Origin of the sequence: Limnohabitans sp. (assembly GCF_044361645.1) — a bacterium.
Lineage (GTDB): Bacteria > Pseudomonadota > Gammaproteobacteria > Burkholderiales > Burkholderiaceae_C > Limnohabitans_A.
Genome location: NZ_JBIKIL010000006.1, coordinates 1 through 55,247 on the forward strand (window position 1 = coordinate 1; position 55,247 = coordinate 55,247).

53 protein-coding genes and 1 riboswitch (1 of these 54 running past the window's edge) are annotated in these 55,247 nt (G+C 60.7%); of the genes, 26 read left to right on the top strand and 27 right to left on the bottom strand.

Features of this window, described 5'->3' with window-relative positions; all coding sequences use genetic code 11:
- The 3 genes from ACIQ39_RS01825 to ACIQ39_RS01835 form a co-directional block, all read right to left on the bottom strand.
- On the bottom strand, positions 1-841 hold an 841-nt coding region (locus ACIQ39_RS01825; RefSeq protein WP_396432900.1), incomplete at its 3' end, for an adenosylhomocysteinase.
- Between the two features lie 82 nt (positions 842-923).
- Positions 924-1,016: riboswitch (S-adenosyl-L-homocysteine riboswitch) on the bottom strand.
- Between the two features lie 75 nt (positions 1,017-1,091).
- Positions 1,092-1,811, bottom strand: coding sequence for a 16S rRNA (uracil(1498)-N(3))-methyltransferase (locus tag ACIQ39_RS01830; protein WP_396432901.1), 720 nt, complete (start codon positions 1,809-1,811; stop codon positions 1,092-1,094).
- Between the two features lie 2 nt (positions 1,812-1,813).
- On the bottom strand, positions 1,814-2,923 hold the full coding sequence (locus ACIQ39_RS01835; protein WP_396432902.1) for an aminoglycoside phosphotransferase family protein: 1,110 nt from the start codon (positions 2,921-2,923) through the stop codon (positions 1,814-1,816).
- Between the two features lie 80 nt (positions 2,924-3,003).
- On the opposite strand from ACIQ39_RS01835, the gene ACIQ39_RS01840 reads away from it, so the two are divergent.
- Genes ACIQ39_RS01840 through rsmA form a run of 3 tightly spaced genes read left to right on the top strand, consistent with a single transcriptional unit; the run spans position 3,004 to position 7,572 of the window.
- Positions 3,004-5,436, top strand: a complete 2,433-nt coding sequence (locus ACIQ39_RS01840) for an LPS-assembly protein LptD (protein WP_396432903.1) — start codon at positions 3,004-3,006, stop codon at positions 5,434-5,436.
- Complete coding sequence (locus tag ACIQ39_RS01845; protein ID WP_396432904.1) at positions 5,429-6,796, top strand: peptidylprolyl isomerase; 1,368 nt, start codon at positions 5,429-5,431, stop codon at positions 6,794-6,796. The genes ACIQ39_RS01840 and ACIQ39_RS01845 overlap by 8 nt, the downstream gene beginning before the upstream one ends.
- Complete coding sequence (gene rsmA, locus ACIQ39_RS01850) at positions 6,793-7,572, top strand: 16S rRNA (adenine(1518)-N(6)/adenine(1519)-N(6))-dimethyltransferase RsmA (RefSeq protein ID WP_396432905.1); 780 nt, start codon at positions 6,793-6,795, stop codon at positions 7,570-7,572. The genes ACIQ39_RS01845 and rsmA overlap by 4 nt, the downstream gene beginning before the upstream one ends.
- A 123-nt stretch (positions 7,573-7,695) precedes the next feature.
- On the opposite strand, the gene ACIQ39_RS01855 is transcribed toward rsmA, so the two are convergent.
- The 8 genes from ACIQ39_RS01855 to asd all read right to left on the bottom strand — a co-directional run bounded on the left by ACIQ39_RS01855 (position 7,696) and on the right by asd (position 15,324).
- On the bottom strand, positions 7,696-7,899 hold the full coding sequence (locus tag ACIQ39_RS01855; protein WP_396432906.1) for a hypothetical protein: 204 nt from the start codon (positions 7,897-7,899) through the stop codon (positions 7,696-7,698).
- Positions 7,878-8,297: a barstar family protein gene (locus ACIQ39_RS01860; protein ID WP_396432907.1), complete on the bottom strand. Its 420-nt coding sequence runs from the start codon at positions 8,295-8,297 to the stop codon at positions 7,878-7,880. Before ACIQ39_RS01860 ends, ACIQ39_RS01855 begins: the two co-directional genes overlap by 22 nt.
- 40 nt (positions 8,298-8,337) lie before the next feature.
- The gene (locus ACIQ39_RS01865) at positions 8,338-8,745 is read right to left on the bottom strand and encodes a ribonuclease domain-containing protein (RefSeq protein ID WP_396432908.1); all 408 of its coding nucleotides are present in this window, start codon (positions 8,743-8,745) and stop codon (positions 8,338-8,340) included.
- Positions 8,746-8,899: 154 nt separating this feature from the next.
- On the bottom strand, positions 8,900-11,209 hold the full coding sequence (locus tag ACIQ39_RS01870) for an NADP-dependent malic enzyme (protein WP_396432909.1): 2,310 nt from the start codon (positions 11,207-11,209) through the stop codon (positions 8,900-8,902).
- A gap of 224 nt (positions 11,210-11,433) precedes the next feature.
- Entirely contained in the window at positions 11,434-12,045 is a 612-nt protein-coding gene (locus tag ACIQ39_RS01875) for an MOSC domain-containing protein (protein ID WP_396432910.1), read from the bottom strand.
- A 13-nt stretch (positions 12,046-12,058) separates the two neighbouring features.
- Positions 12,059-13,450, bottom strand: coding sequence for an aminopeptidase P N-terminal domain-containing protein (locus ACIQ39_RS01880; RefSeq protein ID WP_396432911.1), 1,392 nt, complete (start codon positions 13,448-13,450; stop codon positions 12,059-12,061).
- Between the two features lie 241 nt (positions 13,451-13,691).
- The gene (locus ACIQ39_RS01885) at positions 13,692-14,444 is read right to left on the bottom strand and encodes an NDP-sugar synthase (protein ID WP_396432912.1); all 753 of its coding nucleotides are present in this window, start codon (positions 14,442-14,444) and stop codon (positions 13,692-13,694) included.
- Positions 14,437-15,324, bottom strand: a complete 888-nt coding sequence (gene asd / locus ACIQ39_RS01890) for an archaetidylserine decarboxylase (protein WP_396432913.1) — start codon at positions 15,322-15,324, stop codon at positions 14,437-14,439. The genes ACIQ39_RS01885 and asd overlap by 8 nt, the downstream gene beginning before the upstream one ends.
- Before the next feature lie 136 nt (positions 15,325-15,460).
- Here asd and ACIQ39_RS01895 point away from each other — a divergent pair, with 136 nt between their 5' ends.
- The 4 genes from ACIQ39_RS01895 to ACIQ39_RS01910 all read left to right on the top strand — a co-directional run bounded on the left by ACIQ39_RS01895 (position 15,461) and on the right by ACIQ39_RS01910 (position 18,739).
- Positions 15,461-16,390, top strand: a complete 930-nt coding sequence (locus ACIQ39_RS01895) for an ATP-binding cassette domain-containing protein (RefSeq protein ID WP_396432914.1) — start codon at positions 15,461-15,463, stop codon at positions 16,388-16,390.
- Positions 16,391-16,393: 3 nt separating this feature from the next.
- Entirely contained in the window at positions 16,394-17,200 is an 807-nt protein-coding gene (locus ACIQ39_RS01900; RefSeq protein ID WP_396432915.1) for an ABC transporter permease, read from the top strand.
- Positions 17,201-17,202: 2 nt separating this feature from the next.
- A complete protein-coding gene (locus ACIQ39_RS01905; protein ID WP_396432916.1) occupies positions 17,203-17,478 on the top strand; it encodes a DUF1016 N-terminal domain-containing protein in 276 nt (91 codons plus the stop codon).
- Between the two features lie 76 nt (positions 17,479-17,554).
- A complete protein-coding gene (locus ACIQ39_RS01910) occupies positions 17,555-18,739 on the top strand; it encodes an ATP-binding protein (RefSeq protein ID WP_396432917.1) in 1,185 nt (394 codons plus the stop codon).
- Between the two features lie 50 nt (positions 18,740-18,789).
- Here the strand turns inward: ACIQ39_RS01910 and ACIQ39_RS01915 are convergent, their stop codons facing one another.
- Positions 18,790-20,043, bottom strand: coding sequence for a glycosyltransferase (locus tag ACIQ39_RS01915; RefSeq protein WP_396432918.1), 1,254 nt, complete (start codon positions 20,041-20,043; stop codon positions 18,790-18,792).
- Positions 20,044-20,371: 328 nt separating this feature from the next.
- Between ACIQ39_RS01915 and ACIQ39_RS01920 the strand changes: the two genes are divergently transcribed.
- From ACIQ39_RS01920 to ACIQ39_RS01950, 7 genes are all read left to right on the top strand, one after another.
- The gene (locus tag ACIQ39_RS01920; protein WP_396432919.1) at positions 20,372-21,649 is read left to right on the top strand and encodes a PQQ-dependent sugar dehydrogenase; all 1,278 of its coding nucleotides are present in this window, start codon (positions 20,372-20,374) and stop codon (positions 21,647-21,649) included.
- Positions 21,650-21,714: 65 nt separating this feature from the next.
- Entirely contained in the window at positions 21,715-22,059 is a 345-nt protein-coding gene (locus ACIQ39_RS01925) for a c-type cytochrome (protein ID WP_396432920.1), read from the top strand.
- A 165-nt stretch (positions 22,060-22,224) separates the two neighbouring features.
- The gene (locus ACIQ39_RS01930) at positions 22,225-24,414 is read left to right on the top strand and encodes a TonB-dependent receptor family protein (protein ID WP_396432921.1); all 2,190 of its coding nucleotides are present in this window, start codon (positions 22,225-22,227) and stop codon (positions 24,412-24,414) included.
- A gap of 131 nt (positions 24,415-24,545) precedes the next feature.
- A complete protein-coding gene (locus ACIQ39_RS01935) occupies positions 24,546-25,394 on the top strand; it encodes a 3-hydroxybutyryl-CoA dehydrogenase (RefSeq protein ID WP_396432922.1) in 849 nt (282 codons plus the stop codon).
- A gap of 51 nt (positions 25,395-25,445) precedes the next feature.
- Positions 25,446-25,718, top strand: coding sequence for a hypothetical protein (locus ACIQ39_RS01940; RefSeq protein ID WP_396432923.1), 273 nt, complete (start codon positions 25,446-25,448; stop codon positions 25,716-25,718).
- Complete coding sequence (locus ACIQ39_RS01945; RefSeq protein ID WP_396432924.1) at positions 25,715-26,521, top strand: crotonase/enoyl-CoA hydratase family protein; 807 nt, start codon at positions 25,715-25,717, stop codon at positions 26,519-26,521. The genes ACIQ39_RS01940 and ACIQ39_RS01945 overlap by 4 nt, the downstream gene beginning before the upstream one ends.
- Before the next feature lie 64 nt (positions 26,522-26,585).
- Positions 26,586-27,605 carry a serine/threonine protein kinase gene (locus ACIQ39_RS01950; protein ID WP_396432925.1) on the top strand — a complete coding sequence of 340 codons (1,020 nt, stop codon included), beginning with the start codon at positions 26,586-26,588 and terminating at the stop codon, positions 27,603-27,605.
- Positions 27,606-27,607: 2 nt separating this feature from the next.
- Here the strand turns inward: ACIQ39_RS01950 and ACIQ39_RS01955 are convergent, their stop codons facing one another.
- The 3 genes from ACIQ39_RS01955 to ACIQ39_RS01965 form a co-directional block, all read right to left on the bottom strand.
- Positions 27,608-28,594: a glucokinase gene (locus tag ACIQ39_RS01955; RefSeq protein WP_396432926.1), complete on the bottom strand. Its 987-nt coding sequence runs from the start codon at positions 28,592-28,594 to the stop codon at positions 27,608-27,610.
- Between the two features lie 118 nt (positions 28,595-28,712).
- The gene (locus tag ACIQ39_RS01960; RefSeq protein ID WP_396432927.1) at positions 28,713-30,272 is read right to left on the bottom strand and encodes a sensor histidine kinase; all 1,560 of its coding nucleotides are present in this window, start codon (positions 30,270-30,272) and stop codon (positions 28,713-28,715) included.
- Between the two features lie 5 nt (positions 30,273-30,277).
- A complete protein-coding gene (locus ACIQ39_RS01965) occupies positions 30,278-30,946 on the bottom strand; it encodes a response regulator transcription factor (RefSeq protein ID WP_396432928.1) in 669 nt (222 codons plus the stop codon).
- A gap of 201 nt (positions 30,947-31,147) precedes the next feature.
- Between ACIQ39_RS01965 and ACIQ39_RS01970 the strand changes: the two genes are divergently transcribed.
- The 4 genes from ACIQ39_RS01970 (at position 31,148) to ACIQ39_RS01985 (ending at position 35,371) form a co-directional block, all read left to right on the top strand.
- A complete protein-coding gene (locus tag ACIQ39_RS01970) occupies positions 31,148-32,386 on the top strand; it encodes an ABC transporter substrate-binding protein (protein ID WP_396432954.1) in 1,239 nt (412 codons plus the stop codon).
- A gap of 175 nt (positions 32,387-32,561) precedes the next feature.
- Positions 32,562-33,440, top strand: a complete 879-nt coding sequence (locus tag ACIQ39_RS01975) for a carbohydrate ABC transporter permease (RefSeq protein WP_396432929.1) — start codon at positions 32,562-32,564, stop codon at positions 33,438-33,440.
- Entirely contained in the window at positions 33,437-34,291 is an 855-nt protein-coding gene (locus ACIQ39_RS01980) for a carbohydrate ABC transporter permease (protein ID WP_396432930.1), read from the top strand. Before ACIQ39_RS01975 ends, ACIQ39_RS01980 begins: the two co-directional genes overlap by 4 nt.
- 12 nt (positions 34,292-34,303) lie before the next feature.
- On the top strand, positions 34,304-35,371 hold the full coding sequence (locus ACIQ39_RS01985) for an ABC transporter ATP-binding protein (protein ID WP_396432931.1): 1,068 nt from the start codon (positions 34,304-34,306) through the stop codon (positions 35,369-35,371).
- 24 nt (positions 35,372-35,395) lie between these two features.
- Here ACIQ39_RS01985 and ACIQ39_RS01990 read toward each other — a convergent pair whose 3' ends face one another.
- The 6 genes from ACIQ39_RS01990 to ACIQ39_RS02015 all read right to left on the bottom strand — a co-directional run bounded on the left by ACIQ39_RS01990 (position 35,396) and on the right by ACIQ39_RS02015 (position 41,218).
- The gene (locus ACIQ39_RS01990; RefSeq protein ID WP_396432932.1) at positions 35,396-36,568 is read right to left on the bottom strand and encodes an ATP-binding protein; all 1,173 of its coding nucleotides are present in this window, start codon (positions 36,566-36,568) and stop codon (positions 35,396-35,398) included.
- Positions 36,569-36,702: 134 nt separating this feature from the next.
- Positions 36,703-38,682 (bottom strand): molecular chaperone HtpG, encoded by a 1,980-nt coding sequence (gene htpG, locus ACIQ39_RS01995; protein WP_396432933.1) that lies wholly within the window; start codon positions 38,680-38,682, stop codon positions 36,703-36,705.
- A 106-nt stretch (positions 38,683-38,788) separates the two neighbouring features.
- On the bottom strand, positions 38,789-39,187 hold the full coding sequence (locus tag ACIQ39_RS02000; protein ID WP_396432934.1) for a type II toxin-antitoxin system VapC family toxin: 399 nt from the start codon (positions 39,185-39,187) through the stop codon (positions 38,789-38,791).
- Positions 39,187-39,399, bottom strand: a complete 213-nt coding sequence (locus tag ACIQ39_RS02005; protein WP_396432935.1) for an AbrB/MazE/SpoVT family DNA-binding domain-containing protein — start codon at positions 39,397-39,399, stop codon at positions 39,187-39,189. The genes ACIQ39_RS02000 and ACIQ39_RS02005 overlap by 1 nt, the downstream gene beginning before the upstream one ends.
- Before the next feature lie 77 nt (positions 39,400-39,476).
- Positions 39,477-40,385 (bottom strand): pseudouridine synthase, encoded by a 909-nt coding sequence (locus tag ACIQ39_RS02010; protein WP_396432936.1) that lies wholly within the window; start codon positions 40,383-40,385, stop codon positions 39,477-39,479.
- 125 nt (positions 40,386-40,510) lie between these two features.
- Positions 40,511-41,218 (bottom strand): Crp/Fnr family transcriptional regulator, encoded by a 708-nt coding sequence (locus tag ACIQ39_RS02015; protein ID WP_396432937.1) that lies wholly within the window; start codon positions 41,216-41,218, stop codon positions 40,511-40,513.
- A 155-nt stretch (positions 41,219-41,373) separates the two neighbouring features.
- Here ACIQ39_RS02015 and ACIQ39_RS02020 point away from each other — a divergent pair, with 155 nt between their 5' ends.
- The 8 genes from ACIQ39_RS02020 (at position 41,374) to ACIQ39_RS02055 (ending at position 51,119) form a co-directional block, all read left to right on the top strand.
- Entirely contained in the window at positions 41,374-43,320 is a 1,947-nt protein-coding gene (locus ACIQ39_RS02020) for an AMP-dependent synthetase/ligase (RefSeq protein ID WP_396432938.1), read from the top strand.
- Between the two features lie 79 nt (positions 43,321-43,399).
- Positions 43,400-44,182 carry an ABC transporter ATP-binding protein gene (locus ACIQ39_RS02025; protein ID WP_396432939.1) on the top strand — a complete coding sequence of 261 codons (783 nt, stop codon included), beginning with the start codon at positions 43,400-43,402 and terminating at the stop codon, positions 44,180-44,182.
- Between the two features lie 12 nt (positions 44,183-44,194).
- Positions 44,195-45,124, top strand: coding sequence for a branched-chain amino acid ABC transporter permease (locus ACIQ39_RS02030; RefSeq protein ID WP_396432940.1), 930 nt, complete (start codon positions 44,195-44,197; stop codon positions 45,122-45,124).
- Between the two features lie 12 nt (positions 45,125-45,136).
- Positions 45,137-46,213 carry a branched-chain amino acid ABC transporter permease gene (locus tag ACIQ39_RS02035; RefSeq protein ID WP_396432941.1) on the top strand — a complete coding sequence of 359 codons (1,077 nt, stop codon included), beginning with the start codon at positions 45,137-45,139 and terminating at the stop codon, positions 46,211-46,213.
- Positions 46,214-46,320: 107 nt separating this feature from the next.
- Positions 46,321-47,658, top strand: a complete 1,338-nt coding sequence (locus tag ACIQ39_RS02040) for an ABC transporter substrate-binding protein (protein WP_396432942.1) — start codon at positions 46,321-46,323, stop codon at positions 47,656-47,658.
- A gap of 170 nt (positions 47,659-47,828) precedes the next feature.
- The gene (locus ACIQ39_RS02045) at positions 47,829-48,638 is read left to right on the top strand and encodes an ABC transporter ATP-binding protein (protein WP_396432943.1); all 810 of its coding nucleotides are present in this window, start codon (positions 47,829-47,831) and stop codon (positions 48,636-48,638) included.
- Between the two features lie 53 nt (positions 48,639-48,691).
- Positions 48,692-49,948, top strand: coding sequence for a phenylacetate--CoA ligase family protein (locus ACIQ39_RS02050; RefSeq protein ID WP_396432944.1), 1,257 nt, complete (start codon positions 48,692-48,694; stop codon positions 49,946-49,948).
- A 187-nt stretch (positions 49,949-50,135) separates the two neighbouring features.
- A complete protein-coding gene (locus ACIQ39_RS02055; RefSeq protein ID WP_396432945.1) occupies positions 50,136-51,119 on the top strand; it encodes a tripartite tricarboxylate transporter substrate-binding protein in 984 nt (327 codons plus the stop codon).
- 180 nt (positions 51,120-51,299) lie between these two features.
- Here ACIQ39_RS02055 and ACIQ39_RS02060 read toward each other — a convergent pair whose 3' ends face one another.
- From ACIQ39_RS02060 to ACIQ39_RS02085, 6 genes are all read right to left on the bottom strand, one after another.
- Positions 51,300-51,752, bottom strand: a complete 453-nt coding sequence (locus tag ACIQ39_RS02060) for an ExbD/TolR family protein (RefSeq protein WP_396432946.1) — start codon at positions 51,750-51,752, stop codon at positions 51,300-51,302.
- Between the two features lies 1 nt (position 51,753).
- Positions 51,754-52,170 carry an ExbD/TolR family protein gene (locus ACIQ39_RS02065; RefSeq protein WP_396432947.1) on the bottom strand — a complete coding sequence of 139 codons (417 nt, stop codon included), beginning with the start codon at positions 52,168-52,170 and terminating at the stop codon, positions 51,754-51,756.
- Positions 52,171-52,194: 24 nt separating this feature from the next.
- Positions 52,195-53,052: a MotA/TolQ/ExbB proton channel family protein gene (locus tag ACIQ39_RS02070; protein WP_396432948.1), complete on the bottom strand. Its 858-nt coding sequence runs from the start codon at positions 53,050-53,052 to the stop codon at positions 52,195-52,197.
- A gap of 38 nt (positions 53,053-53,090) precedes the next feature.
- Positions 53,091-53,915: an energy transducer TonB gene (locus tag ACIQ39_RS02075; protein WP_396432949.1), complete on the bottom strand. Its 825-nt coding sequence runs from the start codon at positions 53,913-53,915 to the stop codon at positions 53,091-53,093.
- Between the two features lie 125 nt (positions 53,916-54,040).
- A complete protein-coding gene (locus tag ACIQ39_RS02080) occupies positions 54,041-54,220 on the bottom strand; it encodes a hypothetical protein (protein WP_396432950.1) in 180 nt (59 codons plus the stop codon).
- Positions 54,221-54,410: 190 nt separating this feature from the next.
- Positions 54,411-55,247, bottom strand: the 3' portion of a protein-coding gene (locus ACIQ39_RS02085) for an ATP-dependent helicase (RefSeq protein WP_396432951.1). Its footprint extends 1,257 nt past the window's final position; the window shows 837 of its 2,094 coding nt (coding positions 1,258-2,094); the start codon falls outside the window, past its right edge; the stop codon is at positions 54,411-54,413.

Below are 55,247 nucleotides of genomic sequence, written 5' to 3' on the forward strand. Positions count from 1 at the left end.
TGCCCACGTCGCCGTAACCGGCGACCACGGCCACTTTGCCGGCGATCATCACGTCGGTGGCGCGCTTGATGGAGTCCACCAAGGATTCGCGGCAGCCGTACAGGTTGTCGAACTTGCTCTTGGTCACCGAATCGTTCACGTTGATGGCGCGGAACATCAAGCTGCCCTTGGCGGCCATCTCGTTCAGGCGCAACACGCCGGTGGTGGTCTCTTCGGTCACGCCAATGATTTGCGCGCCCTTGCGGCTGTACCAGGTGGGGTCCACGGCCAACTTGGCTTTGATGGCGTCGAACAAACAGACTTCTTCTTCGCTGCTGGGGTTGGCGATGAGTGAGGCGTCGGTTTCGGCGCGCTTGCCCAGGTGCATGAGCAAGGTGGCGTCGCCGCCGTCGTCCAGAATCATGTTGGGGCCTTCGCCTTCGGTGCCCGGCGCGCCAGCAGGTGCGCCCTTCACGCCCGCGCCAAATTCAAAAATGCGGTGGGTGTAGTCCCAGTACTCGGCCAAAGACTCGCCCTTGATGGCGAACACCGGCGTGCCTTTGGCGGCAATGGCAGCGGCGGCGTGGTCTTGGGTCGAGAAGATGTTGCAAGAAGCCCAGCGCACATCGGCGCCCAAGGCTTGCAAGGTCTCGATCAGCACCGCCGTTTGGATGGTCATGTGCAGCGAACCGGTGATGCGCGCGCCCTTCAGGGGTTGGGCTTGGCTGAACTCTTCGCGGATGGCGATCAGGCCAGGCATTTCGGTTTCAGCGATTTTGATTTCTTTACGGCCCCAGTCGGCCAAGCCGATGTCGGCGATCACGCAGTCGGCGTTGAGGGTGGAAGGCATACGTGCATTCATGAGAAAAGCTCCAAGCAATGTGAATGAACCACAAGCGTGGGCGCAGGCACTGAATTGGGGAAAACAGGCTCACCGCACGTCGTGTGGATGAGCGTCGTTGCTGTTTGAAGGTTCCGAGCCTCACGCCTGCTGCCAGCTGAAGGGGCTGGTGGGCGCTGCAACGCTCCTCGGAAGCGCGAATTCTAACGCAGTCTGCCGGATACCAAGGGGCGAGCAGGCCTTTTGTCGGCCGGTCTTTCCTGCCCTGGGCTCAGGCGCACAGGACCAAGGCCGCCAGCGGCGCGGTTTCGGCCCGCAAGACACGCGGCCCCAGGCTCACGGGCACAAACCCGGCGGCCAGGGCCGCTGCCTCCTCTGCTGGGCTGAGGCCACCCTCGGGGCCACTCAGCACGGTGAGCGGTGTCAGGGGCTGGCCCAGGGCTGGGGCTTGCACCTGCGCCACAGCGTGTAGGCCCTCGGCCAGCGACAGCACCCAGCGCTCGCCAAGCGGGGCTTTTTGAACCCACTCGGCCAGTGTTTGGGCCGGGTGCATTGTGGGGACGCGGTTGCGCCCGCACTGCTCGGCTGCGGCCACAGCCACAGCCTGCCAGTGGGCCGCTTTTTTTTCGGCCCGCTCGCCTTTGAGCTTGAGCACACTGCGCTCAGCCACCAGCGGGGTGATGCTGGCCGCGCCCAGTTCGGTGGCTTTTTCCACCAGCCAGTCCATGCGCTCGTTGGCGGTGATGCCCACCAACAGGTGAACGGCGCGGGCGGCTTCGCGCTCCACCGCGTGGTGGGTGTCGATCTGCACGTCCACATCGCTGCGCCCCATGCGGGTGATGGTGGCGACGAACTCGCCCCCCTGGCCGTTGAACAAGGTGATGGCTTTGCCCGGCTGCAGCCGCAGCACTTGCACATGACGGGCAGCGCCCGCGGGCAAGCTCAGATGCAAGCCTTCGGCCAGCGGAGCGGGGCAGTAAAAGCGCGCCATGCTCACATGCGCCCGTAGGCAAAACCGACCTGAGGCGTGCTGCCTTCGATCTCGTCGATCAGCTTCAGCAGCGGGCCAAGCTCGCGGTAACGGTCGCAGGTGCGGCGGATGTAGTGGATGAAGCGCGGGGCGTCGGCCAGGTATTTGGCCTTGCCATCGCGCAAGCTCAGGCGGGCAAAGATGCCAGCCACTTTCAGGTGGCGCTGCAGGCCCATCCACTCCACCGCGCGGTAAAAAGCGCCAAAGTCGCTGTGCCAGTCCTCAAAGTCCATCAAGCCGGCTTGGCGGGCTTTTTCCCAGTAGCGGATGGTGATGTCGAGCACGAAGTCTTCGTCCCAGCTCAAAAAGGCGTCGCGCATCAGGCTGGCGATGTCGTAGCTGATGGGGCCATACACCGCGTCTTGAAAGTCCAGCACGCCCAGTTGAGCATGGCTGCCAAAAGGCATCATCAAATTGCGCGGCATGAAGTCGCGGTGCACATACACGCTGGGCGCGGCCAGGTTGCGCTGCACGATCAGGGCAAAGGCTTTGGCGAGCACCTCGGCTGGCTTGCGGTCCAGCTGCACGCCCCGGTGCTGTGCCACATACCAGTCGGGGAACAGGCTCAGCTCGCGCTGCAGCAAAGCGGCGTCGTAAGGCGGCAACACGCCCGGGCGCGAGGCCATTTGCCACTGCAACAGCGAGTCCACCGCTTGCATGTAAAGACGGTGGTTGGCTTGCGGGCGCTCGGTGTCGATGGCCGACATCATGGTGGCGTCGCCCAGGTCGCTCAGCAGCATGAAACCGTGCTGCGGCTGCCAGTCCAGCACCTCGGGGGCGTTCAGGCCTGCGGCTTGCATCAAGCCAGCAATGCGCACAAAAGGCTCGGAGTTTTCTCTGTCAGGCGGCGCGTCCATGACGATGCGGCTGGCGCCGTGGGCGGTGTCCACCCGCAAATAGCGCCTGTAGCTGGCATCGGCCGAGGCCACCCGCACGCTGGCGGGCAAAACCGCTTGCGCGCTCGCCAAGCTGGACAGCCAAGTGTTGAACAAAGCCTGACGAGCCGGATCGGCCCAATCGACAGGGACTGTGGGGTTGCAAGCGATCGGGTGGGTTGGGGTGGGGTGGCTCATGGATAATCGGATTTTACAAAGCCTGCAACAGGCGCATGCACTTGTACCGCCCGCGTCTTCCTAACCTCTTGCCCACCGCTGTGCCCCTTTCCCCCGCCTACCGCAGTCCTTCGCCGATGGCCAGAGCCCCTTTGCGGGCTGCGCTGAACTGCGTGGCCGCGGCCCTCGTGTGGCTCAGCTTGGGCACCCCGCCGCACGCTTTTGCGCAGCAGCCTGGCCTGAGTCCTGGCTTGGTTTTGCGCAGCAGCCCCTTGCTGGAGGAGGCCATTTCAAAGCGCCAAGCCGAGCAAGGGGCGCTGTACCTGCAAGGCGAACGCCTGCGCTTGCGGCCCGATTTGGATGTGCTGGTCGATGGCCAAGCGAGCATACGCAAGCCCGGTCTGAGCATCCAGGCCAAGCACTTGTCCTACGACCAAAGCCAAGACTTGGTAGAGGCCACAGGCCAAGTGCGCATAAGCAGACCCAGCAGCCTGCTGACGGGCCCGCAGCTGCGCTTGCAAGTGGACAGTTTCCAAGGCACTTTGTCACAAGCGGCGTTCGAGATGCACAGCAGCGGCGGTTACGGACAATCCGGCAGCATCGAATTTTTGGACGACACCCGTTTGCTGGTGCGCCAAGCCAGCTACACCACCTGCAAGCGCAAGCCAGGGCCAGAATGGTTGCCCGAATGGGTGCTCAAGGCGACGCAGCTGACCTTGGACGAAGAAGAGTCCACCGTCCAAGCCGAGGGTGTCCAGCTGCGCTTTCACGACCTGCCTGTGCTGGCCATACCTGCGGTCAGTTTTCCCATGAACACAGGCCGCAGGTCGGGCCTGTTGCCGCCCGTGGTGGGCATCACCACCAACAGTGGCATTGAGGTGGCCCAACCGTATTACTTTGACATTGCGCCCAACCGCGACGCCACCGTGACCACCCACCTGATGAGCAAACGTGGTGTGGCGCTGGACTCGGAGTTTCGTTACCTGGAGCCCGACTACAGCGGCCAGGCCCGGCTCAACTTGATGCCCTCTGACCGCTTGCGCGACCAGAGCCGTTGGGCCTGGTCAAGCCAGCACAATGGCAGTTTGGACACGGGTTTGAGCCATGTGGGCCGGATTGGTTTGGGCCTGAGCCTGAACCGGGTCAGTGACGATGATTATTGGCGCGACTTTCCGCGCTCGGGTTTGGTGTTGACCCAGCGCTTGCTGCCATCCACGGGGGTTTTGAGTTGGGGCCGTGGCAACTTGAGCATGAGCGCGCAGGTGCAGCGCTGGCAAACCCTGCAAGATGTCACTGCCCCCATCGCCCCGCCTTACGACCGTGCGCCGCAAATTGGCTTGCGCTACGCGCAGTGGAGCGCTGACGGCTTGGACTGGTCGGTGCAGGCCGACAGCACCCGATTTGAAGCCAACTACAGCCGAATTCCAAACAGCTCGGCTGTTCCGAGCAATGGCGAGCGCAGCTTTGTGTTGGCGCAAGTCAGTCGCCCGTGGATTCGCCCATGGGGTTTTGCGATCCCCAAGCTGCAGCTGCACGCCACCCGATACCAGATGGACCTGCCGCTGCAGTCGGGTGCTTATTCGGCCAACCGGACATTGCCCACCTATTCACTCGACACCGGCTTGGTCTTTGAGCGCGAAACGCAGTGGTTTGGCCGGGGCATCACGCAGACCTTGGAGCCCCGCGCGTTTTATGCACGCACGCCTTTTCAGGACCAAAGTTTTTTGCCGGTGTACGACAGCGGCGCCACCGATTTCAATTTGTCCACGATTTACAGCGAAAACATCTATGTCGGCCAAGACCGCTTGGCCGACAACGATGCTTTGACTTTGGGTGTCACCAGCCGGCTTTTTGATGCCAACAATGGCGCTGAAATGCTGCGCCTGGGCATCGCCCAGCGCATGCGGTTTTCTGACCAACAAGTGGTGCTGCCGGGCCAGCCCGCCGCACCCTCCGGCCAGAGTGACTTGTTGCTGGGGGCGGGTGTGCGCTGGGACGAACGCTGGGCGCTGGATGGCGCGTTACAAATCAACAACCAGACCGACAGTGTCAGCCGCACCACCTTGCAAGTGCGCTACAGCCCCAGCCCCTACCGGGTGGTGAACATGGCATACCGCCTGAACCAAGGCGCGAGCGAACAGCTGGACTTGGGCTGGCAGTGGCCCTTGGGGGATTTGCTGGGTCGGCGTGACAGCGCAGCTGAAAGCGCCTGGACCCGCACGCCCGGCCAAGGCTTGGGCCCTGACCGCTGGTACAGCGTGGGGCGTTTGAACTACAGCATGACCGATCAGCGTTTTGTGGACAGTTTGTTGGGGCTCGAATACGACGGGGGCTGCTGGATCGGCCGCATCGCTTTTGAGCGCAATCAAAAAACCGTCTTGGCCGCCACCAGCCGCTTGCTGTTCCAACTTGAATTCATTGGCCTGGTCCGAGTGGGCGCCAGTCCGTTGGAGAGCTTGCGAAACAACATCCCGCGCTACCAAAATTTGCGCGACAACTCTTTTGAACCCAGCCGGTTCCAGCACTATGAATAAACATCTTTTTCCTGTTCGTGTCCGCTGGCTTGGCTGGGCTTGGCTTTGCGTCGTCGCCGCTTGGCTGCCGCTGGGCGCGCATGCCCAGGGCCCGGCCCCAAGCCCGGATGCGTCTGCGCCTGGGGCAGTCAGGTCGGCCGATTTCATCGTCGCGGTGGTCAACAGCGAGCCCATCACCAACCAAGAAGTGCAGTCCTTGGCCCTGCGTCTTGCGCGTCAAGCGCAGGCGCAAGGCCGCACGCTGGACGCGCCCGAAGCCAAGCGGCTGGCGCTGGCGGAACTGATCAATGAAAAAGCCCAAATCCAGCAAGCCCGCGACACGGGCATCGTGATCGACGAGGAGGCCGTGAACCAAGCCGAAGCGGGCGTTGCCAGCAACAACCAACTCACGCGCGAAGCGCTGCGCCAGCGCTTGCAGCAAGATGGCGTGTCTGTGAGCAGCTTCCGTGCGCAACTGCGCAACCAGTTGCTGCTCAACCGTGTGCGCGAGCGGGAGGTGGAGGCGCGCATCCGCATCAGCGAGGCGGAGATTTCTGCGTTTTTGCAAGCGCAAATCAAAGCCCAAGCCGCGAGTGCCCAAGCCGATCTGAACTTGGCCATGATCCTGATCGCGGTGCCCGAAAACAGCACGGCTGAACAAATCAAGCCACTCGAAGACTTGGCCCGTGAAGTGGCTCGGCGCGCCAGCAGCGGTGAGGACTTTGCCGCATTGGCCCGCTTGTTCTCACAAGCGGTCGATCGGGGTGCCAACGGTGGCGTCATGGGGCTGCGCCCCGCTGACCGCTACCCCGAGTTGTTTGTGCAAGTCGCCGCTGGCTTGCCCGTGGGCGGCGTATCCGAGGTGTTTCGCTCGGGTGCGGGTTTTCATGTGCTCAAACTGCTGGAGCGCCAACAAGCGCCCACGAGCTTGCTTGTCGCGCAAACCCGAGCAAGGCATATTTTGTTGCGCCCAAGTCCTCAGCTCGGCCAAGCCCAAGCGCTGGCGCAGTTGGCAGCCTTGCGGCAAGACATCGTTGCCGGCAAAGTTGATTTTGCCGACGCGGCCAAGCGCCTGTCGCAAGACGGCAGTGCGGCACAGGGCGGCGACCTGGGCTGGGCCAGCCCCGGCATGTTTGTGCCCGAGTTCGAAGCGGCCATGAACCGCCTGCGCCCCGGCCAAGTGGCCGAGCCCTTGGTGTCACGCTTTGGGGTGCACTTGATTGAGGTGACCGACCGGCGCAATGCCCCGATGAGCGATGCCGAGCAACGCGAATTGGCGCGCAAAGTCTTGCGCGAAAGGAAACTCGACGAGGCCTATCTCGCTTGGGCCGAGGAGGTGCGTGGCCGCGCCTATGTTGAGCTGCGCGAGCCTGCCCAATGAAGCACATCGCACGCAAGCGTTTCGGGCAACACTTTTTGACAGACGGCAGCATCATCGCTGCCATTGTGGATGCGATCACGCCGGTGGCGGGTCAGCCCATGGTCGAGATCGGCCCCGGACTGGCTGCGCTCACGCAGCCGCTGGTCGAGCGGCTGGGGCGTCTGACGGTGATTGAGCTGGACCGTGACTTGGCGGTGCGCTTGCGCGAACACCCCCAGCTGACGGTGGTCGAGTCGGATGTGCTGAAGGTGGATTTTCGGGCGCTGGCAAGGCAGATGTTGGCCAGCGCCACCGCCGCACCTTTAGGCAAAATCCGGGTCGTTGGCAACCTGCCCTACAACATCTCTACCCCCATTTTGTTTCACTTGCTGGCCCAGGTCGAGGTGATCGAAGACCAGCATTTCATGCTGCAAAAAGAAGTCGTCGACCGCATGGTCGCCAAGCCCAGCACCTCGGACTACAGCCGTCTGTCGGTCATGTTGCAGTGGCGCTACGAGATGGCCAATGTGTTGTTGGTGCCGCCCGAGAGCTTTGACCCCCCTCCGCGTGTGGACAGTGCCGTGGTGCGCATGGTGCCGCTGGCCCAGCCCCCTGTGCTCCAAGTCAAAACCTTGGAAATGCTGGTGCAGGTGGCGTTCAGCCAACGCCGTAAAATTTTGCGCAACACCTTGGGCAAGTGGCTGGATGAAAAGGGGTTTGCCGGACAGTTTGATTTGCAGCGCCGCGCCGAAGAGGTGACTGTGGCCGAGTTTGTCGCCTTGGCGCAGGCCGTCTGAAGGCCTTTGAGGCCCTTGTGCAAAACACCTTGGCAGCAGCTTGAGCCATCAAAAAAGCCCGTCATTGACGGGCTTTTTGAGTTTGAGCGGCGGCGCTGCGCAGCGCTGCGCCGTGCCCTGTGGTCAGGCAGCTGCCAACCAGTAGCCTGCGTTGAATGGGCTGCTCATGCGCAGCGCCAAAGGCGACACGTCCACCAATTTGTCGGTGGGCATTTTTTCGCCTTCCTCCGCCGAACCGGCCACGCTGCCGTCTTCGGTTTGTGCCTCTATCGCCCGTCCTGCTTGGCTGTTTTGCGCAGAACGGGCTACAGAAAAGAATAGAAGCATCGGAAGGGTACCTTCCTGTCTCCCCAGTAATCCGCCGTGTCGCGGAAGATGTCCAGCAATTGCTCGCGGGCTTCTTTGTCAAATTTGACATGCGCAGGAATCTGCTCCAACACCACGATGAAGCCAGGCTGTGGGCCAGACTTGTGCAGTGGATCGGTCATGCAGTCGTACAAGGCATCAAAATTTTTGCCAAAGTGCGAAGGCAGTGTGAATTGCGCGCCAATCAGGTCGAGCACATCTTGTTTGCTCTGGGCGGGGGCCAGATTGGCGTACAAAAAGTGGTGCCCTAAGCCTTGGGCGGCCTCTTGCAAGTCGTTCACGCGGTAAGCGCGAATGGACTGCACGATGTTCGACCGCACGCCCTTCAGGGGCGTGTCATGGTCTTGACGTGTCAGCATGTCCATCTCCGTGGTCTTTCTTGAGAACTGAAAATCAGGGTTATTCGACGATCAAGCGAAAACTCGCGTAATGGTCTTGGGTGTAGTAACAGGTCTTGGGTTGGGTGGGCACCTGGCCGCCGCAAACAATGCGGCGAGCACCGCGGTGACGCACGCCGGGTGTCCTGACGGTGTATTCGCGGTAAAAGCCTCGGTTGTGGCGTGGCAAAAGGCGCTCTCGGTTGCCAAAAACCGTGCCGTCTTTCTCGTAAGGGAAAGGTCCACCCAGGTGGATCAGTCGGTAGGTTTCTTGGCCCTCGCGAGGCATCTCATGGCGCTGTATCGTGGCCTGAACTTGAACCTCAGAAGGTGGTTTGGCTTGCACCAAAAAAGTGCATGCCGCCAAAATAAAGCCCATCAGTGTGGCAAACCACCACCGACGGGCCCAAGCTTGTTGTCCCACCCTCATCGATACACCTTTCAGGAGCATCCGGGTTTACCCGAAAACTCGAAGGCGCTAGTTTGTATCAAATGCGATAAAAATGCAAGCGAATGCCCAATAAACAAGCAAAGACAGCTTGCAAGCCTGGTTCACATGTGGGTACGCACTTCGGTTTGACCTTTTAACCTGAGCGCGCAACGTTGGCGTCGGCCACGGTGAGGGCGGTCATGTTCACGATCCGGCGCACAGTGGTGCTGGGCGTCAAAATATGCACAGGCTTGGCGGCACCCAACAACACAGGGCCCACCGCAATATTGCCGCCCGCCGCTGTTTTGAGCAGGTTGTAGGCAATGTTGGCGGCGTCGATGTTGGGTAAAACCAACAGGTTGGCGTCGCCCAACAAGGTGCTGTGGGGCATCAGCGCTTGGCGGGCCGCGGTGTCGAGGGCAAGGTCACCATGCATTTCGCCGTCGACCTCCAACCACGGTGCGCTGTGGCGCAACAAGGCCAGCACTTGACGCATCTTGATGGCGCTGGGCTGGTCGGAAGAACCAAAGTTGGAATGGGACAGCAAAGCCGCCTTGGGCTGCAGGCCGAAACGCCGCATTTCTTCCGCGGCCATGAGGGTGAACTCGGCCAGTTGCTCGGCAGTGGGGTCGTAGTTCACGTGCGTGTCGACCATGAACACTTGGCGGCCCGGCAGCATCAAACCGTTCATGCACGCATAAGTGTGCACGCCAGCTCGCTTGCCAATGACTTGGTCGATGTACTGCAAGTGCATGGGGTTGGTGCCCCAGGTGCCGCAAATCATGCCGTCCACATCGCCCTTTTGCAGCAACATGGCACCGATCAAAGACAGGCGGCGGCGCATTTCAATTTTGGCCATTTGCTGGGTGATGCCCTTGCGCTCGGTCATGCGGTGGTAGGTTTGCCAGAAATCGCGGTAACGGTGGTCGTCTTCGACGTTGACGATGTCGTAGTCGAGCGCCTCTTTCAGGCGCAGCCCAAACTTGTCAATGCGCTCCGCGATGACTGCAGGACGGCCAATCAGGGTGGGGCGGGCAATGCCCTCATCCACCACGATTTGGGCCGCGCGCAGCACCCGCTCTTCTTCGCCTTCGCTGTAGGCGACACGCTTTTTCAGGGCCCGTTTGGCGGCTGTGAAGATCGGTTTCATCATGGTGCCCGAGGCATAGACAAAACTTTGCAAGCGCTCACGGTAAGCGTCCATGTCGGTGATCGGGCGCGAGGCCACGCCGCTTTCGGCGGCAGCCAGCGCCACGGCCGGGGCAATTTTCATCATCAAGCGCGGGTCAAAGGGCTTGGGAATCAGGTATTCAGGACCAAAGGCCAAGGGCTCGCCCACATAGGCCGCGGCCACCACTTCGCTTTGCTCGGCCTGGGCCAGCTCGGCAATCGCGTGCACAGCGGCAATTTCCATCTCCAGTGTGATGGTGGTCGCACCGCAGTCCAAAGCGCCCCGGAAGATGTAGGGGAAGCACAAGACGTTGTTCACCTGGTTGGGGTAATCGGTGCGGCCGGTGGCCATGATGGCGTCGTCGCGCACCGCCTTGACGTCTTCTGGGTCGATCTCGGGGTTGGGGTTGGCCAGCGCAAAAATCAGCGGCTTGGCGGCCATGGACTTGACCATGTCCTGCTTGAGCACACCACCGGCCGACAGGCCGAGGAACACATCGGCCCCAGCGATCACCTCGCGCAAAGTGCGGTGTTCGGTTTTTTGGACAAACTGGTCCTTGTCTTCGTCCATCAACTCGGTGCGGCCCGCGTAAACCACGCCTGCCAAATCGGTGACCCAGATGTTTTCACGCGGTATGCCCAGCTTGACCAGCAAGCCCAAACAGGCCAGCGCCGCTGCGCCCGCACCCGAGGTCACGAGTTTGATCTTTTTCGGGTCTTTGCCGACGATTTTCAGGCCGTTCAAGATGGCCGCGCCCACCACGATGGCGGTGCCGTGCTGGTCGTCATGAAAGACCGGAATCTTCATGCGCTCGCGCAACTTGCGCTCAATGTAAAAGCAATCGGGGGCCTTGATGTCTTCGAGGTTGATGCCGCCAAAAGTGGGCTCTAGAGAAGCGATGATCTCGACCAATTTGTCCGGGTCTTTTTCGTTGATCTCGATGTCAAACACGTCGATGCCCGAGAACTTCTTGAACAAGACGCCCTTGCCCTCCATCACCGGCTTGCTGGCCAGCGGGCCAATGTCACCCAAGCCCAGCACAGCCGTGCCATTGGTCACCACGCCCACCAAGTTGCCCCGGCTGGTGTACTTGAACGCGTTGGCCGGGTCTTTGACGATTTCTTCACACGGCGCGGCCACGCCAGGCGAGTAAGCCAGGGCCAAATCGTGCTGGTTGACCAACTGCTTGGTCGGGGCGATGGCGATTTTGCCGGGGGTCGGGAACTCGTGGTATTCGAGGGCGGCTTTGCGCAATTGGGCGCGTTTTTCGTCGGCTTGGACCTTGTTGGTCATGCGTCATGCTCCGTGGTGTTGGGTGCTGCCTTGGCCACTGGGCTTGAACAGTCGGTGTGAATTTTGTGGAATTTGTCACTTTGTGGGGGTGACAGATCGGCGTCAGTTTCATTGTAGACGCGCGAAGGTGTGCCCAGGCTGTGGTGCCTTGCCTCAGCAAGTGGTTTGGCTTTTGACTTGGCCGCACGAATGCGCACCCATGGGCTGGGCCGCCACGGCGCTTGTCAACGCAGATGCTTCCAGGCTTTGTGCTGCAAGGCCTGCGCCACGCTGGTGGATCGACCCTCTGGAATCACTTGAAACTTGGCCCCAGCTTGCAAGTGGCCGGTCTGCTCTACCGCGAGGTAAAACCCGCAACGCCCACTGCGCACCATGTCTTGGGCGGCCTTTGCATAGCCCATCACGGCATTGAATTTGCCGCAGGGCTCGCGCGGCTGCGTCACGCGCAAAACCACGCCACCAAAGTCCAGCCGGTCGCCGATGAACAGCTCGTGCTCCAGCACACCCGTGAGGCTGAGGTTTTCGCCCAAATAACCAGGGGCCAAGCTTTCTTCAAACAACGTTGCGCCACGGGTTTGTCGCTGCGCCTGCCACCAAGGCAGATGCTCGGCGGGCAAGGCATACACCGCTTTGCGCAAACCACCGTGCACCGACAAATCGGCCTGCTCGTCGCCCGCGAGCCCCAGCGGCCCCAACACCACCGGGCCCTGCACGCTGCTTTTGCCAATGGCCGAGACCAGCTTGCGCGCCCCCACTTTCAAGGGGTGAACCTGGCCGGTCTGAATTGACACCAGCTGGCCCGATGTTGGCATGGGCGTGGGCATGGGCATGGGCATGGGCGTAGGCCCATCAGCCCCGCATCAAGGCTTCGATCTCGTCGGCCTTGACCGGCACGCCCCGCGTGATCAACTCGCAACCCGTGGCGGTCACGATGGCGTCGTCTTCGATGCGGATGCCGATGTTGTGAAACTGCTCAGGCACGCCCGGTGCCGGCCGCACATACAGGCCCGGCTCGATGGTCAGCACCATGCCCGGCTGCAAGATGCGGCTGGGGCGGTCTTTGATGGTCTCGCCGCTCAGCGGGTCTTGGCGTTCGTTCACCTGCCCCACTTGTGAGGGCTCCACGTAGCTGCCACAGTCGTGCACGTCCATGCCCAGCCAGTGGCCAGTGCGGTGCATGTAAAACTGAAAATAACTGCGGTTGGTGATCACGTCTTGCGCGTTGCCCACCTTGTTTTTGTCGAGCAAACCCACATCCAACAGGCCCTGTGCCAACACCGCCACGGTGGCCTCGTGCGGGTCCACAAAACGCGCACCCGCCTTGGTCGCGGCCACAGCAGCGTCTTGTGAAGCCAAGACCAAGTCGTACAAAGCGCGTTGGGGGCCGCTGAAACTGCCGTTGGCCGGGAAGGTGCGGGTGATGTCGCTGGCATAGCCATCGAGTTCGCAACCGGCGTCGATCAGCACCAAATCGCCGCTTTTGATCAGGCCAGCGTCTGCGCGGTAATGCAGCACGCAGGCATTGGCCCCGCCCGCCACGATGGAGCCGTAGGCCGGGTACTGCGAACCGTGTTGGCGAAACTCGTGCAGCAACTCGGCGTCCAGGTGGTATTCACGCAGCGCTTGGCCCGCGCGCAGCATGCTGGCGCTGCGCTGCATGGCGCGGATGTGGGCCCCCGCGCTGATGGCCGAGGCGCGGCGCATGGTGTCTTGTTCGTGCGCGTCTTTCACCAAGCGCATCTCGTCGAGCAGGCTGCACAGGTCGCGCTGCTGCTCTGGGCACAAAGCGCCGTAGCGCACGCGTGCGCGCACCGACTGCAGCCAGCCGCTCACCAAGCTCTCCAACCCGCTGTGGATGGCAAAGGGGTACCACACGGTGCTGCGGTTTTCCAGCAACTTGGGCATCTGCGCGGCCATCTCGCCGATGGGCAAAGCCCGGTTCACACCCAAAGCGGCGGGCGCGGCCGCAGGCCCCAAGCGGATGCCGTCCCAGATTTCGCGTTCCAGGTCTTTGGCTTGGCAAAACAGCGTGCTCTCCCCTTCGGCCGTGATCACCAAACTCGCATGGGGTTCGGTGAAGCCGGTCAGGTAATAAAAGTAACTGTCGTGCCGGTACAAGTAGTCGCTGTCGCGGTTGCGCGCTCGTTCGGGCGCGGTGGGAATGATGGCGATGGCGCCAGCGCCCAGTTGGGCGGCAAGGCGGGCGCGGCGCTCTGCGTAAAGCGGTGAGTTTTCAGTCATAGGGTGAACCGTTGGACACAAAAAACCCATTATGTGCGTTCAGTTGAACGCCCAGTGCCCACACGGTCACCCGGGTGCCTGCAGATGAGGCCCTGTCGTTTGCGACAGGTGTGGGCGGTGCCGCTGGCGGCGCTTTTGATAGGTAAGGTCCCCATGGTCCCTGAGCCCATGGCAGCTGGGCTGAGGTGCAGTGCTTAGGCGTGTGCCTCCAGCGCTGCGCCCAGCGCGGGTGCAGACGGCTTCAACCGTTCAACTGCGCCAGCCGCTGCGGCGTGCCCACATCCGTCCAGTCACCCGTGAACAGCTCGCCCGTCACTTGGCCGCGGTCCATGGCCGCGCGCAACAGGGGCGCCAGCGCCAGCGCCACGCCCTCGGGGTTGCCGGTGGGCAAACCGCAGTCCGCGAAAAACCCTTTTTTGTACAGCGCGATGGTGCTGAAGGTGTGGTCACGGCCCGCTGCACCTGGGGGCAGGTTGAGCACTTGGCCTGTCTTTGAGAGGCCAAAGTCTCCGCCCGGGTTGTGCGCCGGGTTGGGCACCAAGCACAGGTGCGCCAAGGCTTGGCTGGCTGCAAAGCGCTGCACCGCCTCTGGCGAGAACACAAAATCGGGCGCGAACACATCGCCCGCCACCACCCAAAACACATCGGCCAGCTGCGGCAAGGCCCGCACAATGCCGCCTGCTGTTTCGAGCGCCTGCCCAAAGTCTCGCGCCTCATGCGAGTAAGCCATCTGTACCTCGGGCAAGCCAGGCCATGTGACCCGGTCGCCAAAATGCGCTGGGATTTGTTCGCCCAGCCAAGCCGTATTGACCAACTGGCGGGTGAAGCCGCCCCTTGCCAGGGCCTGCATAGCCCACTGCATGAGCGGCTGACCGCGCACGCGCAGCAAGGGTTTGGGGGTGGTGTCGGTCAAGGGGCGCATGCGCTCGCCGCGTCCGGCGGCCAGCACCATGGCTTGGGCCTGCCAGGGTCCAGGGTGACGGTGTTCAGGCATGCGCTGCGGCTGCGTGGCGCGGTGCGACGCGAGCCCCCATGGCCTCGCCCATGACGATGGGCCGGGCGGGCGTCCAATCGGCGTTAAAGCGCATTTCGCCTCGTGGAAACAGCATCACCACGGTGGAGCCGAGCAAAAAGCGCCCCATCTCCTCGCCTTGCGCCAGATTGACGCTGCCCAGCTCGTAAGCCCATTCGCGCACAGCGCCGGGGCGCGGCGGGTTGACCACCCCGTGCCACACCGTGGCCATGCTGCCCACAATGGTGGCACCCACCAGCACCATCACAAAGGGGCCGTGCGCGCCCTCGAACACACACACCACCCGCTCGTTGCGCGCAAACAAGCCCGGTACGCCACGCGCTGTGTTCGGGTTGACTGAGAACAAATCGCCTGGCACATAAACCATGCGTGTGAGTCGCCCCGCGCAAGGCATGTGGATGCGGTGGTAATCGCGCGGGCTCAGGTACAGCGTGGCAAATTCGCCGTCTTGAAACGGCGCGGCCAGCGCCGCATCGCCGCCCACCAGGGCGCGGGTGCTGTAACTGTGGCCCTTGGCTTGAATCACCTGATCGCCCACAACAGCGCCGCACTGGCTGATGGCCCCGTCCACCGGGCTGACATACGCCGCACTGGCCAATGGCCGTGCATCAGCCCGCAAAGGCCGCGTGAAAAATTCGTTGAAGCTTTTGTAGCTGGCCGTGTCCGGCTTGGCGGCCTCCATCATGTTCACGTTGTAGCGCTTGACAAACCAGTTGATGATGCCGGTGGTGGCGCTGCCCCATTGGCTGCCCGCGACCCAGCCCGCAAAGGCGGTCAGGGCTTGTTTGGGGATCAGGTACTGCGGCAAAACCGCCAGGCGGTCAGAAAAAGAAGGAGACATGAGGGGGGGCGCGGGCGCTTCAAGAGAAGGTGCTGATTTTATCGGGCAGCCCGCATGAAGCTTTTGGGCCGTGCTGCCCCTTTGGGAGTCCACCCCCGCAGCTGAGGGCTTGCGCTACAGCAGGCAAAATGCAGGCATGAAAACCCCCTTGCTTTCGGTCGAACACTTGGTCAAACGCTACGGCAACGCCACGGTGGTCAACGGCCTGTCTTTCCATATTCAACCCGGCGAATGCCTGGGCGTGATCGGCCCCAATGGCGCGGGCAAAACCACCACGCTGCGCATGTGTTTGGGCTTGTGTGAGCCCGATGGCGGAGACATTCGCTACTTTGATGGCCTGCAAATGCCGCGTGATGCCTTGGCCATCAAGGCCCGCTTGGGCGTGGTGGCACAGCAAGACACCTTGGACCCGGACTTCACGGCAGAAGAAAACCTGATGGTGTTTGGCCGTTACTTTGGCTTGCCCGACGCGGTGATCCGCGAGCGCATTCCCCAGCTGCTCGAGTTTGGCGCGCTCAGCCACAAGGCCAAGGCCAAACCCGGTGAGTTGTCGGGCGGCATGAAGCGAAGGCTGAGTTTGTCGCGCGCCCTGATCAACCGCCCGCAGCTTTTGATGCTGGACGAGCCCACCACGGGCCTGGACCCACAGGCGCGCCACCTGATGTGGGAGCGGCTGCAGTTGCTGCTGCAAGAAGGCAAGTCCATCTTGCTCACCACCCACTTCATGGACGAGGCCGAGCGCCTGTGCTCGCGCCTCTTGGTGCTGGACCACGGGCGCAAAATCGCCGAAGGCAAACCCCGCGATTTGATTGCCCAGCACCTGGAGCCCGAAGTGGTCGAGGTGTTTGGCCAAGGCGCGGTGCCGCTGGCGCAAGAGGCCAGCCTCAAAGCGCTGGCTGGGCGGGTCGAAGTCAGCGGCGAGACGGTCTTCTTTTACACCCAGGACAGCCGCGCCTTGATGCACGCGCTGGAGGCGTGGCCTGCGATGCGCACGCTGCACCGACCCTCCAATCTGGAAGACCTGTTTTTGAAATTGACCGGACGCCAGATCCGCGAGGAAGCTTAAGCCATGAGCCAAATTCAAAACAACATTTGGGCCGCGCCCCGCCTGTCCATGCGCTGGTGGCCGGTGTTTTTGCGCAACTGGTTGGTCTGGAAAAAACTGGCCATCCCCAGCTTGGTGGGCAACATCGCCGAGCCGCTCATGTGGTTGGTGGCCTTTGGCTATGGCATGGGCGCGCTCATCGGGCAGGTCGAGATCGGCGGCGAGAAGGTGCCCTACATTTTGTTTTTGGCCAGCGGCAGCATCTGCATGAGCGCCATGAACGCAGCCACCTTTGAGGCGCTGTATTCGGCGTTCTCGCGCATGCATGTGCAAAAAACCTGGGACGGCATCATGAACGCCCCGGTGCGGCTCGATGACGTGGTGCTGGCCGAAATGCTGTGGGCCGCCTTCAAGGCGCTGTTCAGCGTTACGGCCATCCTGCTGGTGATGCTCGCTTTGGGCATCAGCCACAGCTGGAAGCTGCTGGTGGCCTGGCCCGTGCTGCTGGGCGTGGGCATCACCTTCAGCTGCATGGCACTGATCTTCAATGCGTTGGCCAAGGGCTACGACTTTTTCACCTACTACTTCACCCTGTTCCTCACGCCCATGATGTTCCTCTCGGGCATCTTTTTCCCGCGTGAACAGTTGCCCGGCTTTGTGCGCGCCATCGCCGACTGGCTGCCGCTGTCGGTGGCGGTGGACCTGGTGCGCCCGATGTTCTTGGACCGCTGGCCCGACGAACCCGTGCGCCTGGTGGGGGTGTTGGCGGCTTTTACGGGAGTGTCGTTTTGGGTGGCGCTGGCCTTGACGAGGAAGCGGTTCAGGAGTTGAGGGTGGATGTCCTCGGCTCTGCGTCAATCACCCGTCTTGACTGGACGGTGGGCCAGCGCATGGCCCGCCTGGGGCGGCAGCTGAGCGCAGATTTTGGGCGTGGCTTTGAGGCGAAGAATCTGCGCCGCATGCTGCAGTTTGTGCAGGCCTTCCCCGAGCCCGACAATGTCGCATCACGGGTGCGTCAATTGAGTCAAGCGCGTTGGGGTGTGGGTGATGCGGCGCTCGGCATTGCCACGCCGGATGGCTTCGCTCAAAGGGGCGGAGTTGCGAGTTAAATTTTTATAAGCATGTATATTAGATTGTCGATATACATCGATAGACATTCATAAAGTTCACACCTCAGGAGTCGCCATGGATCCCGTGAGAAACCCATTTGCCCCCGGCGCCGGAAACAGACCGCCAGAACTTGCCGGTCGGGAGCTCATTCTCCAAGATGCGCAGGTCGCCATTCAAAGGGCGCTGTTGGGTAAACCCAGCCGCTCACAGATGCTGCTGGGTTTGCGTGGCGTAGGCAAGACGGTGCTGCTGAACAAAATCGAGTGGATGGCCGAGGCGGCGGGGCACGTGACATCTTCGATCGAAGCGCCAGAGGGCAAGGCGCTCAGTGAGTTGCTCGTGCCAAAAATCAATCAAGCCTTGCGCAAACTATCGACATCGGAGAACGCGAAGGCCAAAACCCACCAGGCGCTTCGGGCACTTCGCTCTTTCGCCTCTGCGTTCAAGCTCAGCTATGGAGAGGCTTCAATTTCTGTCGATCCGGAGGTGGGCGTTGCGGACAGCGGAGACATGGAGGCGGACCTGCCCGAATTATTCGTCCGTGTTGGCGAGGCGGCAAAGTCTGCGGGCAAGGCCTGGACCTTGCTCATTGATGAAGTGCAGTACCTGCGTTCTAAAGATCTGGCCGCTTTGATCGTGGCGCTCCACAAAGTCAATCAAAGAGATCTGCCTGTCTTGTTCTTCGGAGCGGGGCTGCCGCAGGTGGCGGCTCTTTCGGGCGATGCGAAATCTTATGCTGAGCGGCTCTTTCATTACCCAGCGGTGGGTGCGCTTGAGGCCGAGGATGTCGAGACCGCCATCAGGCAGCCCATCGAAGCTGAGGGTAAGTGGATTGATGACAACGCGATCCAAGAGATTTTGCTCAGGACCAAAGGCTATCCCTACTTTTTGCAAGAGTGGGGTTATCAGTGCTGGAGCCTCGCTGAGGGTCCGCGCATCCAGCTAGAGGATGCTTCAAAGGCAGCTGGAGAAGCGATAAAAAGACTGGACGAAGGCTTTTTTAAGGTGCGATTTGATCGCTTAACACCCAAGGAGCGAGAGTACGTGATGGCGATGGCCAAGCTTGGCGCTGGGCCTTACAGATCATCGGACATTGCAGACGCACTGAAGGAAACCCATCAAAGTCTGGGGCCGCGGCGCGCGCAGATCATCAGCAAGGGCATGATCTACAGCCCATCGCATGGCGATATCGCTTTCACCGTTCCCCTGTTCAACGAGTACTTGGTCCGTAACTACGTGCAAAAACCGAGCAAAGCCTAGCAGCGCGGCAGGCCATTGATTCTGACCGCATGAAATGCGCGACAGGTGCATCAAGCTGCTCGGTTGCCAGCCAAGCCCTCCACCCACGCGATTTGCTTGGGCAAACACCGCGTCTCCAAATCGTAGTTTTCCACCGCAAAAGCCCGAGCCTGTCCCCCCAGCCTGGCCCGCTCAGTCGGGTCATCGCACAGCGCAATCACCTGCTGGGCCAGTGCCGCCGGGTCAAAAAAGTCCACCAGCTGGCCGGTTTCGCCATGGCGAATGGCTTCGCGCACCGGAGTGGTGTCGCTGGCCACAATGGCGCAGCCTGCGCTCATGGCTTCGAGCAGGCTCCAGCTGAGCACAAAGGGGTAGGTCAGGTAAACGTGCACGGTGGACACCTGCAGCACGCGCAAGAACTCGGCATAGGGCACCTTGCCGACAAAGTGCACACGTGACAGGTCCAGCGTGTCTTTGACTTCGTTCAAGAAAATCTCGCGCCATGTTTGTGCTTGACCGCCGGGCCCAGGCGGTGGCGCAGCGCCGTAGCTGACCTCGTTGCCGCCGATGATCACAACGCGGGCTTGCGGGCGGGCCTTCAGGATGGTGGGCAGCGCCCGCATGAACTGGTGGTAGCCGCGGTAAGGCTCGAGGTTGCGGTTGACAAAGGTGATGACTTCGTCGTTTTGGCCCAGCTGCACAAGGCCTTGCACGGTTTGCACGCGGATGCTGGCGTTTGCATGGGGCTTGACCTGATCGGTGCGGATGCCGTCATGGATCACGGCGATGCGCGAGGCAAACGGTTGGGGAAACACCGAGGCCTGCCAGTGCGTGGGCGCGATGCCGGCATGCGCTCTTGGAAAGTGCAGCTCGTAGTTGGCGTTTTTCATCTGCAGGCGGCAGGCGTTGTCGGCCACGGCTTGGCCAAATTCCGGGTCAAAGTCGCTGTCTGCGCCCTCGGCCAGGTAGAAAAACTCGCAGTAAATGCCCAAGCGTGCCTGCGGCCAGACGTGTTGCAAAAACAGGCTTTCGCCCCAGCCGGGGTGGGCCACGATCACATCGGGCACAAAGCCTTGTTCGCGCATTTGGACGGCCGCTTGCCAGGTGGCTTGGCCGCGCAGGGTTTTGACTTCCAGATCGGCCACCCAGCGGTGCGTGCCTTGGCCAGGGCGGCCTGCCACGGCATAACGCACCAGCGCCACGCCGGGGATAGGCGGGCAAGCGTTGAGGTGCAGGGCCACCACGCGGTGACCTTGGCGCGCCATGGCAGGGGCCAGGTGCTTGAACTGGCCTGGAAAGTTCTGGTGGACGAAAAGGATGTTCATGGGGATCTGAGAAAACTGAATCATTGCACGGCAAAACCCGACCCAAATGATGACGCTGTGACGCCATGCCTGCACGGCTTGGGCAAACGGTTGTGCAGGGCAGCTGCCTGGGGCGGTGTGTGGTTTGTCAATCCCGTAAGCGACCAAATTCAATACATTTGTTCAGCTATTTTTGAAAAATTTTCACTTTAAATTTGATTTTAAAAGGGTTTTTACCAAGTTTTTTAGTGGCGTTTTGGCCTAAATTGAATATGTCAGACCTCGGTGACCTGGGGTTTTTCAAAGCCAAGCAACCACCGAATGAAAAAATCGGCAACAGGAGATCAACGTGAAAATAACCCGACTCAGTGCTGCCTTGCTCGCAGCAACCTTGGCCACCGGGGCTTATGCCCAGGCCGGCAAGGACAACCTCAACACGATGAAGCAGATGAAGGTCGCCACGACCGATCTGAACATCCCCGTGGTGCCGCAAACCGGCCGCAATGCCGACGCCATCCGCAACAACCTGAAGAAAATCAAGCTGCCCGAGGGCTTCAAGATCGAGCTGTTTGCCGTGGTGCCCGATGCGCGCCACATGGCCATTGCACCGTCCACCAACATGCTGTTTGTGGGCACGCGCAAAACCACCGTCTGGGCCGTGACCGACCGCAACAGCGACGGCATTGCCGATGAGGTGAAGTCCTTTGCGCCCTCGCTCAACTTCAAGGTGCCCAACGGCGTGTGCTGGACCAAAGACGGCTTTTTGATCGTGGCCGAGCACAACCGCGTGCTGAACTTCCCCGCCGCCGAGTTTTTCTATGAAGGCCCCGATGTGGCGGTGATCGAGGTCGTGCCCCAGGGCAAACTGATCCCCACCGAGCACGAGTCTTACAACCACGGTGCCCGCACCTGCCGCGTGGGTCCGGACGGCAAGCTGTACTTGACTTTGGGCCAACCCTTCAACGTGCAGCCCGCCGACAAAGTCGATGAGTTCAACCGCTTGGGCATTGGTGGCATTGTGCGCATGGACCCCTTTAGCGGCGGTGGCCGTGAGGTGTTCAGCATCGGCATGCGCAACTCGGTGGGCCAAGACTTCAACCCCAAGGACGGCACGCTGTGGTGGACCGACAACCAAACCGACGGTTTGGGCAACGATGTGCCGCCCGGCGAGTTGAACCGCTCCACCAAAAAGGGTGAGCATTTTGGTTACCCCTACTGGAACGGCAAGTTCAAGGTGGCCGGCACATCGGCTGCGCCGGACCTCAAGGACATGAAAGAGCCCGCCAACGCGGTGTTCCCTCAGGTCGAGTTCCCTGCCCACCAGGCGCAGTTGGGCATGACGTTCTACACCGGCAACAAGTTCCCCGCCAAGTACCGTGGAGGCATCTTTGTGGCCGCGCACGGCTCATGGAACCGCAGCCCTGCCAGTGGTGCGCTCATCAACTTTGTCTCGCTCAAAGCCGATGGCACAGCCGACAAGTCTGAGGTCTTTGCCGAAGGTTGGTTGAGCCCTGAAACCGGTACCTACATGGGTCGCCCAGTCGACGTGGCCGTCATGAAAGACGGCTCTATGCTGATTTCAGACGACTTCGTGGGTGCGATTTACCGCGTGACTTACGGCAATTGATGCCGCTTTGAACCCAGGCACCCGCTTCGCAGCGGGTGCCTTTTTTACTCATGAAAAGATGCCACATGTTGTTGAACTCCCCTTTGAAAATGTGCACTTGGGCCATCGCATGGGCTGTGTTGGCGGCAGCTTGGTCAACAGCCCAAGCCGCTGACGCCAAAGCGGGCCAAGTCAAGGCCAATATGTGCGTGACTTGTCACGGCGCGTATGGTTTGTCCACCATGCCCAACGCCCCCCATCTGGCGGGGCAACCGGCCATCTACATTGAAGAGCAGCTCAAACAATACCGCAGCGGCAAACGCGCCAACGAGGTGATGGCGGTGATGGCCAAACCCTTGACGGACAGTGAAATCGAAAATTTGGCGGCTTGGTACGCCTCGATCCCGATCGAGGTTGGACAGCCGCGCTGAAAGCTTTTTGCCTGATGCGGTGGTGCGCAACTGGTCGCGCTACCTGTTACGCCACTTGTTACGCCACCCGTAGCGTCACCCTTGCGCCGTCTCTTCCACCTTCGGTCGAATAGATGGGGCCGATGCCCCTGAATTCATTGTCTGTCACACCCGAAAGCAGTCCCCATGAACACGTCATTTCGCCCGCACTTGTCGCCCTTGTTGCTGCCCATGCTTCGCCCGGTGGCCTTGGCTGTGGGGCTGTTGTGCCTGGCCAGCGCGCATGCGCAAAACGCAGATGAGCCCGCTGCGCTGACCGATGCCGGTGCCTTGTCGCCCATGGTGGTGACTGCTGAGCGCGCCAGCGGCGGCGTGTGGCGCGGAGCGGGCTCGGTGGACGTGGTCGAGGGCGATGCGCTGCGCGAGGGCCAAGCCCAGGTCAATTTGTCTGAAAGCTTGGGCCGTGTGCCGGGCTTGGTGATCCGCAACCGGCAAAACTACGCCCAGGACTTGCAAATTTCGGTGCGCGGCTACGGCGCCCGTGCCACCTTTGGCGTGCGCGGCGTGCGTTTGTTTGTCGACGGCATCCCGGCCAGTGCGCCCGACGGCTCGGGCCAAGCGGCCAATTTTCCGCTGGGCAGCGCCGACCGCATCGAGGTCGTGCGCGGCCCGATGGCGGCGCTGTACGGCGCTTCGTCGGGTGGCGCATTGCTGCTCTATACTGAAGACGGCCAACGGCCTGCGCAGTGGCGCACCGGTTTGGTGGCGGGTTCGGACGGTCTGTGGCGCTTGTCCACCCAGGCCGCAGGCCAAACCGGCACAGCGCAAGAGCCTGGCTGGTCCTACGCGCTGGACCTGAGCCGGTTTGAAACCGACGGCACGCGGCCCCAGTCGGCGGCCGACCGCAGCACAGCCAATTTGAAACTCTCTCGCCCACACCAAGGCGGCCGCACGGTGCTGGTGTTCAACCGGCACAGCAGCTTTGCGCTGGACCCGCAGGGCCTTGACCGCGCTGCGTTTGACCTTAACCCTGAGCAAACCAATGCCGGTGCGTTGGAATACAACACCCGCAAATCAGTGGCACAGACCCAATTGGGTCTGGCCTTCGAGCAAGCGTTGGGCAACGGGCACAAACTGGAGTTGATGGGCTACGGTGGCCAGCGCCAAGTGGTGCAGTACCAATCCATCGCGCCCGGGGCACAGGCCGCGCCGGGCAGCTCGGGCGCAGTGATCGACCTGGACCGTGACTACTGGGGCTGGAACGCCCGCTGGCGGCACGAGCGAGAGTGGCAAGGTGGGCGTTTGTCGCTGAGCGCCGGGGTGGCCGCAGACCACCAAAGCGACAACCGCAAAGGCTATGAAAACTTCATCGGCACCACCGTGGGCGTGCAGGGCAAACTGCGCCGCGACGAGCTCAACCGCGCCCAAACGCTGGACCCGTATGTGCAAGCTGAGTGGCGCACAGAAGGCCTGACGCTCATGGGGGGCGTGCGCCAGACCCGCACCGACTACGAATCGAATGACCGCTACATCGTGGGCAACAACAAGGACGACAGCGGCCGCAAGGATTACCAATCCACCTTGCCGGTGGTAGGCGCGCGTTGGCAGATCGACCCGACATTGCAAGCCTTTGCCAGCATCGGCAAAGGCTATGAAATCCCCACCCTCAACGAAGTGGCCTACCGCAGCGGTGGGGTGTCGGGCTTCAATACCGAACTCAACGCCGCCCGCAGCACCAGTGCCGAACTGGGCCTGCGCGGCCGCGCCGACACATTGCGCTGGAGCGCCACGGCCTTTGACATCCGCACCGACGACGAGATCGTGGTACAAAACAACACGGGCGGTCGCACCACGTTCCAGAATGCCGGGCGCACCCTGCGCCAAGGTCTGGAGCTGGCGGGCGAATGGCGCACCGGTCCCATCACACTCACATCGGCCTACACCCGGATGCGGGCTAACTACCAAGATGCCTTCATGACCTGCGTGGTCACCTTGTGCCCCAACGTGAACGCGCCGGTGCGAGTGCCTGCGGGCAACCAGATCCCCGGTTTGCCCAAGCAGCAACTGTTTGCGCAAGCGGCCTGGGACACGGGCTGGGCGGGCAGCCGGGTGACGCTGGAGGCGCGGCATGTGGGGCGCGTGATGGTCAACGACCTGAACACTGACGCAGCGGCGGCGCACACCGTGTTCAACCTGGGCGTGCAGTTCAAGCAAGAGCGGGGCGACTGGACGCTTCGAGAGTTCGTTCGGGTGGACAACCTGAGCGACCAAAAGCACGCGGGCTCGGTGATCGTGAACGATGGCAACAAGCGTTTCTTTGAGCCGGGACCGGGACGCAAATTGCTGCTGGGGCTGGAGGCGCAGCGCCGGTTCTGAAGGGGGCCTGCGCCAGGTCGGTCTTTTTGGGCTTGCGCTGCCCCGGCTTGGCCGGACTGTCAGCCAAGCCCCTGCTCAGCCCCGTTAAGATCCTTGCTTTTGAGTCTCCCCACTTTCAAGGAACAAAAAGCATGAGCATCCAGACCGTAGGCATCGTTGGCGCAGGCACCATGGGCCACGGCATCGCACAGACCTGTGCGGTGTCGGGCATGCAGGTGGTGATGGTCGACATCTCCGACGCGGCCGTGGCCAAGGGTCTGGCCAGCGTGGCCAGCAGCTTGGACCGCTTGGTCAAAAAAGAAAAAATCAGCGAGGCCGACAAGGCCGCAGCGCTGGCCCGCATCCAGGGCTCCAGCAACTACGACGACCTGAAAAGTGCCCAACTGGTGATCGAGGCGGCGACCGAAAACCACGAGCTGAAAATCAAAATCTTGCAGCAGCTCGACGGCCTGCTGGCCCCGGGCGTGATCATCGCATCCAACACCTCGTCGATCTCCATCACCCAGTTGGCCGCCGCCACGCAGCGCGCCGACCGCTTCATTGGCATGCATTTTTTCAACCCCGTGCCCATGATGGCGCTGGTGGAAATCATCCGTGGCCTGCAGACCAGCGACGCCACCCACGACGCGGTGCACGACATGGCGCTGGCGCTGGGCAAGACCCCGATCACCGTGAAAAACGCTCCCGGTTTTGTGGTCAACCGCATCCTGGTGCCCATGATCAACGAGGCCTTTTTTGTGCTGGGCGAAGGCTTGGCCGAGGCCGAGGCCATCGACGCGGGCATGAAGCTCGGCTGCAACCAGCCGATAGGCCCGCTGGCGCTGGCCGACATGATTGGCCTCGATGTGTGCCTGGCCGTGATGGAGGTCTACCTCAAAGAGTTCGGCGACAGCAAATACCGCCCCAGCCCCTTGCTCAAAGAAATGGTGGCTGCGGGCCGCCTGGGTCGCAAGACTGGGCAGGGCGTCTACAAGTACTGAGCAGCTTTGCGGGCAGCGACGCGGCAGTTCGCTGGTGTCGCATGAACAGCCATGGATGGCCACGCTTCGCTCGCCATGACGCAATCCGTGACGCAGGCCGTGACGCAATCCGTGACGCAATCCGTGCCGCAGGCCGTGCCGCAGGCCATGCCGCAGGCCATGCCGCAGGCCATGCCGCAGGCCATGACGCATGCCGTGCCGCAATCCGTGCCGCAATCCGTGCCGCAGGCCATGCCGCTCGTTTTGCGCAAAGGGTGTGAACGTGTCAGCCTGTCACCCGTGCGAAAGGCCTATCGGGCGCCGCGCTCTAGCATCCAGCCATGAACACCAGCGCCCACCCCGAAGGCCAGATCGACTGCAGCGTGCACGGTGCCGTCCTGCAAATCTGCATCAACCGCCCGGCCAAGCGCAATGGCTTCACGCCCAAAATGTTCCGCGAGTTGGGCGAGGCCTACACCCGGCTCGACGACGACCCCGCCTTGCGTGTGGGCGTGCTGTGCGCGGCGGGCGCGCATTTCACTGCGGGGCTGGATTTGCCCACCATCGCCCCCCTGATGCAGCGCGGCGAAAAAGCCGTGCCCTTGGGCTTGGTCGATCCTCTGAATTTGGGCATGGAGGGGTATCGGCGCCGCGTCAAGCCCATGGTGGCGGCGGTGCAGGGCATCACCTACACGCTGGGCATCGAGCTGATGCTGGCGGCCGACATCGTGGTGGCGGCCGACGACTGCCGGTTCTCGCAGCTGGAGGTGCAGCGTGGCATCATGGCCACGGGCGGCGCGACCTTGCGCATGGCCGAGCGGGCAGGTTCGGGCAACGCGCTCTTGCATCTGCTCACGGGCGATGTGTTTGACAGCGCCGAAGCCCTGCGCCTGAACTTTGTGCAAAAGGTGGTGCCTGCTGCGGGCCTCTTGCCCGAGGCCATGCGCATCGCCGAATTGATCGCCGCGCAAGCCCCGCTGGCGGTGGTGGCCACGCGGCAAAACGTGCTCAAAGCGGTGGAGCAAGGCCCGCTGGTGGCCATGCACGACTTTTTGCCGGTGCAGCAGCGCCTCTCGCGCAGCGAAGACGCGGCCGAGGGCGTGCGCTCGTTTGTGGAAAAGCGCGCTGCCCGCTTCACCGGGCAGTGAGGCCGCACTTGCCCAGCGGCAGGCTTGTCCGCAGCGGCGACAGGCCGTGCCCCACAATCGGTGCATGACCGACACGAATGCTTTGCACCCCTACGCCGAACTCACCCCCGACCGGGTGATGGACGCCTTGCAGGACTTGGGGCTGTGGCCCGATGGCCGTTTGTTGGCGCTCAGCTCTTACGAAAACCGCGTCTACCGCGCCCACCTGGACGAGCCGGTGCAAGGCGCACAGGCGGTGGTGCTCAAGTTTTACCGGCCCGGCCGCTGGAGTCCGGCGCAAATTCAAGAAGAGCACGACTTTGCCGCCGAGCTGCTGGCGGCCGAAGTGCCGGTGGTGGCCCCCATGCGGCTGCATGGCCAGACCTTGCACCAAAGTGCGGGCTTTGATTTCTCGGTCAGCCCCTTGCGCGGTGGTCGCCCGCCGGAGCTCGATGACTTTGAAGTGCTGGAATGGACAGGCCGCTTTCTGGCCCGCATCCACACCGTGGGCGCGGCCAAGCCCTTTGCGCACCGCCCCACGCTCGATGTGCAGACCTTTGCGCTCGAACCTGCCCAGTGGCTGCAAACCCACCAGATGATTCCGCTGGAAGTCGAGCGCGAATGGCGCGAGGCCTTGGTGCCCGCGTTGGCCTTGATCGAACAAGCTTTTGCCCAAGGGGTCGCAGGCCGCCGCCTGATTCGTCTGCATGGCGACTGCCACCCGGGCAACATCTTGTGGACACCGGCTGAGCTGCCCGGTGGCGGCCCGCACTTTGTGGATTTGGACGATGCCCGCATGGGCCCGGCGGTGCAAGACCTGTGGATGTTGCTGTCGGGCGAGCGCTTGCAACGCACGCAGCAGCTGTCGGCCTTGCTCGACGGGTATGAGCAGGTGCGCGACTTTGACCGCGCCGAGCTGCAGCTGATCGAGCCGCTGCGCACCTTGCGCCTGATCCATTACAGCGCCTGGCTGGCACGGCGTTGGGAAGACCCGATTTTTCCGATCAACTTTCCGTGGTTTGGCACGCCCGACTACTGGCGCGGCCAAGTGCTGATGCTGCAAGAGCAGGTCGAGCAAATGCAGGCGCAGCCCTTGGTGGTGTGAGTTCAGCGGCGTGCAGGCACCACGCCCAGCGCCATGGCGCAGCCAATCAGCGCGGGTTGTTCGGCCCGGATCACGTAAGTCGGAATGCCTTGCATGTAATTGACGAAGCGCCCTTTGGCTTCAAACGCGGCCCGAAAACCCGATTGCGCAAAGTAGTCACCCAAGCGGCCAATGACCCCACCACCAATGTAAATGCCGCCGCGTGCGCCCAGCGTCAGGGCCAGGTTGGCGGCGGTGTTGCCCAGCAAACTGCACATGCGTTCCAGAGCCTCCTCGCAGGCCACATCGTTTGCGGCCAGGGCACGTTCGGTCACCTGCGCGGCCACCAGTGTCTCGGCTTCGGTGCCGTTCAGCACGCAAACGGCGCGGTACAGGTTTTCGAGCCCCATGCCCGAGATGGCGCGCTCGGCCGACACATGGGGGTGGGTGCGCCACAAAATGCGTAAGATGTCGGCCTCGCGCGCGCAGGTGGGCGACAAGCTCACATGCCCGCCTTCCCCCGCAATGGGCACCCAGTCGCCACGGCGTGAGCGCACCAGCGATGACACACCGAGGCCGGTGCCGGGGCCGATCAGGCCTTTGGGCGCATCCGGCACCGGCTCGCCCGAGCCGATCTGTTCCAAATCACGGCCTTGCAGTGCCGGTGCCGCCATGGCCATGGCCTCCCAGTCGTTGAGCATGAGCAGGCTGCTCAGTCCCAGTTGTTGGCGCGTGGCTTCGATGGAGAACTGCCAGTGGTTGTTGGTCATCTTCAGCACATCGCCGTCGATGGGGTTGGCCATCGCGATGCAAGCCTGGCGCACAGGGGCTTGGCCCACGCTTTGCAGATAGGTGCGTGCGGCGGCTGCCAGATCGGGGAACTGCCCAGTGGGCAAAGTCAGCTCATGCGTGATGGCAGAGCCGTCGCCGTGTACCAGTGCAAATCGGGCATTGGTGCCGCCAATGTCGCCCAGCAAGCGGGGACCGTGGTCTGGGTGTTGGGTGCTCATGGATAAAGGCTGGGTGGGGTGAAAAAGAGGGCGGTTTAGGCCAGCGGCTGCGACGCCTGCCGCGCGCCCCATGGCGGTCCAAGCGTATCAGGCCCGCAAGCGTTTGCAGCCGAAAAAGTTAGCCAGCGGTTTCTGGCGCGGGCAGCTCGGGGGCCAAGGGCAGTTGAACCCGTACCCGCAAACCGTGGGGCAGCACCTCAGCGAGTTCAACCTGGCCGTTGTGCCGCTCCACAATTTCTTTCACGATGGGCAGCCCCAAGCCGCAGCCATTGCCCGCGTCGGTGGCGCGCACAAAACGCTCCAACACCCGGGCGCGGTCTGCTGGGGCAATGCCTGGCCCGTTGTCACTGACTTCCAGCAGTGCATGGGCAGGGGCATGGGCAGGGTTTAGGGTCTTGTCTGAGGCCGCTTGTGTGGTCACCCGCACCGTGACCTGACTGTTGGCCCCGGCGTATTGCAAGGCGTTGTCAATCAGGTTGCTTAAGGCCTCGCGCACCAGCAGTTCATTGGCTTCAATCCAAACCGGTGCGGTGGCACGGTCATCCAGGCCCAGGTCAATGTGTGCACGCAGGGCGCGTGGCACCCATTCGGCGGTGAGGGCTTGTGCCATGCGCTGCAGATCAAAACGTTTGCGGTCTTGGGCCATGACCGATTCGGGCTCGGCCCGTGCCAGGGTCAGCAACTGATTGACAAGATGGGCGCTGCGCGTGGCACTGTCGTGCACGCGTTGCAAACGGGCGCGCAGTTCAGGGTCGGACGTGGACTGCAAGGCGATTTCGGTTTGGCTTTTGAGGCCTGCCAAAGGGGTGCGCAGCTGGTGCGCAGCGTCACCAATGAAACGCTTTTGTGTGGCCACCGTGTTTTGCACCGCTGCCAACAAGGTGTTGATGGCGGTCGCCAGCGACCACAGCTCGCGTGGGGCCGAGGCCAGTTGCAAAGGGGCCAGGTCGGTCGGGGCACGGCCTTCGACTTGCTGGCGTAGGCGCACCAATGGCGACAAACCGGCACGAATGCCCAGCCACACGATCAGTGTCATCAACAGCACCAGACTGGACATGGGCAGCAGCATGTCCACCAAAATTCGGCGTGCCAGTTCTTCGCGGTTCGCGCTGCTGCGGGCCACTTGCACCAGCATGGTTTGGGGCGCTGCTTTGTCGTCGCCGAAACGCAAATAAAGCGCCACCACACGCAGCGCTTGCCCCTCGGGCAAAGGCTGCTTGGCTGTGCTGGCCGAGGGCATCTGCCCATCGTAAAAATAGGGGTGGTCAAAGCGGTAGGTGATGGCACCCGTGCGCTGGGCCGATGGGGCCATGTGGCCCACAGGCGCGGGCAGGGCCTGGTTGCCCAAAATGAATTGGCCCGGCGGCGTGCTGACCGTGTACAACAGCCGGTCCTCGGGGTCTGCCTCCAACACGTCTTGGGCGGCTTTGGGAAAGTCGATCAACAAACCGTTGCCAATGGGTTTGAGTTGTCTGGCCAAGGATCGACTGGCCTGCAGCAAACTGGCGTCGATGGCCTGGTTGGCATAGCCAGCAGCGAACTTGTAGGTGGCGACCCCACCGGCCATCCACAGCACCAATTGCGGCAACAGCAACCACAGCAGCAATTGACGGCCCAGCGACACCCCGGCTTGGCCCGAAGGCAAACTCGCTGGGGGTGTGGCACCTGTGAAGGGCATGTGCTTTAGGCCTCGGTTTCCAGCAAATAGCCCAGACCGCGCACGGTGCGAATGACCAGGCGTGCGCCTTCCAGTTTGCGGCGCAGGCGGTGGATGTAAACCTCAATGGAATTACCCCCCCCGGTCTCGCCGCCTTCTTCGGACCAGGCTTGGTGAATTTGCTCTTTCGTGACCACGCTGTTACGCTGGTTGACCAACAACGCCAGCAAAGTCCATTCACGCCCACTCAGCTCCATGGGCTCACCCAACACGATGGCGCGGCGCGTGGCTTTGTCCAGCGTCAACGCACCTGCCAGCGCGGGGGTGTTGGCCGGTTGGCTGCGCCGCAGCAAGGCCTGCAAGCGGGCCAGCAATTCGGGAAAGTCAAAGGGCTTGCTCACGTAATCGTCGGCCCCCGCCTGGAGGCCCGCCACCCGGTCGTCCAGTGCGTCACGCGCCGTCAGCAGCAGCACGGGCAAGCTGGGCTGGGTTTGGCGCACATGCTGCAAGACCGCCAAGCCATCGAGCATGGGCAGGCCAATGTCCAGCACCGCGATGTCAAAAGCTTGTTTGTGCAGCAAATAGTCGGCCACCGCACCGTTGGGGGCGTGTTCCACCAAAAAACCGGCCCCGCCCAACTGGGTTTGCAGGGCATCGGCCAGCATGGCGTCGTCTTCAGCGAGCAGCAATTTCATGGCGACAAGCTTAATGGATTGTTCAGCAGGCAGGCCCACTGCGGCCTGCATGAGGCCTCAGGGTATAACCTAATGTTAATAAATTAATGAAATATTAATATTCGCCTGTCGAGGTCGATCAAGGCCGATCCGCCCCTCCTCGCACATCAACACAGGGCCTTCTAAGGCCCGAACAGGGAGACTTTGATGACAACTTTAAAAATGTTCCAGCGTTCCACCGTGGTGAGCGCCGCCGTTTTGGCTTTTGCAGCCCATGCGGGTGAAGTCGAAGTGCTGCACTACTGGACCAGCGGTGGCGAGGCCAAATCGGCCGCAGCCCTGAAAGCCACGATGCAAGCCAAGGGCCACACCTGGAAAGACTTTGCCGTGGCCGGTGGCGGGGGTGACAACGCCATGACCGTGCTCAAGTCGCGTGTGGTCTCGGGCAATGCGCCTGCGGCCGCCCAAATCAAAGGCCCCGCTTTGCAAGAGTGGGCGGCCGAAGGCGTGTTGGCCAACATCGACGACGTGGCCAAGGCGGAAAAGTGGGACAGCTTGTTGCCCCCCGTGGTCGCCAACGTCATGAAATACAAGGGCAACTACATTGCCGCCCCAGTGAACGTGCACCGCGTGAACTGGTTGTGGACCAGCAACGCCGCGTTCAAAAAAGCCGGTGCCAAAGTGCCGACCAACTGGGATGAGTTCTTTGTCGCGGCCGAAGCCTTGAAAAAAGCCGGCATCGTTCCCGTGGCGCACGGTGGCCAAAACTGGCAAGACTTCACCACCTTTGAGAGCGTGGCGCTGGGCGTGGGGGGTGCGGACTTCTATAAAAAAGCCTTGGTGCAATTGGACCAGGCCACATTAACAGGCCCGACCATGGCCAAGGTGCTTGACACCTTCAAGAAGGTCAAGACTTACACCGACAAAAACGCCCCGGGCCGTGACTGGAACCTGGCCACGGCCATGGTCATCAAGGGCGAGGCGGGCATGCAGTTGATGGGGGACTGGGCCAAGGGTGAATTTGTCGCTGCAGGCAAAAAACCGGGCGCCGACTTCGGCTGCGCTGCCGCACCGGGAACGTCCAAGTCCTTCACTTTCAACGTGGACTCGTTTGCCATGTTCAAGCTGAAAAACGAGGACAACACCAAGGCCCAAAAAGACCTGGCCTCGGCCATCATGTCAAACGACTTTCAAGAAGTGTTCAACCTGAACAAGGGCTCTATTCCGGTGCGCCTGAACATGAATCTGGCCAAGTTTGACGACTGCGCCAAGCTCAGCGCCAATGACTTTGTGGCGACAGCCAAAAACGGGGGGCTGGTGCCATCGGTGGCGCACGGCATGGCCATTGGTTCGGCCACATCTGGTGCCATTCAAGACGCCGTCAGCCAGTTCTGGAACGACGACAAGATGAGCAGCAAAGACGCGCAAAGCAAGATCGCTTCGGCCGCCAAGGTCAAGTGAGTTGCGAGCCCACCCCCGGGTGGGCTTGTGCCACCCCAGTGCGCCATGGGGCTGGCCCCTGCTGTTGTGAGCACATTTTTCTGAGGTCTCGAAAGCCTTTGCCCTGAGCTTTCATTCGCCACCAGGCTGCGAGCCACAAGCTTGTAGCCCGTGTCGGCTCCCGATTGGATCACCCATGTCTGCACCCTCAAGCTTGCAAGCCGGTTGGCTACCCAAGTTGGTCATCGCGCCCAGCTTTGTGGTGTCGCTGTTGTTCATTTATGGCCTGATGGCTTGGAACGGCTACCTGTCGGTGTCTGCCTCGCGCCTTTTGCCCAACTACGAGTTTGTGGGTCTGCAGCATTACGCCGCACTGCTGGAGAGCGACCGCTTTCATGTGGCCATGACCAATATGGCGGTGTTTGGCACCTTGTTCATTGGCGGGGCCATGGCGCTGGGTGTGCTGCTGGCCATCTTGCTGGACCAAAAAGTGCGCGGCGAAGGCGTGTTGCGCACGATTTACCTGTACCCCATGGCGATCTCTTTCATCGTCACCGGCACGGCTTGGAAGTGGATGCTCAACCCCGGCCTTGGGCTGGAGCATTTGATGCACAGCTGGGGTTTCACGGGTTTCAGTTTTGACTGGATTGTTCAGCAAGACATGGCGATTTACTGCGTGGTCATCGCCGGTGTCTGGCAAAGCGCTGGCTTTGTCATGGCCTTGTTTTTAGCGGCACTGCGCGGCATCGACGACTCGATCATCAAAGCCGCGCAAGTGGACGGCGCGAGCTTGCCGGTGATTTACTGGCGCATCATTTTGCCCAGCCTGGGGCCGGTGTTTTTCAGCACCTTGTTGGTGGTGGCGCACTTGGCCATCAAGAGTTTCGACTTGGTGATGGCGCTGACTGCTGGTGGGCCCGGTTACGCCACCGATTTGCCGGCCACTTTCATGTACACCACCGCTTTCACACGCGGCCAGATCGGCGTCGGCGCGGCCAGTGCCACGGTGATGTTGGCCACGGTGGCGGCGATTGTGGTGCCTTACCTTTATTCTGAATTGCGGGGCAAGCGATGAACCGCCTGAATTTTCACCGGGTGATTCTGTGGGCCATGCTGCTGCTGTTTGCGGCCTGGTTTTTGGTGCCGCTGTACGTGATGCTGACCACCTCGCTCAAAGACGCCGAGCAACTGCGCACGGGCAACTTGCTGAGCCTGCCCACCGCGCCCACGCTGGACGCCTGGTTCAAGGCCTGGGGCAGCGCTTGCACAGGGGTGCAGTGCGAGGGATTGAAGCCGTTCTTCTGGAATTCCATGCTCATGGTCGTGCCGGCGGTGCTGGTGTCCACCTTGATCGGTTCGCTCAACGGCTATGTGTTGAGCAAATGGAAATTCCGTGGCAGCGAAACCCTGTTTGCTTTCATGCTGTTTGGCGTGTTCATGCCCATGCAGGTCGTGCTCTTGCCCATGAGCCAGGTGCTGGGCTGGTTGGGCGTGGCCAGCTCGGTCTGGGGTTTGATGCTGGTGCATGTGGTGGCGGGCATTCCATCGACCACGCTGTTTTTCCGCAACTACTACATCGGCTTGCCTGACGAACTCATCAAGGCGGCGCAGCTGGACGGCGCGGGTTTTTGGATGATTTTTCGACGCATCGTTTTGCCGCTGTCTTTGCCGATTCTGGTCGTGACCTTGATCTGGCAGTTCACCAACATTTGGAACGACTTTTTGTACGGCGTGGTGTTCTCGGGCGCGGACAGCAAACCCATCACCGTGGGCCTGAACAACCTGGCCAACACGTCGAGCGCCGTCAAGGAATACAACGTGGACATGGCCGCCGCCTTGATCGCGGCATTGCCCACCTTGTTTGTGTACGTGGTGGCCGGAAAATATTTTGTGCGCGGCCTGACGGCTGGCGCGGTCAAGGGTTAAAGGAAAAAGAACATGGGCGCTCTGGCCATACGCAACATCCACAAGACCTACAACGACAAGGTCCACATCCTCAAAGGCATTGACCTGGAGATTGAGGCCGGTGAATTTTTGATTTTGGTCGGGCCGTCTGGCTGCGGTAAATCGACCTTGTTGTCGATGATCGCGGGCCTGGACCATCCCAGCAGCGGCAGCATCCACATCGGTGCGCGTGAGGTGACGAACCTGCCCAGCAAGGACCGCGACATCGCCATGGTGTTTCAAAGCTACGCGCTGTACCCCAACATGACGGTGGCACAAAACATCGCCTTTGGTCTGGAAATTCGCAAAGTGCCCAAGGCCGAACGCAAGCTGGCGGTGGACCGTGTGGCGGCCATGCTGCAAATTGGCCATCTGCTGGACCGCAAGCCGGGCCAGCTATCAGGCGGGCAGCGTCAGCGCGTGGCCATGGGCCGTGCCCTGGCGCGTGACCCCAAGCTGTTTTTGTTTGACGAGCCGCTGTCCAACCTGGACGCCAAGCTGCGCGTGGAAATGCGCGCCGAAATCAAACTCTTGCATCAGCGCACAAAAACCACCACCGTCTACGTGACACACGACCAGGTCGAGGCCATGACCTTGGGCGACCGCATCGCGGTGATGAAAGACGGCTGTGTGCAACAGTTCGGCACGCCGAGCGATATTTACAACCATCCGGCCAACCGCTTTGTGGCCGAGTTCATTGGTTCGCCCGCCATGAACATGCTGGACGCGCTGCGCGTGGGTGATGTTTTGACGGCTCACGGTGTAGAACTGGCCATCACCGATGCGCAGCGCGCTGCGGTGCAGTCCCATGCAGATACCGATTTCGTCTACGGCCTGCGCCCCGAAAGCATCGGCTTTGCGGCGCAGGGTCTACCGGGCAAGCTCAGCATGATCGAGCCCACCGGCCCTGAAACCTACGCCACGGTGGACACGGCAGCGGGCAAACTCACCGCCCGCGTGCCGGGGGTGCTGCAAGCCGCAGTGGGTGATGCGGTGCACCTGCAATGGCAGCCTGAACAGGCGCATTTGTTTGACCGGGCCAGTGGCGAGCGGGTGGGGTGAGGGTGTGTGCATGGTTTGGGCGCTTCAGCCCGTACTTGGTGCAATCTTTCCGATGTCTTGCCAACCCCAAACCTGCACACCCTCTCGCTGATAGGAGACGGTCCCGCCGTACACCAAGGATGCTTGGATGCTGTCGTCGCCTGCAAACTTCTGCCATTTCTTCAAGCCATCGGTCCAGTCGCTAGCATAGGTGGTGCCCGACTTGATTTCGAGCGCTTGCAGTCCTTGGCCGCTTTCGATCAACACATCGACTTCATGCCCCACATGGTCTCGCCAAAAGTACAGGTCTAAAGCTTGGCCAGCATTGAGGCGCTGCTTCATCAATTCGCTGATGACATAGGTTTCAAACAAGGCCCCGCGCGCGGCATGGGTGTCCAGGGTGGATGCGTCGCGGATGCCCAACAGCCAGGCGGCCAAGCCCACATCGCAAAAGTAGAGTTTGGGTGTTTTCACCAGCCGCTTGCCAAAGTTGCGGTGGTGCGGTTGGAGCAGGGTGACGATATAACTGGCTTCCAGCACCGACAGCCATTGTTTGGCCGTCACTGCGGTGATGCCGCAATCGGCCCCCAATGACGAGAGATTGAGCAATTGGCCTGTTCGGGCGGCGCACATTTTGACAAAGGTCTGAAACTGCGTCAGATCGCGCACAGCGATCAGTTGCCGCACGTCGCGTTCCAAGTAGGTGGCGATGTAGTTGGCAAACCAGTCTGGCGGCGCAATGTCGCGGTCGTACAGTGCGGGGTAGCCGCCTTGAAACAAGGTGGCGTTCAAGTCGCTGGGCGCTTTGCCTGCTGCCATCAATTCCGCTGCGCTCAGGGGTAGCAGCTCAACCCGACCCACCCGGCCTGCCAGCGTTTGTGTGATGCCCGCGAGCAAGTCAAATTGCGCCGAGCCCGTGAGGACAAAGTCGCCCATGATGCCGCGCTCGTCCACCCAGCCCTGCAGCCACGACAGCAATTCGGGGCAGCGCTGCACTTCGTCCAGAATCGCGCCCCTGGGAAAGCGTTGCAAAAAACGCTTGGGGTCACGCAGCGCGAACTCTCGCTCATCGGGGTTTTCCAGCGACACATAAGGCTTGTCCTTGAAAACCGATTTGGCCAAGGTGGTTTTGCCCGATTGACGAGGCCCTGTGAGTGCGATCACCGGAAAGCCTTTGGACAGGCGCTTCAGCGTGCTGGATGCGGTGCGCGGAATCATTTTTACAAATTTAAGTTTGAAACTTCGAATTGTAAGATTCTATGCTGCATATGGCTTTGGGGCCACTTTGAGGCAAAAAAGCCCCGCCAGATCACAGATCTGACGGGGCCTGGTTTTGAAAGACGACTGCGGTCTTAAGCCAGCAGCGCATTCACCCGCTTCACATAAGCCGCCGGGTCTGCGGGCAGGCCGCCTTCGGCCAGCAGGGCCTGGTCAAACAGGATGTGGGCCAGGTCGTGGAAATGCACTGAACCGTCGAGCTTTTTGACCAAGGCATGCTCGGGGTTGACTTCGAGCACGGGTTTGACTTCGGGGGCGCTTTGCCCGGCTTGCTTGAGCATGCGGGCCAGTTGCATGCTCATGCCGTCGTCGGTCACCACCAGACAGGCGGGGCTGTCCACCAAGCGGCTGGTCACGCGCACGTCTTCGGCTTTGTCTTTCAGGGCTTCTTTCAGTTTGGCCAACAGGGGCTTGAAGCTTTCGGCCGCGTCTTCGGCAGCTTTCTTTTCTTCTTCGTCTTGCAGCTTGCCCAAGTCAAACGCGCCCTTGGCCACGCTTTGCAGCGGTGTGCCGTCAAACTCGTGCACAAAGTTCAGCGCCCACTCGTCCACGCGGTCGGTCATCAGCAGCACTTCGATGCCTTTTTTCTTGAAGACTTCGAGTTGCGGGCTGTTCTTGGCGGCGGCCAGGTTGTCGGCGGTGATGTAGTAAATCGCGTCTTGGCCCTCTTTCATGCGGGCTTTGTAGTCGGCCAAACTCGTCATGCCCTTCACGCTCACGGTGTCATGGGTCGATGAGGCAAAACGCAGCAACTTGGACAAACGCGCCTGGTTGCCAAAGTCTTCGCCCAGGCCTTCTTTGAGCACCGCACCAAACTCGGCGTAGAACTTGGAATACTGGCCGAGCTTGGCTTTGTCCTCTTCGCTCAAAACGTCAGTGACTTCTTCGGACGCTTCAGGCGCTTTGTCGTGCTTGGCCAAATCTTCCAGCATCGACAACACACGGCGGGTGTTGCCTTCGCGGATGGCTTTCACGTCGCGGCTTTCTTGCAGCAGCTCGCGGCTCACGTTCAGCGGCAAATCGGCCGAGTCCACCACGCCCTTCACAAAGCGCAGGTAGCTGGGCATCAGCGCTTCGGCTTCGTCCATGATGAAGACGCGTTTCACATACAGCTTGATGCCGGCTTTTTTGTCGCGGTTCCACAGGTCTTGCGGGGCTTTGCTGGGGATGTAGAGCAGCTGGGTGTATTCGGTGCTGCCTTCCACGCGGTTGTGGGTCCAGGTCAGCGGGGCCTCAAAGTCGCGGCTGATCTGTTTGTAAAAGTCGGCGTATTGCTCGTCGCTGATGTCTTTTTTGGGGCGGGTCCACAAGGCGCTGGCTTTGTTGACGGTGTCCCACTCGCCGGTCTTGACCATGCCGCCGGGTTGGCGGCCTGCCTCTTCGTTGCTCGGGTCGATCAGCTCGCCGTCTTTCCACTCTTCCTTTTCCATCAAGATGGGCAAGCTGATGTGGTCAGAATATTTGCCAACGATTTCCTTGAGCTTCCAGGTGTTGGCGTAGTCCAGTGCTTCTTCGCGCAGGTGCAAGATCACGCTGGTGCCGCGTTCGGTGCGGGTGATGGTTTCGACTTCAAAGTCGCCCGTGCCACCGCTGAGCCAGCGCACGCCTTCGGCAGGCGTTGCGCCCGCGCGGCGGGTTTCCACGGTGATCTTGTCGGCCACGATGAAGCCCGAATAAAAGCCCACGCCAAACTGGCCAATCAGTTGCGCGTCCGACTTTTGGTCGCCGCTCAGCTTGCTCACAAAGTCCTTGGTGCCGCTCTTGGCAATCGTGCCCAGGTGGTCAATCGCCTCTTGGGCGGTCATGCCGATGCCGTTGTCGGTGATGGTCAGCGTCTTGGCCGTTTTGTCGAAGGAAAGTCGCACCTGCAAATCGGGTGCGTCCTCGTACAAACCGTTGTTGTTCAGCGCTTCAAAGCGCAGCTTGTCGCAGGCGTCCGAGGCGTTGGAGATCAGTTCGCGCAGAAAGATTTCTTGGTTGGAGTACAGCGAGTGGGTGACCAGGTGCAGCAGTTGTGCGACTTCGGCCTGAAAGGCATGGGTTTGTTTGCTCATATCAATTCAAAAGGGTTAAAAACAAAAGATACAAAAGATCTGAAAACCAAAACGTCTTACACTTTGGGGCATCTGGCGGGGTTTCAAGAGAAACGCGGCTTGAAGTTCAATGGATGGATTTTTTTGACCAGTACAGCACATGGGGCAAATGCTCAAAGTGGGCATCGCAGGTCAGCAATTGCGCGCTCTTGTTCAGAGCCGTGGCGTACACAATGGCATCTGCTGTCGCCAGCTTGTGGTCTTTGTGCAGCTGAGCTGCCAGCAGGGCAATCGAGGTGTCCAAGGGGACCACGACACACTCTTGGGTGTAAGCGATCACCTGATCGGCCTCATCATCGCCCACTTCGCGAAGCATCCATTTCGACAACTCCAGTTGAACCAGTGTTGGCACGATGCAGTGATGATTTTCAGGCAATTGCGATGCGATTTGCTGGCCCAAGGGTGATGCCATCAAGAACTCTATCCATGCCGATGTGTCCACCACGCAAAAAGAGCGCGAAGGCATCAGGCCCTGTCCTTGCGGTCGCGGTGGGCTTTGGATGTGGCGTTTTTGGCCAATCCTGCCAAATCCTGGAGTTCTGGCACGGGCATGAGGAGCATGCCTTTGCCTTTGGGAATGAAGACAAACTGCTGACCTGCCTGCCAAGCTTGCTCTTCACGAACGCCTTTGGGGATCGAAATCTGAAATTTGCTGGACAGGGTTGTGGTTGCAGACATGCGGGTGGACTCCATCGATCAATTTTTCGTAAGAATCCAAATTGTAAGCCTTGCCAGTGACGCATGACCAAGGGCGTTCAAAACGATTCGTTCGGCCCCAAATACCGCCAAGTCCCCGCAGGCATTTGCCCCAGCTGCACACCCCCCATGCGGATGCGTTTGAGGCCCACGACTTTCAGGCCGACTTGTTCGCACATGCGGCGGATTTGGCGCTTTTTGCCCTCGGTCAGCACAAAACGCAGTTGCTCCGGGTTTTGCCAGTCGACTTTGGCTATCTTGAGGGGCTTGCCGTCCAGGCTCAGGCCGTGGCGCAGGCGGGCCAATTGGGCCGGGGGGAAGACGGCTTGTACATTGGCGCTGACCCGGTCAAAGTCGCCAATCACGGTGAGCTGCTTGGCCTTGCCGCCATAGGTGGCGGATGCGGCTGCGGCGGCGGCGGTGTTTTCGTGGCCGGTGTAGGCCACACGCACCAGGTATTCTTTTTCCATCTCCGAGTCTTCGCCGATCAACTGGCGCGCCACGCGCCCGTCTTGCGTCAGCACCAGCAAGCCTGTCGAGTCGATGTCCAGCCGCCCAGCTGGGGCCAGGCCGCGCAGGTGCGGCGGTGTGAAGCGCAATTTGGACGGGTCACCGCCCCAGTGGCTGCGCGGGTTGATCAAGGTGATGGCGGGCTCGTGCCCGTCTTCGGCTTGGCCGCTCACATAGCCCATGGGCTTGTGCAAAAGAATAGTCACTTGCCGGTCTTGCTGTTGTTCGGCCGCTTTGTCGATGGTGATGCGATCCGACAGGGTGACCTGCTGCCCCATGCTGGCGGGCAGGCCGTTGACCTTGACCCAGCCTTGCTCAATCCAGGCATCGGCCTCTCGGCGTGAGCACATGCGCAACTCGGCCATGCGTTTGTTCAGGCGCGAGGTGCTGCTGGGCGCAGCGGCCTCGCCTTTGCCATCAGGTCGGGGGGCGCGTTGGAAAGCCGGGGGCTGGGTCATGGGGGCAGGGTCAAAAAAGGGAAAGGTCAAAAAAGGGCAAGGTCAAAAAAGGGCAAGGTCAAAAAAGGGCAAGCCCCAACGGGTTGCCGGCAAGCATGCAGTCCATTGTCCCTTTTTTTCTGATCTCAAAACTGAGCGGTGCGCAGCCCTTGCAGGTCCAAAATGCGCAGACCTCCATATTCGACGCGGATGAGCTGATGCGCCTCCAGCACGCGCAAGGCTTCGTTCACCCGCTGGCGCGACAGGCCTACCAAATAGGCCAGCTCTTGTTGGGTGATGCGCAGCACCTCGCCCACGCCTGAAAACAGCACCGGGTTGAACAGCGCGGCCAGGTGGCGCGCCAAGCGCAGCTCGGGGTTGGTCATGCGGTCCATCTCGCGGGCCGCGATGAACTGGCCCAGGCGCTCGTTGAGCTGCTGCATGATGAAGCGGTTAAAGCCCAGCGAGTGGTCGATCAGCCAATGAAAGGTCTCTAGCGGCATGCCGGCCACCAAGCTGGGGCGCAAGGCTTGTATGTTGTAGCGGTAGACCTCGCGTTTGAGGGCGGTGCCTTCACCAAACCAGCCGCCTGGCGGCACACCCGTGAAGGTCATGGTCTGGCCGCTGGCACTGTCGCTGCTCATTTTCAGCAGGCCCGAAATCACGCCAAACCAATAGGTCACGGGCCTTCCGACGCGGCAAACGTAGTCACCCACCTGAGGGTCGCTCACCACCAATTGCGGCACGATTTGCAAACGCTCTGAAGCGTGCAACAGGTGCAACCAAGGGATCTCTTGCAGCTCGGTTTCAGTGGGTGCGCGGCGGCGCTGAAGGACTGTTTTTTCTTTGGCCATGGAGCAGAAGGGTTTGTCAGCCCAAGGTCAGGAGGGCTAGGGGTCTTCCCTGAATTGTCGTCCAAACGACAACATAACGTCAAATGCATACCTAATATTCGTCTGAGTTTTGATGCACGTCGCACTGAGCAACGCCTTCGGAGACAAGCCAGACCATGCCCACAACGTTTCCTCAATTGATGCTGAAGCACGCTGCCGAGCGCCCATTGGCGCCGGCTTTGCGTGAAAAAATTTATGGCATTTGGCAGACCACCACATGGTCTGATCTGTCGCGCTTGGTGGCGTCTGTGGCGTGTGGCTTGCACCAAGCTGGTTTGCAGCGAGGCGAGCATGTGATCGTGGTGGGTTCCAACCGCCCCCGGTTGTACGCCACCATGCTGGCAGCACAGTCTTTGGGTGCGATTCCGGTGCCGCTTTACCAAGATGCTGCTGCCGCCGAATGCGTGTTCCCCATCACCAATGCAGAGGTGCATTTTGCCGTGGTGGAAGACCAAGAGCAGGTCGACAAAATGTTGGAGGTGCGCGAGCAGTGCCCGCAGCTGAGCCACATCATTTATGACAACCCGCGCGGCCTGCGCAAATACAAGGAAGACGGTTTGGCTTCGCTGGAGGACTTGATCGCAGCGGGCGCTGCCTTTGGCCAACAGCATCCACAGTTGTTTGCCAAAGAAGTCCAAGCCGCTGTGAGCGCCGATGTCGCGGCCATGTTTTTCACCTCGGGCACCACCGGCAACCCCAAGGGCGTGGTGCACACGCACGGCTCTTTGATCGACCGCGCCGAAGCAGGTGCCGAGTTCGACCAACTCACCCATGACGAAGACGTGCTGGCCTACATGCCGCCCGCCTGGATCGGCCAAAACATCTTCAGCTACGCCCAATGGTTGGTGTGCGGTTACGTGGTGAACTGCCCCGAGTCGGCCGCCACCGTGACCATCGACTTGAAAGAAATTGGCCCCACCTACTACTTTGCGCCGCCCCGCGTGTTTGAGGGCATGTTGACCAGCGTGATGATCCGCATGGAAGACGCGGGCAGCCTCAAGCGCAAACTGTTTCATGCTTTCATGGGCGTGGCCAAGAAAGTCGGCCCAGCCCTGATGGACGGGCAATCGGTCGGCTTGCTCGACAGGCTCGTCTATGGCCTGGGCAATTGGGTCATTTACGGCCCCTTGCGCAACAACATGGGTTTCAGCCGCGTGCGCGTGGCCTACACCGCAGGCGAAGCCATTGGCCCGGATTTGTTCATCTTTTTCCGCTCCATCGGTGTGAACATCAAGCAGCTTTACGGCTCGACCGAGACCGCTGTGTTCGTCTGCCTGCAACCCGACAACCAAGCGCGCGCCGACACCGTGGGGGTGCCCTGCAAGGGTGTTGAGATCAAGGTGGCTGCGAATGGCGAAATTTTGGTCAAGTCGCCAGGTTTGCTCAAGGGCTATTACAAAAACCAAAAGGCCACGGACGAGGTGCTCACGGCCGACGGCTGGTACCACACCAGTGATGCCGGCTTCATCGACAGCCATGGGCACCTCAAAATCATCGACCGCGTCAAAGACGTGGGCCGCATCCAGGGCGGCGTCAACGACGGCGCGATGTTTGCGCCCAAATACGTCGAAAACAAACTCAAGTTTTTCCCGCACATCAAAGAGGTGGTGGCCTATGGCGATCAGCGCGAAAAAGTGTGTGTGATGCTCAACATCGACTTTGATGCGGTGGGCAACTGGGCCGAGCGGCGCAACCTGCCCTATGCCGGTTACACCGACCTGGCGCAAAAGCCCGAGGTGTACCAACTCATTCAAGAGTGCGTTGAAAAGGTCAATGCCGATTTGGCACAAGACAGCTTACTGGCCGGCAGCCAGGTCGCCCGCTTTTTGATCTTGCACAAAGAGCTCGATGCCGACGACGGCGAGTTGACGCGCACCAACAAGGTCCGCCGGGGCTTCATTGCCGACAAGTACAAACCGCTGGTCGATGGCCTGTACGAGGGCAAGACCGAGCAGTACATCGAGACCGTGGTGAAGTTCGAAGACGGCCGCAGCGGCAGCGTGAGTGCCATCCTCAAAATTTCCGACGCTAAAACCTTCACACCGGTGAAGGCTGCAGCATGAGCCAGGCTGGACCACTCCAAGTTGCGAAGGCCCCGCTGGGGGGCAACGCAGTGCATGAAATGACAAGCGTGGGGGTCAAATGACCAAGAAAATCGGCGATGTCATTTTGGACGTCCACAACATCAGTTTGCGATTTGGTGGCGTGAAGGCGCTGACCGACATCTCTTTCAACGTGCGTGAGCACGAGGTGCGCGCCATCATTGGCCCCAACGGCGCAGGCAAAAGCTCGATGCTCAACTGCATCAACGGCGTGTACCAACCGCAAGAGGGCAGCATCACTTTCCGTGGGCAAAAATTTGCACACATGAACAGCCGCCAAGTGGCCGAAATGGGCATTGCCCGCACCTTTCAAAATTTGGCTTTGTTCAAGGGCATGAGCGTGATCGACAACATCATGACGGGCCGCAACCTGCACATCAAGAGCAACTTGTTTTTGCAGGCCTTGCGCATCGGCCCAGCTCAACGCGAAGAAGAAAAAAACCGCGAGTTTGTTGAGCACATCATCGACTTTCTCGAAATCCAGGCCTTTCGCAAAACGCCCGTGGGCCAACTGCCCTACGGCCTGCAAAAGCGGGTGGATCTGGGCCGCGCGCTGGCCATGGAGCCCCAGGTGTTGTTGCTCGACGAGCCCATGGCCGGCATGAACATGGAAGAAAAGCAGGACATGTGCCGCTTCATCTTGGATGTGAACGACGAATTTGGCACCACCATCGTGCTGATCGAGCACGACATGGGCGTGGTGATGGACATCTCGGACCGTGTGGTGGTGCTCGATTACGGCAAAAAAATTGGCGATGGCACACCCCAAGAAGTGCGCAACAACGAAGAAGTGATCAGTGCCTATTTGGGCACCAGCCACTGAGGAGAACACAACATGGCATTTTTCTTGGAAGCGCTTTTTGGTGGCCTCATGGCCGGCATGCTTTACTCCTTGGTGGCGCTTGGCTTTGTGCTGATCTTCAAGGCCTCGGGTGTGTTCAATTTCGCGCAAGGCGCGATGGTGTTGTTTGCCGCTTTGGCCATGGCCAGGTTTTCAGAGTGGATACCCGGCTGGCTGGGCATCGAAGACAAGTTTCTGGGCAATCTGATCGCCTTTGTGCTGGCTGCGGCCATCATGTATGTGTTGGCGTGGTTGATTGAGCGCTTGGTGCTGCGCCATTTGGTCAACCAAGAGGGCGTGACCTTGCTCATGGCCACGCTGGGCATCACTTACTTTTTGGATGGTTTGGGTCAAACGATTTTTGGCAGTGCCATTTACAAAATCGATGTGGGCATGCCCAAAGAGCCTGTCTTTTTGTTTGAGTCGGTGTTTCCGGGTGGCGTGTTGATCAGCCTGGAAGATGTCTATGCCGCTTGCATCGCGGCTTTGCTGGTGGTGGTCTTGTCCTTGTTTTTCCAAAAAACCGGCACAGGCCGTGCTTTGCGCGCTGTGGCCGATGACCACCAGGCCGCGCAGTCGATCGGCATTCCGCTCAACCGCATTTGGGTCATCGTGTGGTTTGTGGCCGGCATCACGGCTTTGGTGGCCGGCATCATTTGGGGCTCCAAGCTGGGTGTGCAGTTTTCGCTGACCACGGTGGCTTTGCGTGCTTTGCCGGTGATCATTTTGGGCGGTTTGACCTCGGTGCCGGGTGCCATCATCGGCGGCCTCATCATCGGTGTGGGCGAAAAGCTGTCAGAGGTGTATTTGGGCCCTTATGTGGGTGGTGGCATTGAGATTTGGTTCGCATACATGCTTGCCTTGGTGTTCTTGCTGTTTCGGCCGCAAGGCTTGTTCGGCGAAAAAATCATTGACCGCGTGTAAGGAGTAGACCCCATGTTTTACAGAGAAAACGGTCAGTTCAAGACCTCCTACCGCAGCGACCAACAAATCTTTGCCATCGCGCAAGACCGTTGGGTCATCCTGGCCATCATCGCCTTTGCGTTCATCGGTGTGCCACTGTTGGCCGATGAATACATGTTTCGCGCCATCCTGATTCCCTTTTTGATCTTGGCCTTGGCCGCTTTGGGCGTGAACATTTTGGTGGGCTACTGCGGTCAAATCTCTTTGGGTTCGGGCGCGTTCATGGCGGTGGGCGCTTACATGGCCTACAACACTTATGTGCGCATTGAGGGCATGCCGGTCATTTTGGCTTTGCTTGCGGGCGGCTTCTTTTCTACCTTGGTGGGCATTGTTTTTGGCATCCCCAGCTTGCGCGTCAAGGGCCTTTATTTGGCAGTGGCGACCTTGGCCGCGCAGTTCTTTTGCGACTGGGCGTTTAGCCGCATCAGTTGGTTCACCAACAACAGCTCCTCAGGTTCCGTGGCGGTGTCTGATTTTCAAGTGCTGGGCTGGGTCATTGACTCGCCGGTCGACAAATACCTGTTTGCCCTGCTGTTCTTGGTTGTGTTTGGCCTGTTGGCCAAGAACTTGGTGCGTTCGGCGATTGGCCGTGAGTGGATGGCCATTCGGGACATGGACGTGGCCGCTGCCGTGATTGGCATTCGCCCCATGTACGCCAAGCTCAGCGCGTTTGCGGTCAGCTCCTTCATCATCGGTGTGGCCGGGGGCTTGTGGGGCTTTGTGCATTTGGGCTCTTGGGAGCCTGCGGCTTTCTCGATTGACCGGTCTTTCCAGCTGCTGTTCATGGTCATCATTGGCGGCATGGGCTCCATCATGGGCAGCTTTTTTGGCGCGGCTTTCATTGTGGTGCTGCCCATTTTCTTGAACCAATTTTTGCCGGCCATGGGTGCCTTGGTGGGGGTCGATATCTCGACCGCTGCGGTGTCCCATGCCGAGTACATGATTTTTGGCGCTTTGATCGTCTGGTTTTTGATTGCCGAGCCGCACGGCTTGGCCAAACTCTGGAGTGTTGCCAAACAGAAGTTGCGGTTGTGGCCCTTCCCGCACTGAGAGTCGAGGTGGTTTGTTCGCCGTCTTTCCAGGCGCGGGCAACTTGTCTTTGCCACTCAAATGATGGGTCCATTGATTTTTCAGACACTATTTAAGGAGACAGTTTCATGAAGCTCAAAAAGTTAGCCTTGTTGGCCACTTTGGCCTGTGCAGGTTTGTCGGCCGTGGTCACCACCACAGCCGTCATGGCGCAAGAAAAGGTGCAGTTTTTCCCCAGCCTGACAGGCCGCACCGGTCCTGTCGCTCCCAATGCCACACCGTTTGCCAACGGCTATGCCGACTACATGAAGTTGGTCAATGCACGTGGCGGCATCAATGGTGTCAAAACCTTGGTGGAGGAGTGTGAAACCGCGTATGCCACCGACCGCGGCGTGGAGTGCTACGAGCGCCTCAAGGGCAAGCATGGCGGCGCCACCGTCTTTCAGCCCCTGTCTACTGGCATCACATTCGCGCTGACCGAAAAAATCCCAGCCGACAAAATCCCGATGATCACCTCGGGTTATGGCCGCAGTGATTCTGCCGATGGTGGTGTGTTCAAGTGGAACTTCCCCTTGATTGGTCACTACTGGGTGGCCGGTGACGTTTTGTTGCAGCACATTGCCAAGCAGGCCGGTGGTTGGGACAAGCTCAAAGGCAAAAAAATCGCTGTGGGCTACCACGACAGCCCGTTTGGCAAAGAGTTGTTGCCCATCGTGCAAGAGCGTGCCGCGACGCACGGTTTCACACTGCAGTTGTTGCCCATTCCAGCGCCGGGTGTGGAGCAAAAAGCCATCTGGCTGCAGATTCGCCAGCAGCGCCCCGATTACGTGATGTTGCAAACATGGGGTGTGATGACCGCCACGTCGATCAAAGAGGCCATTGCCACCGGCTACCCGCGTGAAAAGATGTTTGGCACTTGGTGGTCGGGTGCCGAGCCGGACATCAAAGACATTGGCGCAGCCGCCAAGGGTTACAACGCCGTGATGATGCAGCACGGGGCTGAGCCACAGTCTGCCGTGGTGAAGGACATCTTGGCCAAAGTGCATGACAAAGGCCAAGGCACTGGCCCCAAAGCCGAAGTGGGCGAGGTGCTCTACATGCGCGGTGTGGTGGGCGCCATGTTGGCCGTTGAAGGGGTGCGCCAAGCGCAAGAGAAGTACGGCAAAGGCAAAGTCGTGACCGGCGAGCAAGCGCGTTGGGGCTATGAAAACCTCAACCTGACGCAGGCCAAACTGGATGCCTTGGGTTTCAAGGGCGTGATGCGTCCAGTCTCCACCTCTTGTGCTGACCACATGGGCTCTGCTTGGGCGCGTGTCCACACCTGGGACGGCAGCAAGTTTGTTTGGGCCTCTGATTGGCTGCAGGCCGATGAGCAAATCATCAAGCCATTGGTCAAAGCCTCGGCCGACAAATATGCCGCCGAGAAAAAGCTGACACGCCGCACCCCTGCGGATTGCCAGTCTTGATCTGAGCCCATCGCCCTTGCCTCCATCTTCACCACGACACGCGGTGAGGATGGGGGCGAGGACCGGCTTGGCTGCAGCCAACACCTGTTGGCGTGCAGCCGCCACATGAAACCCTTGCGCGCAGTGGTTTCGTGTGGCTTGAACCCCCGAGTAAAGAAAAGGCAAAGTCCATGAGCAAAAAAAACATGGTGCTGAATGTGAACGGCATTGAGGTCATCTACAACCACGTCATCTTGGTGCTCAAGGGCGTGTCTTTGCAGGTGCCCGAGCAAGGCATTGTGGCTTTGCTGGGCGGCAACGGCGCAGGCAAAACCACCACCTTGCGGGCGATTTCCAATTTGCTCCAAGGCGAGCGCGGCGCGGTGACCAAGGGCTCGATTGAGCTGCGCGGTGAGCGCATCGAAAACTTGACCCCTGCAGACCTGGTGAACCGGGGGGTGGTGCAGGTCATGGAAGGACGCCATTGCTTTGCCCATTTGTCCATCGAAGACAACCTCATGACTGGCAGCTACACCCGCAAAGACAAGGGCGAAATTGCGGCCAACCTGGACAAGGTCTACACCTACTTTCCGCGCCTCAAAACCCGCCGCAGCTCGCAAGCGGCTTACACCTCGGGCGGTGAGCAACAAATGTGTGCGATTGGCCGCGCCCTGATGACCAACCCGAGTGTGATGCTGCTCGATGAACCCTCCATGGGCTTGGCCCCGCAGATTGTGGAGGAGGTGTTCAACATCGTGAAAGACCTGAACGAGAAAGAAAAAGTCACCTTCTTGATCGCCGAGCAAAACACCAACATGGCGCTCAAATACTCAGATTACGGCTACATCATGGAGTCAGGCCGCATCGTGATGGACGGCGTGGCCGAAGAGCTGCGCACCAACGAAGATGTGAAAGAGTTTTATTTGGGCATGGGCGGTGGTGAGCGCAAGAGCTTCAAAGATGTCAAGAGCTACAAACGCCGCAAGCGCTGGTTGGCTTGAGGGCTGGGTGCCCGCACTGAGCCATCTCTCCGCAGTCCTCCAGAAAGAAAAACATGTCGCAGCACTTTGATGCCTTGGAAACGCGCGCCCCTGAAGTGCGTGAAACCGCCTTGATGGCCGCTTTGCCCGGGCAGGTGGCCCATGCCAAGGCAAAAGCCCCGGCCTTTGCCGAGTTGCTCAAAGACGTGGATGCCGTCGCCGTCAACAGCCGCGCGGCCTTGGCCCAATTGCCGGTGATCCGCAAATACGAACTGCTCGAACGCCAAAAGGCCGCGCGTGCAACGGGCGGCAATGTGTTTGGCGGGTTCAGCACCTTGGGTTTCGGCCAAGGCATGGCCCGCGTGTTTGCCAGTCCCGGCACGATTTACGAACCCGAGGGCACCCGCGCCGATTACTGGCGCATGGCCCGCACGATGTTTGCGGCCGGTTTTCGGCCGGGCGAGTTGATCCACATCTGCTTCAGCTACCACTTCACGCCTGCGGGCTCGATGATGGAAACCGGCGCACACGCCCTGGGTTGCACGGTGTTCCCGGGCGGCACTGGCCAGACCGAGCAGCAAGTTGGCGCCATGGCCGAGTTGCAGCCTGCGGGCTACGTCGGCACGCCCAGTTTCTTGAAAATCATCATCGAAAAAGCCGCTGAGATGGGCATGGCCCTGCCCAGCTTGCGCAAGGCGCTGGTCTCGGGCGAGGCTTTTCCGCCCAGCTTGCGCGACTGGATGACGGCGCACGGCGTGGATGCCTACCAGTGCTATGCCACCGCCGATGTGGGTTTGATCGCTTACGAGACCACCGCGCGCGCAGGCCTGGTGCTGGACGAGGGCGTGATCGTCGAGATCGTGCGCCCCGGCACCGGCGACCCGGTGCCCGAGGGCGAAGTGGGCGAGTTGGTCATCACCACGCTCAACCCCGATTACCCCTTGATCCGATTTGGCACGGGCGATTTGTCGGCCATCTTGCCTGGTCACTGCCCCACGGGCCGCACCGGTCAGCGCATCAAGGGCTGGATGGGCCGGGCCGACCAGACCACCAAAATCCGGGGCATGTTTGTGCACCCCGGCCAGGTGGCCGAGATCGTCAAACGTTTCCCGGAAGTGAGAAAGGCCCGCCTGGTGGTGACCGGCGAGATGGCCAATGACCAGATGGCGCTGCATGTCGAGACCGTGGGTGCGATGGATGCAGGCCTGAAAACCCGATTGCTTGAAGCCGTGCGCGACGTGACCAAGCTGCGCGGTGAAGTGCATGGGGCCGCCCCCGGCAGCTTGGCGAATGACGGCAAGGTGATCGAGGACGCGCGCAGCTACCAGTGAGCCCAGAGGCGTGGCTGAGCGTTTTTTGCCCCTGCCTGTGGTGTCGATGCACCCTTTTGGTGTGCGATGCTCGGGCTTAAATCCTTCATGAAATCAAGGTCATGCAAGGGTTAGCCGCTAAGTAGTTTCCGCGATTTCGTAACACTCTTAAGGTTTTAAACTGTCTAATCAATTTTAGGAGTATGAGATGAAGCATTGGATCGCTCTGGCCGTATTGGCCGCTGCATCGCTGGGCGCCCAAGCCCAAACCTTTCCTGGTGACAAGCCAATCACGATCGTCGTTCCCTTTCCCCCTGGACCCACAGATAGAGTCGCCCGCGATTTGGCGGAATCTCTTAAGAAAGCTTTGCCTGGAAGTAACTTTGTTGTTGAAAATGTGTCGGGCGCTGGCGGAACCATTGGTGCAACACGTGTGGCCAAGGCTAAACCCGATGGATATACACTTTTAGTATTCCATATTGGCATGGCCGCTACGCCAGCTTTGTACCGCAAGTTGCAGTACAAACCGCTTGAGGATTTCGAATACCTAGGCATGATCAATGATGTCCCTATGACCTTGGTTGGTAAGCCTCAATTTGCTGCCAACACCTACCGTGATTTTGAAAATTACATTCGTGCCAATTCAGGGGCATTGAATATCGCTCACGCAGGTCTTGGGTCGGCCTCTCACATTTGCGGCTTGTTGTGGCAATCTCAGATCAAATCAAAAGAGGCCATGACGACGATTCCATTTGGTGGGACTGGCCCAGCCATGATGGCCCTACTGGGCGGCCAGGTCGATGTGATGTGTGACCAAACCACCAACACCACCCAGCAAATCGAGGGCGGTCGTATCAAAGCTTTTGCCGTGACCACGGCCAAGCCCTTGAGCAACCACCCTGTGCTCAAGCACTACCCCAGCTTGCAAGAGATGGGCATGAAAAACTTCAACCTGACCATCTGGCACGGCCTGTATGCCCCCAAAGGCACGCCCGCAGCGATCACCAATACGCTCAACGAAGCCTTGAAGAAAGCCCTGAAAGACCCTGAGTTCATCAAAAAGAACGAAGCACTGGGCGCTTTGGTGGTCAACGACAACCGCACCGACCCGGCTGAGCACAAGAAATTTGTGGCGGCCGAAATGGTGAAGATCAAAGCGGCTGTGGACGCCGCTGGCAAATACGCCGATTGATCGCCCTGCGACCCCTTGCAAAAAGCCCGACTTGCTCGGGCTTTTTGCTGGGCGCTGCTTTGGCTGGCAAGGGGGGTGGCTTGGCCGAGGATGCTGCGTTTGCCAGCGCGCGATGGCGGGAAACCGACGTGACCGGGGCGGTTTGGGCAAGCTTGTGTGGCGAAAGTCAGCGGCAGGGCGTCAGTTGCCCAGTGGCTCGGTGCCCAAAATCCCCAATTTGTTCAGACCCTGTCGCTGGGCTCCTGCCAAAACGGCTGCGGCGGCTGCGTATTTGGCTTGGGGGTGAGAGCGGATGTGCAGCTCGGGCTGGGGCTGCAGCAAAGCCGCTTGGCGCAGTTGAACTTGCAAAGCCGCTTGATCGGGCAGGGCCTGGCCGTTCCAAGAAATGACAGAGTTGGCATCGATGTCGATGCGAACCACCAAGGGCGGGGTCGGTGGCGGCGCGGTTTTGGCCACGGGCATGTCCAAGTTGACCGCGTGCAGTTGCACCGGGATGGTGATGATCAACATGATCAACAGCACCAGCATCACGTCGATCAAGGGCGTGGTGTTGATGTCCATCATCAGCTCGTCTTCATCGGCTGGGGTCAGGCTCGCCATAGAGGGGGTGTTCAGGCCCAAGTGGGGTTGCATGTCAGTTTCCCGGGTCGGTGATGAAGCCAAGCTTGGCGATGCCCGCGCCTTGTACCGCATTCATGACCTGCCCAACGGCGGCAAAGTCGCTTTGTGCGTCGCCGCGTATGTGCACCTCGGGCTGGGGTTGCTGCGCAGAAAACTTCTTTAAACGCTCACGCAAATCGGTCGCGTCTTTCATCGGCGTGTCGTACAAAAAAATCTGCCCGGATTTGTTCACCGAGATGATCAGGTTTTCTGGCAAGGTTTGGCGCAGCTGGTTTTTTTCTTGCGGCAAGTCGACCTGGATGGAGGTGGTCACCACCGGGATCGTGATCAGGAAAATGATCAACAGCACCAGCATCACGTCCACCAGGGGCGTGGTGTTGATGGTGCTCATGATGTCGTCTTCTGACTCGGTGCCGATGTGCATGGCCATGGCCTTGTCTCCAGTTGGGGGTGTTCAGTTTTTGCCAGAAGACAAGAGCACGGCGTGCAGCTCGGCCCCAAAGGCGTTGACCTCTTCCATCAGCGCCTTGTTGCGGCGCACCAGCCAGTTGTAGCCCAAGACTGCGGGCACAGCCACGGCCAAGCCGATGGCGGTCATGATCAAGGCCTCGCCCACCGGGCCGGCCACCTTGTCGATGCTGGCCTGGCCCGACATGCCGATCTTGACCAAGGCGTGGTAGATGCCCCAGACGGTGCCAAACAGGCCCACAAACGGGGCGGTGGAGCCCACCGTGGCCAGCACCGCCAGGCTGTCTTGCAGGCGGTTTTGCACGGTGCTCAGGGCGCGTTGCAGGCTCATGCTGAGCCAGATGTTGAGATCCACGCCAATGCGCAGGCCCTCGTGCCGGTTGGCGCTTTCCAGCCCTTTTTCGGCGATGAAGCGGTAGGGACTGGCGGCATCCAGTGCCTCGGTGGCTTGGCGCAGGTTGGCCGAGGTCCAAAAGTCAGCTTGTGCCGTCAAGCCCTGTTTGTGCATGCGCGCTTGCGCGGTGAATTTGGCGAAGATGACATACCAGCTGCCCACACTCATTAGCACCAAGATCAACAGTGTGATTTTGGCCACGGCATCGCCCTGCGCCCACAGCGCGCCCAAGCCATAGGGGTTGTCTGTCTGCGGGCTGGCTTGGGCCGCGTTGTCCATCTGCGGTGTGGCGGGCGCGGCGGCGTTGGCCGTGTCACTCAGCGCGGCCGGGGCAGCGGGGCTCATGCCGACAGCAATTGGCGCGGTGGGCGTGTTGGCCCCCGCTGTGCCGCTGAGCAAGGCGATCGACAGGCCCAGGCAAATCAGGGCGAAGTGAAGGGGGGTGCGCATCGGGTGGAACTCCTTGAATGGGGGGCGATGGTTGTGGCTCACTCCAAGCGCCAGGTGTATTTCATGCTGGCCCAAGAGGACTCGGGACGGCCGTCGATGGTGGCAGGTTGGAAGCGGCATTGGGACAAGCCCGCCAGGGCGGCCTCGTCTAGGCGTTTGAAGCCCGAGCTTTTTTCGATCTCGGATTGGAGCACTTGACCCTCTGCACTGACCAAAAAGCGCAAGCTTACAGTGCCTTCTTCCTCCATGCTCCTGGAGGCACTGGGGTATTCGGGCTTGACACATTGCGCTGCGCTGACGCTCGCGGCGGTGCGCGTGGGTGGTGCGGGTCGCGCTGCAAGCGATGGCAGCTTTGGTGCAGGTGTTGGTGCTGGTGCAACAGAGGGCGGGGCAGGGGGGGCGGGCGTGTTTGGCGCGGCAGTGATGGCCTGAGTGGGCGCGTTGCGGGTCGTCACGTCCACCTCTGCCGGCGGCACCAGGGCGGGCACCAGGGCGGGCACCAGGGCGGACGGCGGGGCCTGCGGCTGGGGCACCGGCGGCGCTGGTGTTTGGGGCGGCGCTGGCGCTGGTGCAGGGGGTGGGGGTGGGGCTTTCAGTGGCGGTGTGGGTGCGATTTTGGGCGTGGGCAAAGGGGCAGGGGGTGGGGGCTGCAAAGACATGGGCAGCAGCTTGGCTTGCACCACCTCGGGCATTTGGCGGGGCGTATCGCGTGCGCTGAGCTGACTCAAACCCGACTGCAGGGCCCAAAACACCCCCATGTGCAGCAGCACGACCAGAACCAAGCCCCAGGGCTTGTATTCGGTGCGCTTGAGCAGATAAATGGACCCCGGCATGCTGGCGGTGTTGGCTGGTGAATTCGTCAAAGCGCGTATTTTGCGGGATAACAGCCCCGGCCAGACCCTTCAGAGGCCAATCTGCAGGGCTATGGGCCGGGCAATGTCTCGGTCACGGTTGATCCGGCCCCATGAAGTTGGCGCAGCCATGGGGTTCAAATTTGTGCCATCTCGGGCAAAGACCTGGCGCGCATGGAGAATTCGCCATGCTCCCAGTCGGCCACCACCGGCAAGCGCAGTGCATCGCGCACCAACTCACCGCGCGAACTGCCACGGTGCTGTGGATGGGGCCCCGGATGCAAGGTCCAAATGAGGGCGCTGTCGCCCAACGGCACCGCCCAGCAGCTGTGCAGTTGAGCGGGTTTGACGTCTTGGGCAGCAGAGCTTAGCCGGGGCAATGGGGCGCAGCGCGCGCAGGCCAAGGCGGCGGTCAGGGCGGCGGTCAGTGCGGCCAGGCCCCAAAAGAGCGACAGGGCGCTGCGGCCAGCCTCAGGCTGTGCATGAGTGATCGTCTTGTTTGGAAGCTCATGTTTTGACCTGGGCTGCCGCTGCCGCATCGGCTGCACGTTGTGCAAATTCAGCCCGCAGCGCTTTGAGCTTTTCGCGCGGGTCTTCTTTGGTGGTGTTTTCGTCCAAGCGCATTTCTGCAATGAATCGGCTGGGCAGGGCGGCCACGGTTTCGCGGCCTTTTTTGCGGCGTTGGGTCCAGCTCACGGCCAGGCTGCGCTGGGCCCGGGTGATGCCCACGTACATCAGGCGGCGCTCTTCTTGCAGGCGCAACAAAATGCCCTCTTGGCTGGCCCCTTCGGTGGTGTTGTCATCGCCCAGTTTGAAAGGCAGCAGGCCCTCGTTCACACCCACCAGCATCACGTGCGGCCACTCCAAGCCCTTGGAGGCGTGCAGGGTAGACAGGGTCACCACGTTTTGGTCTTTTTCGCGTTCGCTCAGGGTGGAGATCAGCGAGATGGTTTGCGCCACATCGAGCAGGTTCTTGATTTCGGCGGCTTCCACGCCGGTTTGTGCGCCGGTGGCGTCGTCGATCTCACCGCCGCAGCGCCCGGCCATCCAGTCACAAAACTCCAACACATTGGTCCAGCGGGCGCTGGCCACTTTGTCGTTGTCCTCGCCGTCGTACAGGTGCGACTCGTAGCCAATTTCTTTCAGCCACGCCAACAAGAAAGCCAGCGCGTCGGTTTTGCCTAAAGTGTGGCGGGCGCGGTGCTCCAAGTCGTTGATGTAGCGGCCAAACTCGTGCAGTCCGGTGATGGCACGGGCATTGACGGCGCTGGGCAAGCTGCCCGCCAACAGCGACTCGAACAGGCTGAGTTTGTACTGCGTGGCAAAGCTGCCCAGCTGGCCCAG

Excerpts from the sequence above, each read along its gene's own strand:
- ACIQ39_RS01870 (WP_396432909.1), bottom strand. The coding sequence starts at position 11,209 with ATGACCAACAAGGTCCAAGCCGACGAAAAACGCGCCCAATTGCGCAAA.
- asd (WP_396432913.1), bottom strand. The coding sequence starts at position 15,324 with ATGTCTCCTTCTTTTTCTGACCGCCTGGCGGTTTTGCCGCAGTACCTG.
- ACIQ39_RS02000 (WP_396432934.1), bottom strand. The coding sequence starts at position 39,187 with ATGCCTTCGCGCTCTTTTTGCGTGGTGGACACATCGGCATGGATAGAG.
- htpG (WP_396432933.1), bottom strand. The coding sequence starts at position 38,682 with ATGAGCAAACAAACCCATGCCTTTCAGGCCGAAGTCGCACAACTGCTG.
- ACIQ39_RS01895 (WP_396432914.1), top strand. The coding sequence starts at position 15,461 with ATGAAAACCCCCTTGCTTTCGGTCGAACACTTGGTCAAACGCTACGGC.
- ACIQ39_RS01975 (WP_396432929.1), top strand. The coding sequence starts at position 32,562 with ATGTCTGCACCCTCAAGCTTGCAAGCCGGTTGGCTACCCAAGTTGGTC.
- ACIQ39_RS01835 (WP_396432902.1), bottom strand. The coding sequence starts at position 2,923 with ATGAGCCACCCCACCCCAACCCACCCGATCGCTTGCAACCCCACAGTC.
- ACIQ39_RS01865 (WP_396432908.1), bottom strand. The coding sequence starts at position 8,745 with ATGAGGGTGGGACAACAAGCTTGGGCCCGTCGGTGGTGGTTTGCCACA.
- ACIQ39_RS01915 (WP_396432918.1), bottom strand. The coding sequence starts at position 20,043 with ATGAACATCCTTTTCGTCCACCAGAACTTTCCAGGCCAGTTCAAGCAC.
- ACIQ39_RS02020 (WP_396432938.1), top strand. The coding sequence starts at position 41,374 with ATGCCCACAACGTTTCCTCAATTGATGCTGAAGCACGCTGCCGAGCGC.
- ACIQ39_RS02055 (WP_396432945.1), top strand. The coding sequence starts at position 50,136 with ATGAAGCATTGGATCGCTCTGGCCGTATTGGCCGCTGCATCGCTGGGC.
- ACIQ39_RS02010 (WP_396432936.1), bottom strand. The coding sequence starts at position 40,385 with ATGACCCAGCCCCCGGCTTTCCAACGCGCCCCCCGACCTGATGGCAAA.
- ACIQ39_RS01980 (WP_396432930.1), top strand. The coding sequence starts at position 33,437 with ATGAACCGCCTGAATTTTCACCGGGTGATTCTGTGGGCCATGCTGCTG.
- ACIQ39_RS02065 (WP_396432947.1), bottom strand. The coding sequence starts at position 52,170 with ATGGCCATGCACATCGGCACCGAGTCAGAAGACGACATCATGAGCACC.
- ACIQ39_RS01860 (WP_396432907.1), bottom strand. The coding sequence starts at position 8,297 with ATGCTGACACGTCAAGACCATGACACGCCCCTGAAGGGCGTGCGGTCG.
- ACIQ39_RS01945 (WP_396432924.1), top strand. The coding sequence starts at position 25,715 with ATGAACACCAGCGCCCACCCCGAAGGCCAGATCGACTGCAGCGTGCAC.
- ACIQ39_RS01955 (WP_396432926.1), bottom strand. The coding sequence starts at position 28,594 with ATGAGCACCCAACACCCAGACCACGGTCCCCGCTTGCTGGGCGACATT.
- ACIQ39_RS02035 (WP_396432941.1), top strand. The coding sequence starts at position 45,137 with ATGTTTTACAGAGAAAACGGTCAGTTCAAGACCTCCTACCGCAGCGAC.
- ACIQ39_RS01965 (WP_396432928.1), bottom strand. The coding sequence starts at position 30,946 with ATGAAATTGCTGCTCGCTGAAGACGACGCCATGCTGGCCGATGCCCTG.
- ACIQ39_RS01930 (WP_396432921.1), top strand. The coding sequence starts at position 22,225 with ATGAACACGTCATTTCGCCCGCACTTGTCGCCCTTGTTGCTGCCCATG.
- ACIQ39_RS01950 (WP_396432925.1), top strand. The coding sequence starts at position 26,586 with ATGACCGACACGAATGCTTTGCACCCCTACGCCGAACTCACCCCCGAC.
- ACIQ39_RS02045 (WP_396432943.1), top strand. The coding sequence starts at position 47,829 with ATGAGCAAAAAAAACATGGTGCTGAATGTGAACGGCATTGAGGTCATC.
- ACIQ39_RS01940 (WP_396432923.1), top strand. The coding sequence starts at position 25,446 with ATGGATGGCCACGCTTCGCTCGCCATGACGCAATCCGTGACGCAGGCC.
- ACIQ39_RS02060 (WP_396432946.1), bottom strand. The coding sequence starts at position 51,752 with ATGCAACCCCACTTGGGCCTGAACACCCCCTCTATGGCGAGCCTGACC.
- ACIQ39_RS01985 (WP_396432931.1), top strand. The coding sequence starts at position 34,304 with ATGGGCGCTCTGGCCATACGCAACATCCACAAGACCTACAACGACAAG.
- ACIQ39_RS01885 (WP_396432912.1), bottom strand. The coding sequence starts at position 14,444 with ATGCCTGAACACCGTCACCCTGGACCCTGGCAGGCCCAAGCCATGGTG.
- ACIQ39_RS01925 (WP_396432920.1), top strand. The coding sequence starts at position 21,715 with ATGTTGTTGAACTCCCCTTTGAAAATGTGCACTTGGGCCATCGCATGG.
- ACIQ39_RS01910 (WP_396432917.1), top strand. The coding sequence starts at position 17,555 with ATGGATCCCGTGAGAAACCCATTTGCCCCCGGCGCCGGAAACAGACCG.
- ACIQ39_RS01855 (WP_396432906.1), bottom strand. The coding sequence starts at position 7,899 with ATGCTTCTATTCTTTTCTGTAGCCCGTTCTGCGCAAAACAGCCAAGCA.
- ACIQ39_RS01875 (WP_396432910.1), bottom strand. The coding sequence starts at position 12,045 with ATGCCCATGCCCATGCCCACGCCCATGCCAACATCGGGCCAGCTGGTG.
- ACIQ39_RS02005 (WP_396432935.1), bottom strand. The coding sequence starts at position 39,399 with ATGTCTGCAACCACAACCCTGTCCAGCAAATTTCAGATTTCGATCCCC.
- ACIQ39_RS02040 (WP_396432942.1), top strand. The coding sequence starts at position 46,321 with ATGAAGCTCAAAAAGTTAGCCTTGTTGGCCACTTTGGCCTGTGCAGGT.
- ACIQ39_RS01960 (WP_396432927.1), bottom strand. The coding sequence starts at position 30,272 with ATGCCCTTCACAGGTGCCACACCCCCAGCGAGTTTGCCTTCGGGCCAA.
- ACIQ39_RS01900 (WP_396432915.1), top strand. The coding sequence starts at position 16,394 with ATGAGCCAAATTCAAAACAACATTTGGGCCGCGCCCCGCCTGTCCATG.
- rsmA (WP_396432905.1), top strand. The coding sequence starts at position 6,793 with ATGAAGCACATCGCACGCAAGCGTTTCGGGCAACACTTTTTGACAGAC.
- ACIQ39_RS01880 (WP_396432911.1), bottom strand. The coding sequence starts at position 13,450 with ATGACTGAAAACTCACCGCTTTACGCAGAGCGCCGCGCCCGCCTTGCC.
- ACIQ39_RS01830 (WP_396432901.1), bottom strand. The coding sequence starts at position 1,811 with ATGGCGCGCTTTTACTGCCCCGCTCCGCTGGCCGAAGGCTTGCATCTG.
- ACIQ39_RS02030 (WP_396432940.1), top strand. The coding sequence starts at position 44,195 with ATGGCATTTTTCTTGGAAGCGCTTTTTGGTGGCCTCATGGCCGGCATG.
- ACIQ39_RS01990 (WP_396432932.1), bottom strand. The coding sequence starts at position 36,568 with ATGATTCCGCGCACCGCATCCAGCACGCTGAAGCGCCTGTCCAAAGGC.
- ACIQ39_RS02070 (WP_396432948.1), bottom strand. The coding sequence starts at position 53,052 with ATGCGCACCCCCCTTCACTTCGCCCTGATTTGCCTGGGCCTGTCGATC.
- ACIQ39_RS01970 (WP_396432954.1), top strand. The coding sequence starts at position 31,148 with ATGTTCCAGCGTTCCACCGTGGTGAGCGCCGCCGTTTTGGCTTTTGCA.
- ACIQ39_RS01845 (WP_396432904.1), top strand. The coding sequence starts at position 5,429 with ATGAATAAACATCTTTTTCCTGTTCGTGTCCGCTGGCTTGGCTGGGCT.
- ACIQ39_RS01935 (WP_396432922.1), top strand. The coding sequence starts at position 24,546 with ATGAGCATCCAGACCGTAGGCATCGTTGGCGCAGGCACCATGGGCCAC.
- ACIQ39_RS02050 (WP_396432944.1), top strand. The coding sequence starts at position 48,692 with ATGTCGCAGCACTTTGATGCCTTGGAAACGCGCGCCCCTGAAGTGCGT.
- ACIQ39_RS02025 (WP_396432939.1), top strand. The coding sequence starts at position 43,400 with ATGACCAAGAAAATCGGCGATGTCATTTTGGACGTCCACAACATCAGT.
- ACIQ39_RS02015 (WP_396432937.1), bottom strand. The coding sequence starts at position 41,218 with ATGGCCAAAGAAAAAACAGTCCTTCAGCGCCGCCGCGCACCCACTGAA.